We start from the raw sequence: 57,671 nt of genomic DNA on the forward strand, positions 1-57,671 counted from the left end.
AGGGTCGCAACGATGCGCCGACGGCCACTGACAAGACTATTGGTATGTACGAAGACGGCAGCCATACCTTCAGTGCGGCGGACTTCGGCTTTAGTGACGTCGATGGCGACAGTCTTGATCACATCACCATCACCAGCCTGCCGGCGGCGGGCAGTCTAACCCTGAATGGCAACCCGGTGAGTACGGACGACCAGATCAGTGCGGCGGACATTGCCAACCTGATGTTTACGCCGGCTGCCGATGAGAACGGCACGGACTACGCTAACTTCAGCTTTACGGTGAATGACGGTACGACCGACAGTGTGTCAGCCAACACCATCACGTTCGACGTGGCGGCGGTGAACGAGGCTCCAACGATATCCGTCACAGCTAACGACTTTGTTGAAGATGCAGCCAGTACAGCAGCGGGAGCGATTGTCGCAACCTACTCGGTCAATGACCTGGATGGTGATGTCTTGTCTGTCAGCTGGACCAGTGGCTCTAGCCCGGTGGATACCAATGGAAACGCATTGTACCTCCTCAATACCGGAGCCCTCACCGTTATCCTGACTGCCGCCGGTGCGGCATACGCCAATGCCGGTAATGACCTGCCAGCGGTTGATTTGACCGTCACCGACGACAGTGGAGCCGCCAATAATTCAGCTTCCGACAGTGATGATCCGCAACTAACCCTGGTGGACGATGCGACGGTGACTGTTTCCGATTCTGCTACAGGTGTTGAGGATGAGGTACTCACTGTAGGGATTGCAGCTGGAGTGCTGGCCAATGACTTCGACGAAGATGATACGTTGTCCGTAACAGGGTTCTCGGTAAACGTTGACGGGGTGGCCGGTGATGAGAATTACAATGCTGGCCAGACCGCTGTCATCGCTGGTGTTGGGTCGTTAACGCTGAATGCTGACGGTAGTTACGAGTTTGTCCCTGAGCCGGATTACAGCGGTGACCTGCCGGTGGTTACCTATACCACCAATACCGGGGCTACCGATACACTGGCAATCACTATTGATCCCGTAGCTGATCCCATTCCGGGCACAGATACTTCAGTTTATATCGGACCTGAGATCGAAAGTAATGTTGATCTCGGTAGCGGCGCGAACTATGGCTTCCCAGAGGGCGTAACACTGTCCGTTATTACGGGCGGAAATTTCGCATTTAACAATGGGTCAGGCCTGGGTGTCGACTCTGCAACCGACGGTAATAATGACGCTATCGAAGCGACTGAAGAGGTCAGTATCAAGTTCCCGGTTGGGATACAGTTTGTGGCCATGGGATTAAAGAACGTGTCCGATGATACGCCTGTAATAACGGCAATCATGGACGTTGAGGATCTCAAGACAGCGTCCTCGGCGGGCACGACGATTCTGGAGGGGCAGGTTACCTCTCTGGCTTACATCGACAGCCTGAAACCAAACGAGACGGTCGATTACACCTCGCCCGAAACGGTACGTATATCCGCCGTATTCACATTCTCTGATGGTACCGCGCCTGTTACCATTCAGGCCTCGCTGAGTCCTGATGGTAGCTGGAGTCTCGATTACAGCGCAGTCGATATGACCAATGTAGTTGACGTTAAGGTTGTAACACTGGTCGATGGCGATCTCTTCGGAAATGGTGGTCAGGCTGACGATGTGGTCCAGCTCAGTTACAGCTCAGACCTCTCCGAGATACGTTTTGGTAACGATTCCCAGAATACATTCAGTACTTCAGGTGATGGCTATCAGATCTCGTACGTGAGCTTCGAGGCATCCCAGACAGGTGATCCAACTTACACTTACCCCATTGAACTCTATGCGGCCATTCAGGATACCGTCGGCACTTCAGAGAGTATTGGGGAGCTGTTGCTAAGCGGTTTGCCTGCGGATGTCATTTCTCTGACCGTGGTTGACTCAACCGGTAGTTATACCGAGATTTCTGCAGTTGATGGGAAGTACGATCTCTCAGCTTTCTCTGATGTTTTGAGCACTCTGGCAGCTGATGGCGGGGATGGTATTTACCTGACCACAGCCACCCCTCTTGCTGCCGGTTACAGTCCCAATGTCGAAATCACAGTGGTAGACGGTTCCAGCTCGGCCAAAACCGTAATTGGTGGCTCTGCCAGCAGCAGCTTCACCGGGACCGACAGCGCTGACTGGATGGACGGCGGCAGTGGTGACGATCAGTTGTACGGCGGTGCCGGCAACGACACTTTGCTGGGTGGTGACGGTGAGGATGTGATCTACGGGGGAATTGGCAGCGATACCATGTCCGGCGGCCAGGGTTCCGACACGTTCGTCTGGCAGGTGGCCGATGCCGGCGCCGTTGACACTATTACCGATTTCCAGACTGGCGTCGGTGGTGATGTACTGAATTTCGCCGACCTGCTGCAGGGGGAGACTGCTGATGCCGCCACCCTCGACAGCTACCTGGATTTCAGTTCCGATGGTACCAACACCACTATCACCATTGATGCCGATGGCAGCGGTGCGGGTACGGACACCCAGAGCGTGGTGTTGGCTAATGTTGACTTCGGGGCTTTGTCGGATCAGCAGATCATCCAGCAGCTGCTGGATGACAGCAACCTGCAGGTGAGTTAAGCGGTCGGGGCGCCCTGGCAGGCGCGGTATAGGAGTGATAACCACCTCACTGCCCGGTGATTCCGGCGGTGGGGTGGCTGGCAAGCGCTGGGCTCTTTTGCTACTGTCGGCGACATCCGGGCTCTGCTAGCAGGGCTCCTCTGTTGCTGGCCTGTCACTGCTGGGTTGTATTACTGATGAAGTTTCTCTCCCCAATTTTCGTCTCCCTCTGCCTTTCTCTCACTGGTATTCATGCCACCGTGGCCGACGCCACCACCGGACCACAGATCGAGGGGGCGTGGGAGCAGGGCAGTATCTTGCGGGGGCAGGTTGAACCTGGCAGCCAGCTGCGCTTCGAGGGGCATGATGTGCCTGTCAGCCCAAAGGGGCAATTCGTCATTGGCCTGGATCGCGATTTTGGTTCTGTGGCCAGGCTGACCCTGCGGCGCGAGGATGGCACCACCCAGGCGTTCGAATACCCTGTGCAGAAACGGGAGTACCAGATTCAGCGGGTGGAAGGGGTGCCTGCCCGCACGGTGAATCCCTCGGCAGAGCATCTGGCCCGTATCCGTGCGGAATCGGCCTTAACCCGCAAGGCGCGGGCGAAAATTCTGGATCGGCAGGACTTCGCGGAGACCTTTGTCTGGCCCCTGACCGGACCGATTACCGGTGTATACGGCAGTCAGCGTTATTACAACGGTGAGCCGCGCCGGCCGCACTACGGTGTGGATGTAGCCAGACCCACGGGCACCGTGGTGGTGGCGCCGGCCAGTGGTGTTGTCACGCTGGTACACCCGGATATGTTCTACTCCGGGGGCACCCTGATCGTGGATCACGGCCAGGGGCTCTCATCCACCTTTATCCATCTGCACAAGGTACTGGTGGAAGAGGGGCAGGAGGTAAAGCAGGGTGAGCCGATTGCTGAAGTGGGGGCCTCGGGGCGGGCCACCGGTCCGCACCTGGACTGGCGTATGAACTGGTTTGACCAGCGTGTCGATCCGCAGGTGCTGGTACCCCCCATGAATACCGTATGGTCAAAGGCGAAAGAGTAGCGGCACAAGACAATTGCCGGGTGACTGGTTAGACTTGCCCGTCGTGCAGAACATTGAAAAAGGTTGCGCCATGATTGACAAAAAACTGCTCGGTTTGCTGGTCTGCCCGGTGACCAAGGCTCCGGTGGAGTACGTTAAAGAGAAGGATGAACTGGTCTGTTGGGCCAGTGGTTTGGCCTATCCGGTGCGTGATGGCATCCCGGTGATGCTGGAATCGGAAGCTCGTCAGCTGAGCGAAGCCGAAAAAGAGGCCCATCGGGCGCACTGATCAGTACCTGAACAGAGGCAGCAGTATGAGCGAAGTATCGATTTTTACCCGCATAATGGATGGCGAAATCCCGTCCGACAAGATTTATGAGGATGAGGATTGCATCTGTATCCGGGACATTGCCCCCAAGGCCCCGGTGCACCTGCTGCTGATCCCCCGCAAGCCGATACCCCGTCTGGTGGATGCCAGTGCCGAGGACCAGGCTCTGTTGGGACGCCTGATGCTCAAGGCCGGGGATATCGCCCGCGAGCAGGGTATCGGCGACGCCTTCCGGTTGATCGTCAACAACGGTGCCGAAGCCGGCCAGACGGTATTTCACCTGCACCTGCATATCCTGGGTGGCAAGACCTATACCGAGCAGGGGCTGGGCTTCTGATCGACCCTGCCGCAGGCCGGCACGGCCTGCGACCCCGGGCGGGGCAGGGCAGATCCAGCCGCCGCCCGTTCTCCAGTCATTCCGCCAGCACAATCATCAACCACCCGCCAGCCCCCGCCGTATCGACACTCCACCCATAAAAATATCTGCCCGGGTCTCGGTGTTTTGCCGCGCTTCTTATATACTTAAGCCCTTTTGAATCGGGGTCAGGGCCCGCCCGTGGGCATCCCTCCCTGTGTCAGCCATTGGATTGAGACTATATGAAGAGCGCAGAAATACGCGACGCCTACCTACGGTTTTTCGAGAGCAAAGGTCACGAGATTGTCCCCAGCAGTTCGCTGGTGCCGGGCAATGACCCCACCCTGTTGTTCACCAATGCTGGCATGGTGCAGTTCAAGGACGTTTTCCTGGGCGACGACAAGCGCAGCTACAGCCGTGCCACCAGCTCCCAGCGCTGTGTGCGCGCTGGCGGCAAGCACAATGACCTGGAAAACGTGGGTTACACCGCCCGTCACCACACCTTTTTCGAGATGCTGGGCAACTTCAGTTTCGGCGACTATTTCAAGCAGGATGCCATCAAGTACGCCTGGGAATTCCTCACCTCCAGTGAGTGGCTGAACATCTCCGCCGACAAGCTCACCGTTACCGTCTATGCCGAAGATGATGAAGCCTATGGCATCTGGAAAGATCAAGTGGGTGTGCCCGCCGAACGTATTATCCGCATTGGCGACAAGGGCGGCCGCTACCAGTCCGATAACTTCTGGGCCATGGGCGATACTGGCCCCTGCGGCCCCTGTACCGAGATTTTCTACGATCACGGCGCTGATATCTGGGGCGGTCCTCCCGGCTCGCCCGAAGAGGATGGTGACCGCTTCATTGAGATCTGGAACGTGGTCTTCATGCAGTTTAACCGCAGTGCCGATGGCACCATGGCGCCGCTGCCCAAGCCATCCGTAGATACCGGTATGGGTCTGGAGCGCATTGCCGCAGTGATGCAGCACGTCCACTCCAACTACGAGATCGACCTGTTCCAGGCGCTGTTGAAGGACGCCGCCGAAAAGACCGGCACCAGCGATATGGAGAACAAGTCACTGCGTGTGATCGCCGACCATATCCGTTCCTGCTCCTTCCTGATTACCGATGGCGTGCTGCCCTCCAACGAGGGGCGGGGTTACGTGCTGCGCCGCATCATCCGTCGCGCTATCCGCCACGGCCACAAGCTGGGCCAGAAGCAGCCCTTCTTCCATAAGTTGGTGGCAGCGCTGGTGAAAGAGATGGGCGAGGCCTACCCGGAGCTGGCGGAACAGCAGGCTCAGGTGGAGAAAGTATTGCTGGCGGAAGAGCAGCAGTTCGAGAAGACCCTGGACAAGGGTATGGCGGTGCTGGAAGAGGCGCTGGCCGGACTGCAGGGCGACACCATTCCCGGCGATGTGCTCTTCACCCTCTATGACACTTACGGTTTCCCGCTGGACCTGACCGCTGATATCGCCCGCGAGCGTGAGCTGAAAGTGGACGAGGCTGGCTATGAGGCTGCCATGGACGAGCAGCGGGCCCGTGCCCGTGCTGCCGGCGCTTTCAAGGTGGACTACAGCGCAAGCCTCAACCTGGATGGCGAGACTGAGTTCAGTGGCTACAGCAGTCTGCAGGACGAGTGTGAAGTTGTGGCCCTGCTGAAAGATGGCGAGCGGGTTGAGCAGCTGAACGAAGGCGACGAGGGCAGCGTGGTACTGGCAGCAACGCCGTTCTACGCCGAGTCCGGTGGCCAGGTGGGAGACAGTGGTTACCTGACCGGTGCCAGCAGCCGATTCGAAGTAGCTGATTGCCAGAAGCAGAGTGGCCACCACCTGCATCAGGGCAAAGTGCTGCAGGGCAGCCTGAAAGTGGGCGACAAGCTGAGTGCACAAGTGGACGCTGGCGTGCGCCAGGCCACCGCGCTCAACCACTCGGCAACCCACCTTCTGCACGCGGCACTGCGTGAAGTACTGGGGAACCACGTGACCCAGAAAGGGTCTCTGGTGGACTCCGAGCGCCTGCGTTTTGACTTCTCTCATTTTGAAGGCGTCACCCAGGAGCAGCTCAAAACCATCGAGACTATGGTTAACCAGCAGATCCTGGCCAACAGCGCCGTAGAAACGGCAGTCTGCGATATGGAGACTGCCAAGACCAAGGGCGCCATGGCGCTGTTTGGCGAGAAGTACGGTGATGAAGTGCGTGTACTCTCCATGGGCGATGGCTTCTCGGTAGAACTCTGCGGTGGTACCCACGCCGCGCGCACCGGCGATATCGGCCAGCTGCGCATTACTTCCGAGTCTGGCGTTGCGGCGGGTGTTCGTCGTATCGAAGCCGTAACCGGTGCCAAAGCGCTGCAACTGTTCGATGAGACCCAGGCGCTGGTGCAGGACGTGGCCCGCCAGATCAAGGCGCGCCCGGATAACCTGGCCGAGAAAGTAGCGCAACTGCTGAGTCAGAACCGCCAGCTGGAGAAAGAACTGCAGCAGCTGAAAGGCAAGCTGGCCAGTGCCGCCAGTGGCGACCTGGTGAGTGAGGCCGTTGAGGTGAAGGGTGCGAAAGTTCTGGCGGCAACCCTCGAAGGTGCTGACATGAAGTCGCTGGAGAGTACCGCCATGCAGCTGAAAGACAAGCTGGGCAAGGCAGTGGTTCTGCTGGCTGCGCCGGCCGACGGCAAGATCAACCTTATCGCCTGTGTGGCCGATGAGCTGCAGGGCCAGGTACAGGCCGGCAACCTGATCAAGTACTTCGCCCCGCTGGTGGGTGGTAAGGGTGGCGGTAAGCCGGATAAAGCCAAGGGTGCCGGTACCGACACCGGTGCGCTGTCGGGTGCGCTGGCGACCGTTGCAGGTTGGGTAGGCGAGCAGCTGGGCTGATTTTTCGCCGGTGCGCAGGCCGCGCCGGCAAAGGGACAGGGTGCCTTACCAGATGGTTAACTTTTGTGCCATTTTGGTGTTTAATGGCGCCCTTTTGAAAGTGCCCCCCATGGGCGTTTGAAATTCTCACAGGTTGCCAATGAGCTTAATTGTACAGAAGTATGGCGGTACCTCGGTCGGAAGCGTCGAGCGTATTGAGGCTGTGGCCAAAAAGGTGTCCGGTTTCCGTGCACAGGGCCACGATGTAGTGGTAGTCGTCTCCGCCATGAGCGGTGAGACCAACCGCCTGATTGCTCTGGCCAAGGACATTCAGGACAATCCGGATCCCCGCGAGATGGATGTGCTGGTCTCCACCGGCGAGCAGGTGACCATCGCGCTGCTGTGTATGGCGCTGAAAAAGCTGGGTTGTGATGCCCGCTCCTACACCGGCGGCCAGGTTCGTATCCTGACCGACAACGCACATATGAAAGCACGTATCCTGGAGATTGATGAAGGCAACATGCGTGCGGACCTGGCAGCGGGTCGCGTGGTGGTTGTGGCCGGATTCCAGGGTGTGGACGAGAACGGCAACATCACCACGCTTGGTCGTGGCGGTTCCGACACCACCGGTGTGGCACTGGCTGCAGCGCTGAAAGCGGATGAGTGCCAGATCTATACCGATGTTGATGGTGTCTACACCACAGATCCCCGTGTCTGTGAAGGTGCCCGTCGCCTGGATCGCATCACCTTTGAAGAGATGCTGGAAATGGCCAGCCAGGGATCCAAGGTACTGCAGATCCGCTCCGTAGAATTTGCAGGCAAGTACAACGTACCCCTGCGTGTATTGCACAGCTTCCAGGACGGTCCTGGAACCCTGATTACCCTCGATGAGGACTATTCCGATATGGAACAACCAGTCGTTTCCGGTATCGCGTTTAACCGCGATGAAGCCAAAGTTACTGTTGCCGGTGTGCCGGATATGCCCGGCGTTGCTGCGCGTATTCTTGCTCCCATCGGCGCTGCCAATATCGAGATAGATGTGATCGTGCAGAACGTGGGCGCCGACGGCACCACCGACATTACTTTCACCGTGCACCGTAACGACCTGGAGAAAGCCCAGGGTGTGTTGGAAAAAGTGTCTGCGGAAGTGGGTGCGCGCGAAGTGCTGACCGACAGCAAGATTTGCAAGGTGTCTATCGTTGGTGTGGGTATGCGTTCCCACGCTGGCGTGGCGTCCAAGATGTTCGAAGCCCTGGCGGCCGACAATATCAATATCCAGATGATCACCACCTCTGAAATCAAGATAGCCGTGATCATTGACGAGCGTTACCTCGAACTGGCTGTGCGCAGTCTGCACAAGGCGTTCGAGCTCGACGCAAAATAAGCGATTTGGGGTGATCCAAAGATACCTATAAGGCGTCAGCAGAGTCCGTGTCCGTACCCGCAAGGGGGCGGAAGGGTGAAGAAAAAGAGGCTTCAAGCGCCATTTATCTTTCATTTTAGAAAAGCTGGACAATACTTAGTCTCAGACAAAGACACTGCGACACCGTGTCAGTCAGACGGTAAGGGCTAAGGTAAGAAACCGGCAGCGGTTAAAGGTATTGTCCGTTGTACTCACAGGATGCTTTAAGGAGATAGTAATGTTAATTTTGACCCGCCGTATTGGCGAGACCCTGATGGTTGGCGACGACGTCACCGTCACCGTTCTCGGTGTGAAGGGCAACCAGGTTCGTATCGGTGTGAACGCGCCCAAGGAAATCGCTGTTCACCGCGAAGAGATCTACCAGCGTATCCAACGCGAAAAGGAAGATCAGGAGCCAAACGGCAACCGCTAAGAGGCCGAGTGCTCCTTGCGGACAGCAAAAAAGCCCACTTCGAGTGGGCTTTTTTGTGCCTGTGGATTGCTGTTCGTGGCGAAGAAATGACCATCCCGGACAGCGGCTGGACGAGGGTCTTTTCAATGATGAGAAATTTACGTCCAAGTCTTTGATTCTTTAATGAATATGGTATGATGCCGCTCCGTCGTCGCAAGTACTGTAGTGAATGCGATGAGCGCCGGAGAAGTGGCCGAGTGGCTGAAGGCGTGCCCCTGCTAAGGGTATATATCGGAAACGGTATCGAGGGTTCGAATCCCTCCTTCTCCGCCATCTAATAAAAAAGGGCCTACCCGCAGGGGTAGGCCCTTTTTTATTAGCCGCGCAGCGGGAGAGATTTAACAAATTCCTCGGTTCGATAAAACGCACAGCGTTTTAGACGCCGCAGGCGCCCGCAGGGTGATTTTCGGCCCCTAGGCTGAAAAGCATCAATCCCTCTGCTCGGACTCACTCCGCTCTAGCGTGCGCGGCAGGGGTAGGCCCTTTTTTATTAGCCGCGCAGCGGGAGAGATTTAACAAATTCCTCGGTTCGATAAAACGCACAGCGTTTTAGACGCCGCAGGCGCCCGCAGGGTGATTTTCGGCCCCTAGGCTGAAAAGCATCAATCCCTCTGCTCGGACTCACTCCGCTCTAGCGTGCGCGGCAGGGGTAGGCCCTTTTTTATTAGCCGCGCAGCGGGAGAGATTTAACAAATTCCTCGGTTCGATAAAACGCACAGCGTTTTAGACGCCGCAGGCGCCCGCAGGGTGATTTTCGGCCCCTAGGCCGAAAAGCATCAATCCCTCGGCTCAGGCTCACTCCACTCTAGTACGCGCAGCATGGGTAGGCCCTTTCTTCAATGCATCATCTGCTGCGCCGCCTGCTCGGCGGTCCGGTCCGTCTCTTCAATCACCTTAAACAGCTGACACAGCTTCCCTTGTTGCCCCAACAGGCTGGTGAGAGCAAACAGGGCATTGTCCAGGGCTCCCAGAGCATGGGTACGCAGTGATCTTGGAATCTGTTCCGATCGGCACAGGCTCAGCAGGGACTGGTGAAGTTCCCGCAGTACCGCTTCAGCGTGTTGCAGCTTGCCCATGCCGGAGAAGGCTGCGGCCAGATTGTGGCATGAGGCTACTTTCAGTTTCAGGTAGCACTGGTAACCGGGCAGGGGATCCACATCGATCAGGTGTTGGGTAATCAACCGGGCCTGATTGAATTCCCTTGCCGCCAGGGCAAACTGTTGCCGGTTGTGATGGTCGCGGCCAGCGGACATATGGCTGCGAAACTCGGTCAGTGCACTGCCGGGGTGGCGGGTATAGGACAGGCGCTGCTGTGGGGATAGGGACTGGCGCATAACAATCTCCATTTGATAATGAGAAATATTATCAATAAGGATGTTGCCGCTGTCCAGCACTTTTCAGGGGCGGAAATTGCCGTGCTGGATAAACCTTGTACAGTGGCGTAAAGGGCCTGGCCCTGGTTCAGATCCCGTCGCGCAGCCGCTGATTAAGTGACTGATAAAATTACCGTTTTTTTTCTAACAAATGGCTTGACTCATCATGGGTCGATCCCTATTATACGCGCCTCAACAGCAACGCATCCGTAGCTCAGCTGGATAGAGTACTCGGCTACGAACCGAGCGGTCGGAGGTTCGAATCCTCCCGGATGCGCCATATACGAGAAGGGCTCAGCAGAAATGCTGGGCCCTTTTTTTTGCCCCGCACCGTGACAACGGTTCGGATTCCCGGTCGCAAATCACAGAGTTTCGCCGCAACGATCACAGCGAAACGGTATGTCGCTAGCCTCGTGATCTGATGCCCTCCCGGATGCGCCTTATACGACAAGGGCTTAGCAGCAATGCCACGACCTTTTTGTTTCCGGTGCGGTATTGTTGTCAGGGCTTCTCCTTTTTTTTGGGGGGGTATGACGGACGCGCTCAGTCCTGCCTTTGAATTTGTCTCTCCCGTGCCGGGCATTGTGGCCGGTGCCTTCCAGTCTCGCTTCTTAAATGGATTCAGGTGCACCTCTGTGGGTGTGCTGTTCGTTCTGTGCCCGCCGTGCTCGGGCTGGTGCGTAAGGGAAGCGCTGGCGAGTGGGCGCTGTTTGATGTGCGCCGGTGGTGACCCGGGTTGTGGCTTTTTGGCTTTTCACGTCGTCACCGGCCATTTGTCATGTCGGTCAAATTTTATAACCGGATTCTCCGAATTTCGCTAAAGCAATCTCTGGTTGGAATATAGGTGCCGGTTTCACTCTGTGTAATTCTCCCCGTCTGCTGAAGGTGTGGATTGGTTCTCGGTCGACGGCTTACCGGCTTATGGTTTTGCCGGGACATCCCCATTAGCATGTGGCGTCAGTTTCTTTTTTGATCTTTGCTAATTTATGTCCGACTCAGACGCAGTTTCCCTGTTTACTCTGGTGGCCGAATCGGTGGGTGCCAACCGGCAACAAAAGATGGACGCCTGGTTGAGTGAAAAGCAGGCGCGGCCGGAAGAGAAGAACCGGTTAAGGTACACCAACCTGCCCTGGGATCCCACCCAGCAGACCCACAGTTTCAACTGGCAAAAGAGCCATGTTGGCTGGATGGATGTATTGCGCAGTGACGGCAAGGTTGTGCAGGTAGTGTTTAATCTGCGCTACCCCAAGCGGCGCTGGTTTTCCCGACATCGCAAGGATTGGAAGTCATTGAATGAGACTGCCAGCCGGCTGATGGGTGAGGGTAAGTTGTTTGGCTTACCTGAGCGCCCCAGTCAACTTTATCGGCGCGGCAAACTCAATCTGTTGATGAAGTCTTATGAGGAAAAGCGTCACGCTTTTATCGAGCTTAAGCTGGCCCGGGGAGAGTTTTGCTCCTGAGTGCGGGGAGGTTGCGGTCGAAGTCGGTGCGATTCGGTGTTTTTGCCTGTACGGTTTTTACTCTTCCTGATGAGTCTTGATCCGAATTGCATAAGGCGCGGGCAGACGTGGAAAACTGGTTCCGCAAACTGCGCGATGCAGGTACGATTGGCTGTGTGAACGAGTTACTGTTTAGAAAAAGTTGTTGTCTGCTGCCTGTCATTATGTCCTGCGATTCTGCTAATTTCTTCCTGTAATCCTCCCTTCGTCTGTCCGTGAGATGCTTGTCCGCTGACAGATTCATTGGGGCTCACTGAAAGTACAACAATTCAAAACTTTGCTTTACAGACAGTATTTTTCCGGTTGGTCATGTACCTGCAGGTAAGGCGGCTGTCGATTTTCCGGAAAGTTATTGCATTTGGGGGTTCGTTTCATTCTATGAAAATCGCGGTCAAATGGTCTCTGCTGGTGCTCACGTGTCTGTTGCAACTGCCTGTCGCAGCGCAAGAGATTTCCAAAGAGCAGATCAAGGGTTTGGATGAGCAGGTGCAGGACATCAAGGCGGATGTGCTGGCTATCTCCACCGAACTGAAGCTGCTGGAAGAGAAGCTGCTCTATCCCTCCAACACCCAGGTCTCCCTGTTTGTGGCGCTGGAAGGGGCTGACAGCCTGCGTGTCGATGCGGTTGAGGTGGCGGTAGACGGAAATCCGGTGGCGCACCACATCTACTCCTTCAAGGAGCTGGAAGCGCTGCAAAAAGGTGGGCTGCAGCGGATCTACACCGGCAACCTGCGTACCGGGGAACATTCCATCAAAGTGGGCTTCAAGGGTTTGACCGGCCTGGGTAATGAATTTACCGAAGTGGCCAGCTACACCTTCAGTAAGGGCGTCGGCCCCGGCATTGTGGAAATCCGCTTGCTGGGATCGGCACTGGGCTCCAACAGTATTCAGTTTTCCGATCAGTAGCCCATGCGTCTCTCAGCGATTTGCGCACTCTTCTGTTTGCTGGGTTCTCAGCAGCTGGTAGCTGCGGAGCCCAAGCCCCAGCGCGACGCCTTCTTTGGCGAGGCCCTGTTCTACGCCCAGCAGCAGGAATTCTTCGAGGCTATCTCCCGTCTGGATACCGAGTTGAAACTGCATCGCGGTGTTGACGAGCGGGAGCTGGATAAGCTGCACTATCACGTCAACGACGCCGAGTTCTCGGTGGGCGATTTCGAACTCTCCTATCGCATGCATCGCAAGGCAGGACGGGCTATTCAGGCGGTGATCGAGGGCAACGTGGCCCCCGAAGTGCGCAATGAAGCTATCTACCGCCTGGCGCGGCTCTATTTCCAGAAAGAGCAGAACCTCAACGCCTTTCACGCGATTGAGCGCATCGAAGGTCCGCTGCCGAAGGGGCTGGCCACCGACATCACCTACCTCAAGGGCCAGATCTATATGGTCAACGGCCGTTTTGAGGAGGCCGAGAAAATCTTCCAATCCCTGACCGGGGCGGATGAGCACGAAGGTTATGCGCTCTACAACCTGGGTTTGTCCCAGCTGGCGCAGGACGAAACCACACAGGCGGTAACCACACTGGAGTCGCTCGGTCGTGCACGCAGTTCCGACCGGGCGGTACTCGCCATTCGTGACAAGGCCAACTTGCTGCTGGGCAGCCGTCTGATGGACACCGGTGATTTCCAGGGCGCAGTGCCGTTCCTGGAGCGGGTGCGCCTGGATGGACTTTACTCCAATAAGGCACTTAGCGGGCTGGGGTGGGCCAACGCGACGGCAGAGAATTATGAGCAGGCGCTGGTGCCCTGGACCATCCTCAGCAAGCGTCATGTCACCGATCCCGCTGTACAGGAGGCCCTGTTGGGCGTTCCCTACGCCTACGGCAAGCTTGGCCTGTATGGCAAGGCGGCGCTGGGATATGGTCACGCCCTGCAGCTGATGAACCAGGAGCTGGATCGCCTGGATCAGTCGGTTAAATCCATCCAGGACGGCAAGTTCCTTGAGGCATTGGTGCGTGAAGAGATTCGCCAGGTGCCGGATTGGGTGGTGCGCCTGCGGGAGTTGCCGGAAACCCCGGAAACCTTCTACCTGATGGAACTGATGGCGTCGCACGACTTCCAGTCCTCGCTGCAGAATTACTTTGACCTGGAGCAGCTGCGTAAAAAGCTGGAGGAGTGGGATCGTTACTACAGTGCCTACGAAGAGGTCATCGCCCTGCGTCGTGGCTACTACGAGCCGCTGCTGCCTGCCATCGACGAAAAATTCCGTCAGCTGGACTCGCTGATCAACCTGCGCCTGGAGCAGCGGGATCGAATACACGCCCGCCTGCAATCCATGCTGGTTTCCCCGCGCCCTGACTTTCTGGCCACCGCCAGTGAACGCTTGGGCATGAACGCCGTAACCAAATTCGAGCGCAGCCCGGCCAACAACAACGAGGCTACCCAGAAGCGGGTGGATCGATTGAAGGGTCACCTGAACTGGATCTGGATCACAGAGTACGACCAGCGCCTGACCGATACCTTTGAACACCTGGCGGCACTGGACCAGGATATCGAACGCCTGAACGCCATCTATCAGCAGTTTGTCCGTTCCCGTCAGGCCGCGACCCAGAGTTACGAAGGCTATGACAAAACCATTGCCCAGCTGCGCCACAAGACAGAAAAATCCATGAAGACGGTCGAGACCCTTATGCTTCGTCAGGGGCGCATGATTGAAAAAATGGCCATCAGTGAGCTGCTGCAGCGCAGCCAGCAACTGGAGGTGGCGCAGGTCAAGGCGCGCTTTGCGCTGGCCGAGAGCTACGACCGGGCCACCATGGGTTCACCGGATAAGGCGCCGGCAGAGGCCAGTCAATCGGCTGCACCGGAAACCAAAGCTGAAGATCGGGGTGTGCTATGAAGTATCTCCGCACCATTGCTGCGCTGGGATTGCCCGCGCTGTTGGCTTCCTGCTCCGGTGTTCAGCAGCAGGGTACTCTGGCGGAACTGAAAAATGTTCGCCCGGTACTGGAAGATGCCACCATTGCCGATGGCCTGGACAAGGCCATGGACAGCTACCGGGTATTCCTCAAGGAGACTCCGGAATCCGCCATGACACCGGAGGCGATTCGCCGGATTGCCGACCTGTCGCTGGAGAAAGAGTACGGCTACGTGAATGACCTGCCGGCGCCCGCTGCCGGTGGCGCCGGGGAACTTGGCGAAGGGCGTCAACTGGATAAGCCGGAAGCGGCAAAACCGGCTCGTCGTGAGCCGGTAATGGCTTCCGGCACAGCCATTGGTGGCGGAAGCTCCGAGAGTGACCGCGCCTTCGAAGATCGCGCCAGTCAAGTGGCGACCAGGGCTCACGAAGAAGAGCAGGGCCTGGGTGACCACCCGGGCGCTGCCAGTGACCTGGAGAATGCCAACGCCCGTCAGGCGATCACGCTCTACAAGAAATTGTTGGCTGAATACCCGCTCTACGACCGCAACGACCAGGTGCTGTACCAGATGTCCCGCGCCTACGAGGAGTTGGGTGAAATCGAAGAGGCCATGCGGGTGATGAACCAGTTCATCACTACCTACCCGGACTCCCGCTATATGGACGAGGTGCAGTTCCGTCGCGCCGAGTTCTTCTTCTCCCGTAAAAAATACTTCGACGCGGAAGATGCCTACAAAAGCATCGTGGCGATGGGGGAGAACTCCTACTACTACGAGCTGGCCCTTTACAAGCTGGGTTGGAGTTATTACAAGCAGTTCCTGTTCGAGGAGTCACTGGACCAGTTTATCGCCCTGTTGGATTACAAGGTCTCCATCGGCTACGACTTCGATCAGCAGCTGGACCCTATCGACAGCAAGCTGGTGGATGATACCTACCGGGTAATCAGCCTGGGCTTCTCTAACCTTGGCGGACCGGAAGTGGTGGCCGAGTACTTTACCCGCAACGGTGCGCGGGACTATGAAGACAAGGTCTACAGCAATCTGGGTGAGTTCTATCTGGACAAGCGTCGCTACGCTGATGCCGCCGGCTCCTACAAGACCTTTATCAATGGTCACCCGTTTGCGGAAATCTCGCCGCACTTCGCCATGCGTATGGTGGAGATCTACCACCAGGGTCGCTTTGGCCAGCTGGTGATCGAGACCAAGAAAGAGTTTGCGGACACCTACGCTCTTGATACGGAGTACTGGCTGCATAACGACATCGATAGTCGCCCGGAAGTGGTGGATTTCCTCAAGGGCAACCTGAAAGACCTGGCGGGGCACTATCACGCGCTCTACCAGGACAAGCGTTTTGCCAAGGAGAAAGTGGTCAACTACGCCGAGGCGCTGGTGTGGTATCGCCGTTACCTGTCTACCTTCCCGCAGGGTGAAGACACGCCGCCAATTCATTATCAGATGGCGGACCTGATGATGGAGAACCGTGACTTCGGCAAGGCGGCAGAAGCCTACGAATACACCGCGTATAACTATCCATTGCACGACCAGTCGTCTGCCGCAGGTTATGCGGCGGTATACGCCTATCGCGAATACCTGAAGTCTGTCCCCGTGGAGCGCCAGGCGCCGATCCAGCAGAAGGTGGTCGATACCTCATTGATGTTTGCCGATCGTTATCCGGAGCATGAGAAGGTCACTGTGGTTCTGGGTGCGGCAGCGGATGACCTCTACAAGATGCAGAACTTCCCGCTGGCGGTATCCACCGCGCAGAAACTGATCACTCAATACCCGGATGCGGAGGTGGCCCTGCGTCGCTCAGCCTGGTTGGTGGTGGGTCACGGTTCTTTCGACCAGGCCCTCTATCCGGAAGCCGAGAAGGGCTACCAGCAGGTACTGGCCCTGACGCCAGCCAACGATGTATCACGTCCGGCCCTGTTTGATAACCTGGCCGCATCTATCTATAAGCAGGGCGAGTTGGCCAACCAGGCCGGCGAGTATCAGGTGGCCGCAGATCATTTCCTGCGTGTGGGTGTGCTGGCTCCGACTTCCACCATTCGCGCCAACGCCGAGTTTGATGGTGCCACTGCCCTGATAGAACTGCAGGATTGGACCCGGGCTACCGGCGTGCTGCTCAACTTCCGTTCAAGTTTCAAAGGCCACGAGTTGCAGCCGGAGATCACCAAGAAGCTGGCTTACGTCTACAAATCTGACGGCAAGTCCGAGTTGGCTGGTGCCGAGTACGAGCGCATCTACGGGGAGTCCCAGGATGAGGAGGTGCGTCGCGGCTCCCTGTTGCTGGCAGCAGAGCTCTATGAAGAGGCAGGCAGTTCCGGAAAGCAGCTGGCAGCCTACAAGACTTTTGTGAAGGCATTCCCGGCACCGCTGGAAAACGCCCTGGAAATCTACAGCAAAATGGCTGCTGTCTATCTGGCTGAAGGGCAGGGCAAGCAGCACATTACTACGCTGCGTACCATTGTTGCTCTTGATCGCGATGCGGGTGCCAGCCGTACCGACCGCACCCAGTACCTGGCCGCGGAAGCATCTTTGGTACTGGCGCAGCCTTATTTCGACCAGTTTGCCGAAGTCCAGATCGTGCAGCCTATCAAGCCCAGCCTGGAGCACAAAAAGGCTTTGATGAAGAAAGCGCTTAACGCCTTCAGCAAGCTGCTGGATTACGAAGTGGCCGATGTGACTGCAGCGGCCACCTTCTACACCGCCGAGATCTATTTCAACTTCAGCCGGGCGCTGGCCAAATCCGAGCGGCCGACCAATCTCAGCGACCTCGAGCTGGAAGAGTACGAGCTGGCGCTGGAAGATCAGATCTACCCGTTTGAGGAAAAGGCCATTGCGGTTCACCGCAAGAACGTCGAGCTGCTCTACGCCGGTATCTACAGTGGGTGGATCGAGAAGAGTATTGGCAAGCTGGCTGAAACCTTCCCGGCAATGTATGCCCGCGAGGAGCAGCACTCCGGGGTGGTGGAGTCGATAGACCATTTCCGCTACATCATCAGGACTCCGCAACCTGTGGTGCCTGAAGGTGAAGCGGTGCCAGCACAGCCTGAAGTGGCTCCGGATGCTCAATCCGCAGCCAATGAGGTGGGTTCCGGTGGGGTAATGCCAGGCGCGACCGAGGTGCTGTGACCGGCTGTGCACCCTCTTAGTTCCCTTGGCGACGAGATCTGAATCAAGTTTTTGTAACACAGCGGGCTGGTGTTAAGCGAATTGTCGGCGTGTTAACAGACTGAAAAGGCGCAGTCAGCGAGAATGACTGCAAAGAAAAGAAGAACCATGTAATGCATGGATGCGAATGTAATGTACGGGATTGGTCGATTATCCATTGGGGAGCACCTGACTGTGAGTAGGGCTGAAGCTGATAATCTGCTGAATGCCGGGCGCTGGTTGCGGCGCCTGCCGCTGCTATTGTTGCCTTGCCTGCTGGTTGCCTGTGCCCCCGGTGTGCAGAAACCCGCCAGCAGTGGTCAAGACGACAGTATCTATTTCACCGAGAACCGCAGTATCGATGCGGCGGTGCGCCGCGAGTTCGCCCAGGCTGTGGAGTTGATGAAGGTCGAGCAGTACACGCAGGCCATCACGATACTGGAGAGGGTGGCCAAGCAGACCCCGAACAACTCCGCCCCCTATATCAACCTTGCTATTGCCTATAGTCGTCTCGACAAAAACGAGCAGGCTGAGGCCAGCTTTCAGCAAGCCCTGGCTATTAATCCCAACCATCCGGTCGCGCTCAACGAGATGGCGCTGTTCTACCGTGGCCAGGGACGTTTCCAGGAGGCACGGCAGCTGTACGAAAAAGTTGTAGCCCGCTACCCCGAATACATGCCGGCGCGCATGAATTTCGGGATTCTGTGCGATCTCTATCTCAACGATACCCCCTGCGCTATTCGTGAATATGAAGCCTACAGCGAAGCTCATCCTGAAGATGAAACCGTCAAGCTGTGGGTGGCGACACTACGGCGTAAGCTGGAGGGCTGACAAATGTACAGGATCTGGTCTATTTGTGTGATTTTTCTGCTGCTGGTGCCGCCGGTGCTGGGGCAGGACGGCGCAGGCAAGAACGAAGTGAAGGAGATTTCGGGTATGTCCATCGTTGGTAACGATGAGGCCCCCAAGTCTCTGTTTATTGTGCCCTGGAAAAGCTCGGAAATTGGATTTGAGTCAGGGCTTACTGCCAAAAGTCTGCTGGATGGATCCCTGCGGCCTCTGGATAAAGAGGTTTTTAACCGCGAACTTAACTACTTCGATATCCGTAGTTCGCAATAGGATTTTCAAGGTCCGGTGTGGTTTCTGCTCCGTGCGACACCGGTCTGTTTTCAACCAATATCTGACGCAAGAGCGTGAGGGGAAATTTGCATGGGCTTCATTAACACTATCGTCGCCTTCTTTGTTGAGGGTGGTTTCTGGATGTATCCGATCATGATTGTCGGTGCAGTCGGTCTGGCAATCGCTGTGGAGCGGTTTATTACGTTGACCCGTATTGAACTGGCCAACAAATCTGCGTGGACGCGTATACAGGAGGTGCTCAATAAGGGTGACTTCGACGCAGCGCGCAAGATTGCCGCCAATGATAAATCCACTGTCAGCCGTCTGCTGGAGGCCGGCCTGGCGCTGCAGGGTACTGTGCGTCGCCGCGAAGATATCGAAATCGCCATGGAAGAAGAGATGATGGGTCTTATCCCGACCCTGGAGAAGCGTATCTCTTCCGTAGCACTGTTCGCCAACATCTCCACCCTGTTGGGGCTGCTGGGTACGATTCTGGGTCTGATTGCCGCGTTTAACGCCGTAGCCAATGCCAACCCTGCCGAGAAAGCTGACTTGCTCTCCGCCAGTATCTCGGTAGCGATGAACACCACGGCATTTGGTCTGATTACTGCAATCCCACTGCTGCTGACTCACTCTTTCCTGAACTCCAAGGCCGGGTCTGTTGTGGACAGCCTGGAGATGATCTCTGTTCGTACCCTGAACATCATCTCCCGTAAGGCCAAGCGCGCTGAGCTGGCTCAGGCCGCTTAACTCTAAATCAGGTTGGGTGTAACCATGAGATCCAGAAGAAGTCATCGGCGTCAGAAGGATGCGGCGGATATCGACGTCACCACGTTCCTGAACCTGATGGTGGTGTTGATCCCGTTCCTGCTGATTACTGCGGTGTTTTCCCGCATCACCATCCAGGAACTCAACCTGCCGCAGCAGGCTGCCGGGGGCCAGGCGCCCGACAAGCCACTGATTACGATCGAGGTGATTCTGCGCAAGGACAAGCTGGAAATTGCCAACGGCGAGCGCATTACCGACACCATCGAAAAGACGGAAGAGGACAAGCACGACTTTGCTGAGTTGTCCCAGCGTCTGTTGGCGTTGAAAGATAAGTACGGCGAAGAAAAAGACGATGCGGTTATCCTGGTGGAGGCGGATATCGAATACGAAGACGTTATCCACATTATGGATGCGGTGAAGGTGGCGGAGGTTCCAGCACAGGATCCGACCCAGACAGAACTGACCAGGGTGCCCCTGTTTCCTAAAATTTCACTGGGCGATGCGCCATGAAGAACAGTCGTCGATTAAAACGAATGGAGCGGGCCCATCGCAACAAAGCGCCGGGCCTCAACCTGACCTCATTGATGGATGTGTTTACCATCCTGGTGCTCTACCTGCTGGTTAACCAGTCTTCGGTACAGGTTGTGGAGCCACCCAAGGAGGTGGTGCTGCCGGATTCCGTAGCGGAGGCCAAGCCACGAGAGACACTGGTTGTGATGGTCAGCGAAAACCTGATAACTATTGCCGGCGAGCCGTTGATGAGTGTTGAGGATGTGCTGGAGGCGGGTGTGGAAAAAGACACGCCGCTGAAGGATAAGCTGCAAACCATCAAGGATAGTGCGCTGGGGCTGAACGAAGAGGCCATCGCCAAGAACAGCGAAGTCACGATTATGGCGCACCAGAAAGTGCCCTTTAATGTGCTGAAGACGCTGATGTCCGTCTGTACCAGCGTGGGGTATACCAAGATTTCCCTCGCTGTTAACCAAAAAGCTTCGCAAGGTTAGTGTAGCCCGTGACGACTTCTTTCGATATACGACGCTTGCAGCTCGAACGGCAGATTGACGATGCCGAAGAGCGGTTGGCAAGCCTGAACCAGCAGCTCAGCGACAGAGACGGAGAGCTGAGCGGGTTGCTGGAGAGTGGGCAGCAGTTTCAGGTGCTGTCCGATATTTGCGTGTCCCTCGATAAGCTGGATGAGCTGGAAGCGGGATACCTGTTCTGGGGTAATACCACGCCGCAAGAGGCGAAGGACAAGCACCGCGCCAGGTTGCAGACGCTGGTGGGTGATTTCCAGCAGAAGACGGATACGCTCAACCAGCAAAAATCCGAACTGCAAAACCAGATCTTTGCTGAGCAGGGCGAAATTGAGCTGTTCCACGACGAATTGGATGAGCTCGCCCATCAGGAAGAGCGTGCGCTTACTGACTATATTATCGAGCGTGAAGAGGAAGAGAGAGAAGGGCGGCCAATGCTGCTGCCATGGCTCTCCTTCAAAGAGGACCGGGATCGCCTGCGCAAGTCTTTTGGCGGGGTATTGGTATTCCTGCTGCTGCTCAACCTGCTGATTCTGTTCTGGGAGATCCCTGAGATCCCGCCGGAAGAGGTAGAGATACCCGAGTACCTGGTAGAGATCGTCAAGAAGGACAAGCCCAAGCCCAAGCCGCCTGAGCCCAAGCCGAAGCCCAAGGAAGAAGAGAAGAAAGAAGAACAGAAGGTGGCCAAGGATAAGCCGAAGCCCAAACCGACTCCTACCGAGAAGGCTGAGGCTCGCAAGAAGGCCGAGACTTCCGGGGTGCTGGCCTTCAAGGACAGCTTTAATGACCTGCTCTCTGACGAAGATGACATGCGCATGGGGGCTACTGCCAACCTGCGTAACAAGGCCTCTTCGGCCAAGGGTGAGGCCAGTCGTAACCTGGTGATGTCCCAGGCCACGGCCAGCAGTGGTGGTATTAACAACGCCAAGTTGAGTAAGGGTGTTGGCGGTGCTGCCGGTGGGCAGATGGGTACAGGTATATCGTTTGCGCGAGTGGAGAGTGCCATTGGTACCGACATGATCGCCGACGACCGGCCGCTCAGCGACGGTGTGGGTCCATCCCGTACCGACGAAGAGATCCAGATTGTCTTCGACCGCTACAAGGCTGCTCTCTACCGCATCTACAACCGCGAGCTGCGTAACAACCCGCTGCTCAAGGGCAAGATGGTGCTGAAGCTGACCATCGAACCGGATGGCTCGGTCTCCTTCGCCACAGTAGAGTCGACAAATATGGATTCGCCAAGCCTGTCGAGCGAAGTTATCTCCCGGGTCAAGCGTTTCAACTTTGGACCGAAAGATGGTGTGCCTCCGGTGACCATTCTCTACCCAATCGACTTCCTGCCTGCGGCGTAAGCCAGGCAGGTCGTAAATCGAGAGCCGGGAACTTGTTCCCGGCTTTTTTTTGATCAAGAAAACAGTCCCGTCATGGCGAGGAGTGTTTTCCAGATCCTAAGCCACCCATGTTTGGCACTTTATCGGCTGGCCGGGGGTTAAACATGGATCGCTTCGCTGCGCTCGCGATGACGGAGGGGGGCTGAAGTGGGAACGTATTCCGGCTCGGTTTAGCCAAAAAAACTATACCGTCATTGCGAGGAGCGCGTTTCAGCTCCGAAGCAATCCATGTTTGGCACAATATCGGCCAGCCGGGGGTAAACATGGATCGCCACGCTTCGCTCGCGATGACGGTGGTAGGGGTTTTGGTTGGTAGCTGGGTAGGAAACTTATTTGTGGCTCGGTTTTACACCTGCAATTCACTACAGGTGTGTGATGCAGTACCGCACCCGTCGTGCCGGCCTATGACTTCGGGGAATGAATGTCGGGTAATGTCCGAAAACAGGGGTTGGGCAATTTTTATCCGGTTAGTTTGATCTGGAACACATTTGCTCCGCAGATGCGGAGCCACTTCACAAAGTCTCTGTAACTCTTTAACACTTCAAGAAAAATAGATCTCAGTCAGCATTCATGGCGCTAAAAATAGAATAATATTAAAGCTCCGGAGTCCCCCATTAATTGTTTGCTGAAGCTTTAAGCGGGCTGGCGAAAAAATGGGCGGCAATGATAGACCTGTGCAGGCTTCTCACACATCAAGAACAAATCCAGGTCCTGATCACAGGGGCCAATCTGCACAACCCGGTTAAAAAACCGGCAGCGACTTTTCCGTTAAGCGAAATGCGTTGCCAGGGATACACAAGTTTCTGTTTGCCTGGCCAATGGCGGGGCAGTTGATTTAAGGAATTGGGGGTACAAGCTGCTATGACCGGCAGATTCCGATCGAATCCCGACCCTCAATGTTTCCGCGTCTGATGTTGCATTGAGAATGTCTGTGAATTTCAAGCAAACCAAAGTTGAACGTTCCGCTCCCCTTGCCCCCCGGAACCACTCCGGCTGGCTACGCGGCTTCGTAATCCTCCTGTTGCTGGGTATGGCTGGCGCCGCCCAAGCTGCCCAATACGATGCCTGTAGTGCGGACTGGCCGGTGGATCCCGATCGTCCGGGTGCGCGTCTGATTGATGGTGAGAACCTGCCGTCGGACCTCACCAACTTCGGGCAGTTGGCAATGGATGCCCCTTGTACGATTCGCAACTTTACCCCGGACAATCCGTTTGAGTGGAACATAAGCTACCCGGATACGGCGGAAGGCTCGCTGATTATCTTCGATAATGTCTACTCCACCGGCAACATGTCCTGTGGTAATAACCTGGATTTCGTCGCCCTGTGGGCAGTCAACGGTACCGAGTTCGCCAACGTCGGTGCCAACTGTCAGGATTTCTTTATTCCTGTAGAGAAAATCGACAAGCAGATTCCGGCAGCGACGGCGCGGGTAGGGGTGCCTTTCACCTATACCCTGCGTATTCCGATCATGTTTGTGCCGGGCTTCAGCCAGTACTGTGTAGAGAACCCCACGGCTGAATCCTGTCAGGCCGTGGGCGATCCAAGCCAGGGCTCTCCCAACCCACTGGGCAATATCCATGTTTGGGATGACCTGACGGCTGCTGCCACAGGTGCAGAAATGACCCTGCTGGATGTGACTGTTGAGGACGCGCTGGGGAATCCGGTAGCAGTGCTGGCAGACAACAGTACAAGCAAGTTCCTGGATATCCTGTTGCCTAATACCGCTGCTAACGAGCAGCTTTTTGTGCAGGTAGAGGTTGTATTGGATGATGATCCGGCGAACGTCGCCGGTACAGTCTTTGTGAACACCGCGGAGTGGGAGTTCTCCCGCCAGATTGATACTACCGGTGACGGCAACCCCGATACCTTCTTTAACCCTCTGCCGGGTGAAGCAGGCATCGCACCGCCCATGGTGATTGTGGCTCCGAATTTGGTGATGACAAAGTCCACTGCCACACCTTCTGTCGGGCTTGAGACTATTACCTATACGCTGGACGTGCAGAACGTTGGTGGTGGCGAAGCCTGGAATGTAACCGTGGTAGATCAACTGCCGGAAGATACCTCTGATGGCTCCGGTTATGGCTTCTGCGGGGCAGATCCTTCGGGATCGGTTCAGGCGGAGGTGCGCGATGCGGGTGGCTCACTGGTGCGCTCGTTGACAGCGGTAACCGACTACACCCTGAACTGGAACGATTCGACCGGTAATCCGGCAACCACCTGCCAGTTGAGCCTGGAGATGACCGATGCCGGCGGTTCTCTGCAACCCAATGAACATTTGGTTATCACTTTTGACACGCAGCTGGATTACGACATCCTGACGGATCCGCTGCCGCTGCCCACTGGCGATCTGGATAATATCGCCGCAGCCACAAACTGGTACAACGCCGACAGCAGCGTTACCGGCCGTATCGAAATCACCCGTAACCTGACCACCGGTACACCGGGAACAACCGACCATGAAGATAACGAGGTTGTTACTGTTGCGCTGTCCGGTTTCTATTTCGAGAAGACTGTAGAGAACGTCAATACCGGTGCTTATCCTGCAGTCACCGCAGTGCCGGGAGAGCAGCTGCACTATACCATCCGTCTGTTTAACGTAGACGAAACCATCACCAGTATCGTTATCACTGACACGCTTCCCGGCGGGCAGTTTGCAACACTCCCAACCACAGCATCCCGTTGTGAAATTGTGGGAGTAGCACCGACCGTATTGCCTGAGTGTACCTTCAGCGGTGGTTTGCTGACGGTGCAAGGTCAGGGTGGTGTGCCCTTGGAATTGCCGGTGATGCACGACCTGATTGTCGAGTTTGATGCAACCCTGGCAAGTGGTTTGCTGAACGGTGATACCGTTGTAAACCAGGCGACCTTGACAGCCAGTGGTATCAGCGTTCCGGGGCCTTATCTGAGTGATGACCCCTTTGTAAATGGTGTTGCACAGCCTGACGTTACCGGTGATGAAGACGAAACCGTCGTCACTATTGTGGTCCCCTCGGACCTGGTGAAAGAGAATCCCGCTACTACCAATGTGGTGGTCGGAGAGATTTTCGATTACACCATTACCATTCCGTCTGCATCTGTAGCCGCAACACTCTACGATGTCCGCATTTACGATACCCTGCCGGCAAACCTGGAATTTATCAGTGCTTCGGCGCAGGTAGGCGCCACAAACTATACGTTGGTGGATCTGGGCGCAGGTGCCGACAATGATCTGGAATTGGTGGAAACCACCAACGCCCTCGATATTCCGGCTGGTGAGACTGCCGCAGTTACCCTGACCGTGCGGGTGCGCAATGACGCGACCCTGAACTACGAAGGGGCACCGGGCTTTACCAATACCGCGTACTACACCTATGCCCGGAGCAACGGTGGCACCCAACTGACCACGTCGCCGGACACCACCGACCCAATGACAGTGGTCGAGCCGCTGTTGGCCGGTATCAAGACAGTCAGTAATGTCTCTGCGCCAGGTGCGCCTGCGGTCATTGGCAACGTCCTGGAATATGTGGTGACCTGGGAGAACAGCAGCAATACGGTTACCGCTTTTGATGTCAACATCACCGATTTTCTGCCCGCTGAATTCTCACTGGATACCAGTTTCACCCCAACCCTGACCATCAACACGGTGCAGCCGGCGGGTTTTGTGGCGTCACCGCTGGAGCCGGGTGACGGCTCACTGATCTGGGGGCGCATTAATGGCGATGAATCGCTTGATGTACCGGCAAATGGCGAGTTGGTTTTAACTTACCGTGTGGTAGTGAACACGGCGTCGGCCTCCCCATCGGTGAACAGCGTCTATGCTGACTGGACCTCACTGGACGGTGTTGTTACGGGAGAGCGCAGCGGCGCCGGCTGTCCCACCTTCAGTGACCCGGACGACTATTGTTCCGGCCCGGTCAGTGAATCGGTTACTACCCAGGACAATACCTCGTTGGCGAAGCTGGTGTTTGACGACTCCTACGCTGAAACTCCGGCCAGTACCGGTAACGCCGTGGTACGCGTGGGCGACACGGTTACCTACGACCTGGTTCTGAATCTGGAAGAGAGCACCACATCCAACGTGGTTGTCACCGATCAATTGCCACCCGGTATGGAGTACGTCAGTTACACCATCGAAACCGGTGGCACAGCGTTTGTTTATGCGCCCGAGGCCTTTAATTTGCAGGCAGGCGCGACGAACGCTGATCCGGATGTGTTGACCTGGACTTTTACGGATATCACCAACCCCGTTAACGACGGCGTCACCGATCCATTGACCATCCGTTACGTAGCCCGTGTGGTCATCGCCCCGGCAACCGTGGGCATTGATACCAGTACCCCGCAATCCCTGCAGAACAGCGCTTCGGTTACCTACACCGGGTATGATCCTGCCAATCCGGCTTTGACGGCCACCGCCACCATTGACGTGCTGCAGCCACAGATGAGCGCCATCACCAAGGTGGATGACCTAGCCGCCTCCCGCACTGGCACCGGTACCAACGCTGACCCGTATCAGGTCAACATCGTCAGCGATGTGATGAGCTTCCGCCTTCAGTCCTGTAACGTGGGTGGGGCGCCTGCCTATGGCGTAATTCTTACCGATCTGCTGGCCTCCGAACTGGATGAAACCGATCTCACCACCACGCCACCGGTTGTCGCCATCGGGCCCTCCGGCAGCGAAGCCGCACTTGATCCTGCTGATTACACCCTGACACCCGCGCCCCGCGGCGGGACTATGCAGTTTGAGCTGCTGGACACCGCGCCCGTACCTGCCGGCGAGTGTGTCACCATCACCTACGATATCGGTTTCCATTCGGATCTGACGACACAGAGTACCTGGAGCAACCAAGCTACCCTGACCCAATACCTGTCTCTGCCCCTTTCGGAAACCGGGCGCAGCTATACGCCAACCGATATCGCCCAGGTCTGGATGACCAACCTGGTGACGGTAGAACCCCTGGCAAAAGCACAGACAACAGGTCCCGAAGCGACCGTCGGCGAAGTGGTCAGCTACCAGATTACTGTACCCGCAACCCCGGTCAACGTAGCCCTTGATAGTGTGGTGGTGACCGATCAACTGGACGATGCCCTGCAGTATGTCAGTGCCTCTGCCGTAGACAGTGGCACCAACCCGGTGACGCTGGGCGAAACCATCAGCGGCCAGAATGTGAGCCTGGCCATCGCCAGCATTCCGGCGGGAGAGCAGGTCACCATTACCCTGACCACGCTGGTGGCGAATAACAGCTTTGCCACCGCCGGTCATGTGGTTGCCAACACGGCGGCTTATACCTACACCGGCATGACCGATCCGACCCAGACCCAGGCGACCGCTGCCGACACCGTCACCATCGTCGAGCCGGAGTTGGTGATTGCCAAGTCAGTCGCACCGATGACCGCGCCCAACGCAGGTGACATCCTCACCTACACCGTCACCTTTACCGCCAGTGGTGGCGTGGCGGCGGACAATTTCTCCGATGCCTTCGATCTGCAGGTGGACGACTCACTGAGCCTGGGGCTGGAGTATGTCGCCGGTTCGTCAGCGGTGGATGTGGGTAGCGTCACCGACCCTGCCATCATTGGGGATGGTGTCTCCACTGCCCAGACCCTTACCTGGAGTCTTGGCGATGGCAGTGCCGACATCGATGTGGCTGAAGGCACGGTCGTCACACTCACCTATCAGGTTCGTGTGCTGGATTCTGTGCAGGCAGGGCAGAGCCTTACCAACAGTGCGGTAGTGCAATGGACCGGTCTTGATGGGGTGAGTGCCGATGAGCGCACCGGTACCCAGTCGCCCGCAGTGAATGATTATGTGGACGGGCCTGCAACCGCTCCGCCCCTGACCACGCTGGACAACACCACACTGACCAAAACCCGCCTGAGCGACACCTTCGGCAGCGGAGATGTCAATGTGCGTGTGGGTGATATGGTGGAGTACGAGTTGCGTATTCACCTGGACGAAGGCCAGCACACCAATCTGGTGCTGGAAGATGTCCTGCAGCAGGGCCTGCAATTCGACGGTGTAGTGAGCATCAATGGTGTCACCTCAGGCCCATCCTACGCCGCCGCAGCACCCTTCAGTCACTCGCCGATCAACACCCCGGTTACCTCTGGCGACCCGGCTACTGGCGACAGCACGGTGACCTGGACCCTGGGTGATATCACCAACGTTGGCGACAACAATCCCGCCAATGACGAATTTGTTATTGTCTACCGCGCACAGGTGATGAATAACGATGTGCACCCGCAGGTTAACAGCATCACCCTGGATAACAGCGCCACACTGACCTATGACACCGCCACCGTTCCTGGCAGCCAGTCAGACAGTGAAAGCATTACCCTGTTGCAGCCCAGCCTGAGTGTGACCAAGACGGCAGCGCCGGCCAATGGTGACACCCTGATCGAAGCGGGTGAGGCCATTACCTTCACCGTTGACGTCGTCAACAGTGGTACGGCACCAGCCTTCGACACCGTGGTGGACGACGTATTGCCGGTTGGGATGCGTCAGGGCGGGGTGACTACCACCAGTATGACGCTGGTCAATGCCGGCACCAGTCTGCCGTTGTTGGCACCGTCTTACGATTCAAGCACCGGTATTGCCAGCTGGAACCTGGACAGTGGCGCTGCCGATGCCTACACCATTCCCGCCGGTGAAACCCTGCGTCTGGTATACACCGTCAACGCAGATAACAACCTTGGCCCCGGCCTGACACTGGAGAACGCGGTTACTGCGACTCTCTATTACTCCTTTGATGACGAAGCGATTCCGGCGGGAGCCGTCGCCAGCGAGCGGGAGGAGTACGGTCCCAGTATCACTGCACGTCTGCCACTTAACTCCCTGACGCCTGGGGCGCCCCTGAAGCAGAACCCCGCCGATCCTACAGTGACCATCGGCCAGGAGTTTACCTACACCATAACCATCCCCCAGGATCCGGCAGCGACAGCGCTGCACGATGTGGTCATTACCGATGACCTCAGCGGTCTGGGTGTGGATGTTACCTTCGTTGGTGCCGTGAAGCTGTCCGGATCCCAGACCTGGACTCCGGTAAATACCGGCTCAGGATCCACTCTGGTCATTGAAGACACTTCTTCCGGTATTGAAATTCCGGCGGGTGAGCAGATTCAGGTGGGTATTACCCTGCGCCTGGATAACACCACCGGCAATAGCATTGGCCAAACCTTTACCAACACAGCCTCCTACAGCTACAACCAGATTGATAGCGATCCGGTGAGTGTGATTGACGGTGGTAGCAGCACTACCGGTGTGATGACTGTTATTGAACCCGATATCAGCGTTATCAAAACAGCTACCCCGCTCTCAACACCGGTTGTGGGTGGCAGTCTGATTGAGTACAGCGTACGCATAGACAATAGCGGCACTTCCACCGCCTACGACATCAATGTGGTTGATACATTGCCGCCGGAGCTGGCTTTCTTCAGCGGTTTCACCCCAACGGCCACAATTATCAGTGGTGCAGGTAGCAGTCCAGTCAGCTTTACCTCAACACCTGCCGGTGCTCCCGCCGGCCCACTGGTGTGGGGCCGCGATAATGGTGACGGCACACTGGACCTGCCGGCCGGAAGTCAGTTGGTGATTACCTATCAGGCACAGGTTCTGGTCAGCACCAACGCCACGCTGGTCAACTCGGTGGCGGTAGACTGGACCTCCCTCGACAACAGCAGTTCGTTTGAGCGGACGGGGGCAGGGTGCCCAACTACCACTGCGCCCAATGATTACTGTGCCGGCGACACTGCCAGTATTACGGTTGCTGACAGTAACAGCCTGACAAAGAGCGTGCTCTCCGACAGTTACGTCGATAGCCTCAGTACCGCAGTGGATGCCACGGTTCGTGTGGGCGACACCGTCACTTACCAGCTGGCCATCAACCTGGCGGAAGGCAGCACCGACAATGTCACCGTCACCGATGTTCTTCCCAGTGGTATGGAGTTTGATTCGCTGGTGGGTATCACCCAGTCGGCCGGGGGTAACTTCAGCTATTCCGGACCAACCGGGCCCGGCGCGGGTGCCACTGGCACCCTGACCTGGGACTTTGGGGATATCACCAATACCGCCAGTAACGATGGCACACAGATCGATACCCTCACCATCGAGTATCGGGCCCGGGTATTGCCCAACGCCGGTATTCCCCATACGCCCACCACCACGCTGACCAACACGGCCACGCTCGCGTACACCGATGGCAGTGGCAGCCCGGTTGTTGATCCAACGCGACTCGAAAGTGAAGCGACGATCACGTTGTGGCAACCGCTGATGGACAGCCTCAGCAAAACCGATCGTCTCGGTCGCACCGGCACCATGGGTACACCACTAAATGTGGATGTCACCAGCGATGTTATGCAGTTCCGTCTGCAGTCCTGTAACAGCACTGGCCTGGCACCGGCTTACAGTGTGTTGCTGAACGATGACTTACCGCCTCAGCTGGATGAGGGCAGCATGACTGCGCCGGTAGTGCGACTGGATGGCAACGTGCTCCCCGGCGCAGATTATGTCTACACCCCACCTGCGGGCCGGGATGGCAGCCTGTCTGTACTGCTTAATGTGCCGGTGAATCCGGGCCAGTGTGTCACCGTCGACTACAACATCGGCTTCTACACCGACTTCGGCCTCAACCAGGTCTGGAGCAACAACGTGACTCTGGATGAGTACTGGTCGCTGCCAGCGACCAGTGGCCAGCAGTACGCGGCCCTGGGTCCTGTGGGCTTCTACATGACCAACCAGTACACGGTTACGCCGCTCACCAAGAGCCTGATCACTCCGGCGGAAGCCACCATCGGTGATGATGTTATTTACGAAATCACCCTGCCTGCTTCGGCGGTCAATGGCCAGCTGGATAACGTCTGGGTTAACGGCACCCTGAACAACGCACTGGAGTTTGTCAGTGCCACCGCGGTGGACAGTGGCAGTAATACCGTGACCCTGACCAACAACACCTCGGGACAGGATGTCATCCTGGGCGTGGGTTCCATTCCGGCGGGTGAACAGGTCACCATTACCCTGACCACCCGTGTGGCCAATAACACCGATGCCAATGCTGGTAACAGCTTCACCAACAGCGCCTCCTATACCTTTGACGGGATGCCTGCGGGTGCAGTAACCGGAGGGCAAAGTGGACTGTTGACCATCATCGAGCCCGAGCTGGTGGTGGCCAAGAGTGTGGTGAATAACAGTAGCCCCGGGGTCGCTCCGGCCCCTGGCGATATTCTGCAGTACAGCGTCACTGTTACCGCCAGTGGTGGAGCGGCGGGCGATAACTTCGCCGACGCCTTTGACCTGCTGTTCAATGACAGCCTCAGTTTGGGACAGGTTTATATTGCCGGCAGCAGTTCGATCAGTGCGGGTTCCGTGAATGAACCATTGGTGAACGGGGATGGCTCATCGGTGGCCCAGACACTGCTCTGGAGCCTCGCTTATGGCAGCGATATTGATGTGGCCGAAGGCACTGCTGTTACCTTGCAGTATCAGACGCGGGTAGAAGTATCAGCGCAGCCAGGGCAGACCCTGACCAATGATGTGTATGTCGAGTGGACCAGTCAGAACGAAGACAACAGCAGCCCGTTTGAACGCAATGGTTCCGACTGTCCAAACGAACCCAATGACTATTGTACGACGGCCTCTTCGAGCATCATCACACAGCTGGCGGTAACCTACGGCAAGTCTGTGATCAACGATACGACCGGCCAGAACCCGGGTGATAACGCCTCGCCGGGAGATACCCTGCGCTACACCATCAGTATCGCCAACGACAGCCTGATTCCGGTTACCGGTGTGTCGTTGATTGATGAGCTGGATGCGTACTTTGTGCCGGGCACGCTGGTGATCGACAGTGTCTCTGTCAGCAGCTACACCGATGCCAGTGTGGCGAACGGTGGTGCCAACGGTACCGGTCTGGTCAGCCTTTCCGGTATTACCCTGGCGCCCCAGGGTGACGCTTCCGGCGAGGATGTGCTCACGGTTGTGTTTACGGCCCAGCTGGCTGCGGTGATCGACAGCGGTACCACGGTGCTGAACACGGCGCTGCTCAGTGCCGACAACCTGGCGCAGACGGCGACCAATACCACTTCTACGCTGATTGATTCGGCGGCCGACCTGGTAGTAGAGAAGATCTCCGAGGATCTCACCGGCGATCCGGCGGACCTGCAACCCGGCGATACCCTGCGCTACACCATTACCGTGCGCAACACCGGTACCGAGAACGCCACCAACGTTACCTTGCGGGACCTGGTGCCCACCTACACCACCTATGTGGCTGGCACTACCACCCTTAACGGTGTAGCGGTTGCTGATGTATCTGCCGGTGTATCACCACTGCGCGACGGTATGCAGATCAATACGCCTGCCGACGCCACCGCCGGCCTGGTACCGGCAGACAGTACCGGCAACGCCAGCTACACGGCCACGATTACTTTCGATGTGACCGTGAATGCGGGTGTGCTGGACGGCACCGTGATCTCCAACCAGGGCTTTGTGAACGGCGCCGGTTCCAGCGGCAGTACCATTACCGAAACGCCGTCAGACGATCCATCCACCACTACCGCTGATGACCCAACTGTCGATGTGGTGGGTGATTCGCCGTTGCTTGATGCACTCAAGACCGTGGCCATTACCCAGGACATCAACGGCAACGGCCAGGCCGATCCCGGTGATCGCCTGCAGTACACCATCGTGGTGAGCAACAGTGGCAACGTTGATGCCTCTGGTGTGTCGCTGCAGGACGACGTTCCGGCCAACAGTAACTACGTGGCCAACACTGTCACTCTCAACGGCACTGGCGTCGGCCAGCCTGACGGTGGGGTATCGCCTCTGGTGGCGGGTATCACGATTCAGTCCGGCGGTGCCGCTGCCGGTGTTATCGCTGCTGGTGCCAGCGCTACCGTCACCTTTGATGTGACCGTAGCAGGTACTGCGGTTCCGGGTGACCTGATCCGCAACCAGGGTGTGGTCAGCAGTGACTCGCAAAATGATGAGCCCACCGATGCCGATGGTATCGACAGCAATGGTGACCAGCCTACGGATATCGTGGTGGGCAATGCCCAGCTGCTGACAGTGATCGAGGAAGTGTTCGACATTAACGGCGGTGTGATCATGCCCGGCGATACGCTGGAGTTTGTGGTCACGGTTACCAATAGCGCCAACACCGACGCCACCGATGTGCAGCTGGTGAGTAACATGGACCTGCCGGTGGTCGGTGACCTGATTTACGTCACCGGTTCTGGTCGCCTCGACGGTAACACCGCCGGCGTCAGCGTCAGCGGCACTACCATCACCGGACAGTATGGTGCGACCTATGGTGCACTGGGCAGTGGCCAAACCACCGTGTTGCGTTTCCAGGCGGTGATCGACACTAACCTGACCAGTGGTACCACACTCACCAACATTACCGACCTCTCCTGGAACGTGGGCACACAGACTGACCAGGCCAGCGCCTCTGTGGTTATCGGTGCAGCCCCGGGTACTAATGCGACCCTGGGCGGTACCGTATGGCGTGATATGGATGACAACCAGCAAGCCGATGCCAATGAAACCCTGTTGGCCGGTTGGGATGTCGCTCTCTATCGCAACACCACACTGGTAGCCACTACCCAGACCGACGGCAGTGGTCAGTACGCCTTTGTGGCTGTGCCGCCCAATGACGCCAGCTCTGCCACTTACAGTGTGCGCTTTACTGCACCGGCGGCAGGCGCCAATACCGCCAAGCTGGGTGTGGCCGACTCACCGTTCGACGACCAGCTGCAGGCGATTAACCTTATTGTTGTGGCCGGCAACGATGTGCTGACCAACCTCAACCTGCCTGTGGTGCCCAACGGTGTGATCTACGACGCTGTGAGCCGTCTGCCAGTCAGCGGCGCCATCGTGCGCATGCTGGACGCCGGCAGTCTGCAGGCTCTGCCAGGCAGTTGTTTCGACGACTCGGTACAACAGGGGCAGGTGGTTGCCGGTGAGGGCTTCTATCGCTTCGATATCAACTTCAGCGACCCGGCCTGTCCAACCACCAACACTTACCTGTTGGAGGTGACACCGCCATCCAGTACCTATGAAAGTGGTGTGTCACAGCTGATTGCACCGGCTAATGACGCTACCAGTGCCGCCTTTGATGTGCCGTCCTGTCTGGGCAGCGGTAACGATGCGGTCAGCAGCACGCCGGCTATCTGTGAAGTCGTCGCGCTGGCGACAGCACCGCCCACTTCCGTCGGTTCGGGTACCGCAGGCACCACTTACTACCTGCACCTGGCACTGGATAACGTGCTGGTGCCGGGCCAGAACCAGCTGTTCAACAACCACATCCCTCTGGATCCGGTGCTGGATAACGCTGTGGCCGTGCGCAAGGTGGCGGGCAAGGTGACTGTCTCCCGCGGTGATCTGGTGCCTTACACCATTATCGTCAACAACTCCTACCTGTCCGCACTGCAGGACCTGACCCTGGTGGACACCTTCCCGCCAGGCTTCAAGTATGTGGAGGGTTCTGCACGCCTCAATGGTGTCAAGACAGAGCCTGCGCTGATCGGTGGCCAGCTGCGTTGGGACGGCATCAGTCTCAGTGCCAGTGGCGAGAGCCGGCTGGAGCTGCTGTTTATTCCGGGCGCCGGTGTGGTTGAGGGTGAGTACATCAACCGCGCTCACATCGAGAGCACTATTTCCGGCCAGGCGCTTTCCAATACCGCCAGTGCCGCTGTGCGGGTCGTACCTGATCCGACCCTCGACTGCTCTGACATCTACGGCAAGGTGTTCGACGACGTTAACTTCAACGGTTACCCCGATGCCGGTGAGCGAGGCATTCCCAATGCCCGTGTAGTCAGCGCCCGTGGCCTGTTGATTACCGCTGACGAGCACGGCCGTTTCCACCTGACCTGCGCGGCGATTCCGGACGAACTGCGTGGCTCTAACTTCATTCTCAAACTGGATGAGCGCAGCCTCCCCAGTGGTTACCGCGTCACCAGCGAAAACCCCCGTGTGATCCGCCTCACCCGCGGTAAGGCCGCCAAGTTTAACTTCGGTGCCACCATGCATCGCGTGGTGCGTCTCGATGTGGCCGCTGGTGTGTTTGAGCCGGACTCCACCGAGATCCGCATGCAGTGGCTGCCTCGTCTGCAACTGCTGATTGCCGAGTTGCAGAAGGCACCTTCGGTGCTGCGTGTCTCCTACCTCGCTGATGTGGAAAGCGAGCGCCTGGTGAAAAAACGTGTGGCGGTACTGAAAGAGCTGATCAACGACCAGTGGCAGGAGATCGACTGCTGCTACGTGCTGGATGTTGAGACGGAAATATATTGGCGACGAGGGTCACCACCTGACAAATCGGGGGTGATCAAATGAGCCGGCTAAATAACGTGCAGAATAAAGCGCAGAGCAAGAGGGTTGTACGCAGCGTGAAGTACCCGTTGCTGATAGGGTTGCTCCTTGGGGGAGCAACCGGAGTGCTGGCTCAAACCGGGGCCTCTGGCAATAACGCGGAGAGCGGCAATTGGGTCTCTGACTCCAATGTCTGGGGCTCCGGCAGTGTGCAGTGGATGCAGAGCCAGTTTGCCGAGCCGGCGCTGAACCGTGATGCCGTGTACGGCGATAATACCGAGAGCCACCTCAACGATATGCGCGGTGGCCAGCAGTGGCTGCTGCCGGATACCGAGGACCAGAGCGACCGGCTGGAGACGCAGACCGTTACCGAAGAGGTAGCCAACACCGTCAAGTTGCGCAACGTGGTGCCGCCCATCCGCTTTGCCTCGGGCCGGGCGCAGATCCCGCCGGAGTATGTGGGGCTGCTGCGTGACCTGCTCAACTCCATGCAGGAGCGCGCCAACGTGCGCCTGCACTTTGTCGGTCACTCGGACGACCAGTCCCTGAGTCCGGAACTGCGTGCGCAATACACGGATAACCTGGGACTGTCCCGCGCCCGTGCCGGTTTTGCGGCGGAGTTCTTCAAGGACGCCCTGCGCCTGCCAGCAGAATCCATCTCCTACGAGGGGCTGGGTGAGAGCCAGCCGGTAGCGAGCAATCGTACCGTCGGCGGTCGCGCTGAAAACCGTCGCGTGGAAGTGGAAGTCTGGTACGACGAGATCAGTGAAGAGGATGTGGAGAAAGAGGTGCTGGTCCAGGCACAGATGAACCGCATCAAGGTGTGCCGCGTCGAGACTGTCTGTAAGCTGCGCTACCAGGAAGGTCATGACCGTCGTGCCAAGGTGAAGAACCTGGTGGCACCGCTGCGTTACGACCCGGCCTCGCTCGATATCACCCCGCGTTTCGAAGAACAATTGCTTCAGGCCCTCAATAACCTGCGTGGTAAAACCAACGTGGTGGTGCGCTTTATTGGTCACACCGACAACGCCCTGCTCACAGGTCACGATGCCAGCATCTACGGCAACCACCTGGCCATCTCCCGTGCCCGTGCCCGTCGTGTGGCACTGGCGATGCAGGAGCGCCTGGGGCTGGCAGGCAATGCCATCGACAGTGACGGCTACGGTTCCACCCGCCCGGTGGCTTCCAATGAGACCGAAAAAGGCCGCATGCTGAACCGTCGTATCGAAGTGGAGTTCTGGTATGACGATCCACTGCAGGCGTTACCGGATGAGCCGCAGATGTGTCCTGAACAGGCTGGTGCCGAGACCCTGACCAAGGTCTACAACCCGCCATCCGGGGATATCCAGCCGATCTACTTCAACGATGGCAAGCCGCAACTGCCAGCGGGCTTCAGCCAGCGACTGCAACGTCTGATGGGCGAGGTCAGTGACAAGGCCAAGGTGCGCCTGCGCTTTACCGGTTACCTCAGCAACGAGCGTCTGGAGCGTCGTACTGCCGCAGTGTACGGCGATGATATCGGGCTCTCTACCGCCCGTGCCCGCCGTGTGATGCAGCAGGTGCGCACCGAGATTACGCTCAACGACGAGCAGGCGGAGTTCCTCGGCAAGGGCTATGTGCAGGCCGATGATGTGGTTAATGCCGGCTTTGTCGACGCCGAGCGCTCCTGGGTAAAAGTGGAAGTGGTGTATGAAGAGCTGGCGCTGCTGGATGACCTGGAAAACCTGGACATCACCCGCATCACCCGTGAAGTCACTACCCAGAACCCCTATGCCCTGAACCTGATGCGCATTACCGTGGACGGCAAACCGCTGCACGATCCCGGCAAGAGCGTAGCGGATGTCCAGCGCTGTACTGACGTGGCCCTGGATCGTGCCAAGATCCATTTCCGTCACGATAACCTGGAGTTCAAGCCGCGCCTGAACGTCAGCGCCTGGCCGGCGACTGTGCGTTACAACGACGACTTCAATACCAGCGTGGTGGAGAACAAGGTTACCTTCAAACTCTACAGTAACTACCGCAGCATGTTCGAGCGTGCGGAAGTGCGCCTGTTTGAAGCCGGCGAATCCAACCGTTCCGAGCCGCTGGCGGTTATCGAGTTGAACGAGGATGGCGAAGGCGAGTGGCTGGCGGAGTTCGAGGATATCGAAGGCACTCGCAAGCACCTCAACTACCTGCTGCGTGTCTATGATGCCGATGGTCGTTTTGACCAGACCCAGGCACAGTCCCTGTGGGTAGTGAACGCTATCGACAGCGAGCAACTGCAAGCTGCCGAGCGCGACAGGGAGTTGCTGGTTGGCTATGGTGAAAACCGCCTGGCCGAGCAGAATATCCCGCTTAACGGCGGCACCATTCAGGTTTTGGGTGAGGGTATCCCCGAAGGCCACACCATCTGGGTTGCAGGCCGTCCGGTGCCCATGAGCGATGGCCAGGGCTTTGTTGCCGAGGAGCTGTTGCCGAAGGGGCTGCACACCGTCGAGGTGGCAGTGCTGGATGAGCAGGGTAACGGTGAGTTGTTCCAGCGCGATCTGCAGTTCAAAAAGAACGATTGGTTCTATGTGGGTATTGCCGACCTGACCATCGCCACCGACGACACCAACGGTCCGGCAGAGCTGGTCACCCAGGAGGACGGTCACTACGACAACGACCTTAGCATCGATGGCCGCCTGGCGTTCTTTACCCGCGGCAACTTTGGTGACGACTGGAAGCTGACCGCCAGCGCCGACACCCGCGAAGGCCCGGTGGATGAACTCTTCACCAACTTTACCGACAAGACCGCTGAAGGGCTGTTCCGTCGTATGGACCCGGACTACTACTATCCGACCTTCGGTGACGACAGTACGGTGGAAGAGGGGGCTCCCACCCTGGGCAAGTTCTACGTGAAAGTGGAGAAGGACAAGAACTACGGCCTCTGGGGTAACTTCGACAGCGATTACACCGACAACAGCCTGACGCTGGTGGATCGCACCCTCTATGGTATTAACGGCCACTATGAGTCCGATGACCTGACAGAGTTTGGCGAGGAACGCATGGGCGTGGACGGTTTCTTTGCCGATCCCGGCACCATTGCCAGCCGTGATGAGTTCCGTGGTACCGGTGGTTCCCTCTACTACCTGCGTCACCAGGACATTACCCAGGGCTCGGAAAATATTCGCGTCGAGGTGCGTGACCGCGATTCCGGCCTGGTGCTGGGCGTGAAAAACCTGGTCCATGGTCTCGACTACGACATCGACTATATCCAGGGGCGAATCGTCCTGACCCAGCCGCTCTCTGCCTCCTACGCCAACGATATGCTGATCAACAGCGACGGTGGTGAAGGCAGCGAAGTGTTCCTGGTCTCCCGCTACGAATACACCCCTGGCTTTGACGAGCTGGATACCATGGCGCTCGGTGGTGAGGCTCACTACTGGGTGAACGACAACTGGCGTGTGGGTATCACCGCTTACAGCAACGAAGCCGACGAGGAAGAGGGCAGTCTGGGTGGCGCCAACCTGACCTGGCGCAAGAGCACCAGCACCTGGGTCAAGGTGGAAGCGGCACAAACCGATGGCGCCGGTGTTGAGACACTCAATTCTGCTGACGGTGGTTTCACCTTCGGCGAGAACTCCATTACCGATCCGGACGCCAGCGCCAGCGGTTATCGCATCGACAGCAGCGTGGCGCTGAGCGATGTGGACGAACGTCTTACTGGCCAGATGACGGTTTATATGCAGGAGCTGGAAGCCGGTTACTCGGCCCCGGGCCTGCAGACCGACCGCGATACCCAGCAGTACGGTGGTACCCTGGCGGTACCACTGACAGAGTCTGCCACCATGCGCGGCAAGCTGGATGTGCGCGAGCAGGACATGGGGCTGGAAACCACCGCCACGGAAGTGGACGTGGACTACAAGCTGTCTGAGCAGTGGACCCTGAGCAGTGGTGTGCGCTACGACGAACGCACCGACAACTCGCCGGTGGTGGCGGTAACCCAGGAAGAGGGTGAGCGCGCTGACCTGCGTGTACAGGCCGGTTACGATCCCGGCACCGACTGGACGACCTATGGTTTTGTACAGGGCACTGTCACTTCCAGTGGCACCCGTGATGAAAACAATCGCGCCGGTGTGGGTGGTACCTACCAGGTGACCGAGAAGCTGTCGCTGCTGGGTGAAATCTCCGGCGGTGATCTGGGTACCCTGGGCAGCATCGGTACCGATTACCTGATGTCCGATCGCACCAGCGTCTATACCAACTACGTAGTGGAAAACGAGCGCAGCGATAACGGTCTGCGGGCGCAGCAGGGCAACCTGGTATCCGGTTTCCGTACCCGTTACTCCGATTCCGCCAGTGTCTATATGGAAGAGCGCTACACCCATGGTGATGTGCCCAGTGGCCTGACCCACACCGCGGGTATCGACCTGGCGCCCAACGAGCGCTGGAACTACGGTGCCAACCTGGACATCGCCACGCTCAAGGACTCGCAGACCGCGGCGCAGACCGAGCGCACCGCACTGGGTGGCCGCGTCGGTTACCGTTTCGATAAAACCACGGTGGCAAGTGCACTGGAGTATCGTGTCGATGACAGCGAAGCCGCTGACACCGGCATCACGTCCGAGCGTAAGACCTGGCTCAGCAAGAACAGCCTCAAGGTACAGATGAGCGAAGACTGGCGCCTGATCGGCAAGCTCAACATGTCCGAGAGCACCAGCTCCCTGGGTGAGTTCTACGATGGCAACTACACCGAAGCGGTCATGGGTTACGCCTATCGCCCGGTCAGTCACGACCGCCTCAACGCGCTGGTGAAGTACACCTACTTCTACAATATGCCAACCACCGATCAGGTGACTGTCTCCAACACGGCGGCGCAGTATGTGCAGAAGAGCCATGTGATCTCCACCGATGTGATCTACGACCTGACCACACGCTGGAGCCTGGGTGCCAAGTACGCCTACCGCCGCGGCGAGTTGTCGCTGGATCGTGAGGATCCGGAGTTCTTCCGCAGTGATGCCTCGCTCTATATCCTGCGCGCCGACTGGCACGTGCTGCACCACTGGGACCTGTTGATGGAAGCACGCCTGCTCGACCTGCCGGATGCCCAGGACCAACGCAGCGGTATGCTGGTGGGTATCTACCGTCACTTTGGCGATAACCTCAAGGTGGGTGTCGGCTACAACGCCACCGACTTCTCTGACGACCTGACCGACCTCAGCTACGACAGCAAGGGTATGTTCATCAACGCCGTCGGCAAGTTCTGATTACCTGACTGTATGGTCATCCCGTCGCCTGCCGGCGGCCGGGATGGTCACGCGTCAGCCTGGTCAATTTGCCTGGCAGGTCCGTTCTTTGACGCGCAACCGGCGTAAGCTGCGCCCATGAAAGTCTTCTCTCTGTACCGATCATTTTTTGCCGCGCTGGCCCTGTGTGCCGGTGGTGTTACGGCTACTGCCGCCGCGCCCGCCGCCGATCCGTTTGCCAGCACCGTCGCTGCCTTGCAGGGAGCTGACCCGCAATGGCGAGCTGACTTCGCCCGTATCGCGCTGACGCAGTTGGCCGAGGCCTATATCCATGAAGCGGAGCTGGCGCTCACGGATCCCAAGCTGACACCCGGTGAGCGGCGACGCTGGTCCCGTGGGGTGGAGCAGTACGGTAACCAGCTGCTGTTCCTGCAGATGGATATAGAGGCCGGACAGGAGGTTAATCTCTATATGGCGCCGGCAACCGGAGCCGTGCTGGAGGCGGGTGGTCAGCAGGTGGTGCTCACCTTTCCCCGTCCCCGGCAACAGCTCGTCTATGAACAGACTGTGCTCGAGCAATATTGCCAGCTCCGGGATTGCAGTCAGCTGGCGCCCGGCAGCGCGTTGCCAGCGTCACCCCGGACGGACGGCAGTGTCACTCCTCTGTGGTCCTTCACCGAAGCCGGAGGGCGCTGCAGCTATGATGGCCTGAAGCTGCAGTTCTCGCGGGGAGGTAACCTGTCGGAACAGCGGCAGTTTTGCCATGCCCTGCTGGTCGAAGTCATGGCGCTGGTAAACGAGCTAATACGGCAGCAACAATACGGCGTCCATATTGATTGGCTGCGCTTGAGTGTCACAGCTGTGCGGCAGGGGGAAGAACATGCGGTGCGTCTTAACAGCAGCGGTGACAGCGTTTTATTACCGCTGCCGGTGATGGCGGGGTTACCGCAGCTGTTGCCCCGGCTGCACCCCTGGCTGGCGGGTAAGAGCCGTGGCGAAGCGGCGTCCCTGACCCTGTCAGCCGGGGACATCGGCTGGGCCCCATAACCTGAAACAATCAACCACATTAAGTGACCTGATTTCGCCTGGCTGCGGGGCTGCGTTACTATCTTGCCATGACTTGTCAGGCTCCGGGCAGCAGCTGAATACCCGGAATCCTTCACCAATGGCCGGGATAGCGGATGGCAACAATCAAATTGCGGGACCTTGAGTATCTGGTAGCGGTTGACCAGCACAAACACTTCGGCCGGGCGGCGGAGGCCTGTTTCGTCAGTCAACCGACCCTCAGTGGCCAGATCATGAAGCTGGAAGAGCAGTTGCAGCTGCAACTGCTGGAGCGTCACAAGCGCAGCGTCATGCTGACCCCGGCCGGCGAAGTACTGGTACGGGAAGCGCAGCGGGTGCTGCAGGCGGCAGAAGCCTTCGAGGCTACCGCCGAGAGCCTGCTGGATCCACTGGCGGGGGATATCCACATTGGCCTGATCCCCACACTGGCGCCTTACCTGCTGCCGCACATCATGGAATCGCTGCGGCAGGAACTGCCCAAACTGCACTTCTTTCTCTATGAGGATCGCACCAAAAAACTGCTGCGGGACCTCAACGAAGGCCGCCTCGATGTGCTGATCCTGCCCTACCTGGATGAGATGGAGAGCTTCGAGCGCTACGAGCTGTTTGCGGAAAAGCTGCTGCTGGCAACGCCGGCGGATCATCCGCTGGCGAAAAAGAAATCTGTCACCCTGCAGGACCTTGAAGGGGAGAGAGTACTGACCCTGGAAGACGGCCACTGCCTGCGGGACCAGGCCATGGGCTACTGCTTTGCCGCCGGCGCCAGGGAGGACCAGCAGTTCCGTGCCACCAGCCTGGAGACTCTGCGCTACATGGTGGCAACCGGCATGGGCGTCACCCTGATGCCGCAGCTGGCAACCCTGAATCGCCAGGGTGATAAAGGTATCTGTTATGTGCCTTTCAAGGATCCGGCCCCGAACCGTGAGGTCTGCCTGCTGATGCGCCCCAACTACACCCGCACGCCGGTGGTGCGCAAACTGGTGGCCAACCTGCGTCAGTCCATGAGCGCCATTCTGGATAAGTGATATTCCACCTCAGGTTGAATCACCCACCCGGGTGGCGTGCAGGCTGCGTTTGATCTTCTGCAGGGTGTCGTTGATCTGCGGCTGGCGACGCAGGGCCAGCCGGGTGCAGAGCAGGTCAATGACACTGAGGATCACGATACGGGTCGCCATGGGGATATAGACCGTGGTGTCTTCCAGGGCATTACCTGAAGTCAGGAAAATATCGCACAGTTGCGCCAGGGGCGACCCCGGGGCGGTAATCCCCAGCACAAAGGCGCCGCTCTCCCGGGCAATCCGGGCTGCCTCCAGGGTGGCACGGGTCTCGCCGGTAAAGGAGATAAACAGTATCAGGCTGTCACTGTCGGCAGCGGCGGCGACCATCCGCTGTTTGAGGTTGTCTTCATAGGCACAGGCCGGTGTTCCCAGGCGGAAGAGCTTGTGCTGTGCATCTTGGGCGATAGCCGCACTGGCCCCCATACCAAAGATTTCAATCCGTTTGGCGCGGTTCAGCGCTTCTACAGCTGCATCCACCTGGTCACTCTCCAGCGCGCTGCGCAGGTGCTCCAGTGCTGCCTGATTGGCATTGATCAACTTGTCGATACAGGTGCGGGTATCGTCACCGGCGCCGATGACCGGATTCACCTGCGACGGGTTGCGGGCCAGGTCCTGGGCCAGTTGTACCTTGAAATCGGGAAAACCGCTGCAGCCCAGGCTCTTGCAGAGCCGGGAGACAGTGGGGTCGCTGACGGAGGCACGGCGGGCCAGTTCCGCCGTACTGGCGGTAATGACCGCCTGCGGGTTGGCGAGGATCACCTCTGCCAGGCGCCGCTCCGATTTGCTCAAGCTCTCAAGTTCACTTTGCAGCCGGCTCAGTATCATAGTGGTGGTCCCGGGGTCTGCTGGTTCATTCCGGTGCACTGTTATGGCCTCCGGTTACACCAACTTCCTCAATATGTAATTTAGTTACATTTTAATCGGTTGTTTTACGCCGTCAAACTGAATATTATGTAATTAAATTACATTAGGTGCCGAAAAGGGCGCCATTGATCTGTGAATGGAAATTGCTTGCTATTCTCAGGTCATACCCAGAAATATGAGGTTTTCGGTGACGGATTGCTGCGACATTATCATCTTCGGTGGTCTGGGAGACCTCTCCCGCCGCAAACTTCTGCCAGCGCTTTATCGCTGTGAACTCAACGGACAACTCCCCCAGCAGGCCAAAATCTACCTCACCACCCGCGAGCACGAAGGTGAGGAGCGGGAGCTGATGCGTATCCAGGAGTGGCTCTCCAGCCAGTTGAAGGCGGATGAGTGCTCCAAAAGTCACTGGGAGTCCTTTTCTGCCCGCATCAGTTTCTACTCGCTGGATGTGGTCGACGGCAGTGGCGAGTGGGACAAGCTGCGGGAGGCCTTCTCCTGCAAGTTGGTGGGCGACCGGGTCTTCTACCTGGCCATGCCCCCCAGTCTCTACGGTGCTACCTGTGAGCAGCTGAGTCAGCACGGCCTGATCAACGACTGCGCGCGGGTGGTGCTGGAAAAGCCGCTGGGTTATGACCGGGAAACGTCGGACGAGATCAACAACCTGGTGGGGGAGTACTTTGCCGAGCAGTGCATTTTCCGTATCGATCACTACCTGGGCAAGGAGACGGTGCAGAACCTGATGGCGCTGCGCTTCGCCAATATCCAGTTTGAACCCCTGTGGAATTCCAACTACATCGACCATGTACAGATCAGTCTCACTGAACAGGTGGGGCTGGAGGGACGCACCGATTTCTACGACCAGGCCGGTGCCATGCGCGATATGGTGCAGAGCCACCTGCTGCAGCTGCTGTGTCTGGTGGCCATGGAGCCACCGCACAAATTGCAGGCCGATAACATCCGTACCGAAAAGCTCAAGGTGCTGCAGGCGCTGCGACCGATTGAGGGGCAGGATGTACTGCACACCACGGTGCGCGGCCAGTATGTGGAAGGCATGATCAATGGCAGCGAGGTGCCGGGTTACCTGGATGAGCTGGGGCGTGACAGCAACACCGAAACCTTTGTTGCCATCAAGGCCCATGTGGACAACTGGCGTTGGGCCGGGGTGCCGTTTTACTTTCGTACCGGCAAGCGGCTGCGCCAGCGCTATGCGGAGATTGTTATCCAGTTTAAGTCCGTCGGCCACAACGTTTTTGGTGGCCAGAGCGGACAGCTGGAATCCAACCGCCTGGTGATCCGCCTGCAGCCGGATGAGGGCATCCAGATGATGCTGATGGCCAAGGAACTCAACAAGTTCGAGATGCGGCTGCAGCAGGTGCCACTCAATCTCAACTTTGCCGAGACGTTCGAGAATATTCGCAGCGATGCTTACCAGCGACTGCTGCTCAACGTGATTCACAACGACCTGTCGCTGTTTGCCAGTCGTGATGAAGCCGATCTCGCCTGGGCCTGGGTGGACCCCATAATCGAGGCCTGGAATGGCTTGGGTATGCAGCCGGCGCCCTACGAGGCGGGCACCTGGGGGCCGGATGCGTCGGCGGCGCTGCTGCACAGCGATCATCGTGCCTGGCACAACAGTGGCACCGGCCGGCGCAAGCGCAAATGATCCGCGAACACCGCTTCAGTGATCGCGAGGCGCTGACCCAGGCGCTGCTGGAATCTGTGGTGGCGACGCTGCGGGAAGATTTACAGCAACAGGGCGGGGCGTCGTTGCTGGCCTCCGGCGGTTCCACCCCCGGGCCACTCTACAGGCTGTTGTCCGAGGTAGAGCTGCCCTGGGAGCAGGTGCAGGTGGCGCTGGTGGATGAGCGCTGGGTAGCGCCTGATCACGACGCCAGCAATGAACGCCTGTTGCGGCAGACCCTGCTGCAGAACCGGGCTGCCACGGCCAACTTTATTGCCATGAAAAACGGCTCCGCAACACCGGCTGATGGTGTTGCGGCTTGCAACCGCGCTTACCGGGCGCTGCAGATGCCCGCTACGGTGTGTCTGCTGGGTATGGGCCCGGATGCTCATACCGCCTCGCTGTTTCCCGGTGCGGAGGGCTTGGCAGAGGCGTTTGCCAGTGCCGGGCCCTGTGCGGCCATCGAAGCGCAGCGCTCTGCGGTTACCGGTGAGTACACATCGCGTATGACCATGACGCCGCAGGCGCTGTTGCAGAGCCGTCTGCTGGTGTTGCTGATCACTGGTGAAGACAAGTGGCAGGTGTATCGCCAGGCACTGGAGGCTGCCGATCCGCTGTTGTCGCCAGTGAGCCTGTTTCTGCAGCAGGCTGCGTCACTGGAGGTTTACTGGGCACCCTGACGGTGTGCCGCATCGCCGCAACCTATTGGTCCACTGATAGCAAAGAGAGTGTTGTATGGCTCAACTGAATGCCAAAGTGCAGCAAGTCACCGACCGGATTATTGAGCGCAGTGGCGCCAGCCGACAGCGCTACCTGGATCACCTGCAGGCAGCCCTGGATCAGGGGCCCCATCGACGGCGCCTCTCCTGTGGCAACCTGGCCCACGGCTTTGCCGCCTGTTCCGGCGACGAAAAATCGGCGCTGGCGGGCAGCGATCGTCCCAATATTGCCATCGTCTCTTCCTACAACGACATGCTGTCGGCCCATGAGCCTTACCGCCTGGCGCCGGCCCTGATCAAGGAGGCGGTGCACGCTGCCGGCGGCGTGGCGCAGTTTGCCGGCGGAGTGCCGGCCATGTGTGACGGCGTGACCCAGGGACAGCCGGGTATGGAGCTGTCGCTGTTCAGTCGTGATGTTATCGCCCAGGCTACAGCGGTGGCGCTCAGCCACAATATGTTTGACGGTGCCCTCTACCTTGGCGTCTGTGACAAGATTGTTCCCGGCTTGCTGATCGGTGCGCTCACCTTTGGGCATTTGCCGGCGGTGTTTGTGCCGGCCGGACCCATGCCCAGCGGCCTGCCCAACAAGGAGAAGGTGCGTATCCGCCAGCTCTATGCTGAAGGCAAGGTGGGGCGTGAAGAGTTACTGCAGGCGGAATCAAAGTCCTACCACAGCTCCGGTACCTGCACCTTTTACGGTACCGCCAACAGCAACCAGATGATGGTAGAGATTATGGGGCTGCACCTGCCGGGCAGCTCCTTTATCAATCCCTATACCCCGTTGCGGGATGAGCTCACCAAAGCCGCGGCGCGGCAGGTGGTGAAATTCACCGCCCAGGGAGAAGACTTCCGTCCCATTGGACACCTGATTAACGAGAAGGCCATCGTCAACGCCATTATCGGATTGCTGGCCACAGGCGGCTCCACCAATCACACCATTCACCTGATCGCCATTGCCCGTGCCGCCGGTATCCTGGTCAACTGGGATGACTTCAATGAGTTGTCCCATGTCATCCCGCTGCTGACCCGTATCTACCCCAACGGACAGGCTGACATTAACCACTTCCAGGCCGCCGGTGGTATGGGGGTGCTGATCGCTGAACTGCTCTCGGCCGGGTTGTTACACGGCGATATCATCACCATTGGCGATGACAGGGGTTTGCACAATTACAACCGGGAACCCCAGCTGCGTGACGGCCAGCTCTGCTGGCAGGATTCACCGTCCGCATCGCTGGACCAGAGTGTACTCAGCAGTTGTGACGAACCGTTTGATCCCACCGGCGGCCTGCACCTGGTACAGGGCAATCTCGGCCGCGGTGTGGTGAAGGTATCGGCCGTGGCGGAAGAGCATCGTGTGGTGGAGGCGCCGGCCATTGTCTTTGATGACCAGGACGATCTGGTGGCGGCGTTCAAGGCGGGCAAGCTGGAACAGGACTTCGTCGCCGTGGTGCGTTTTCAGGGGCCACGGGCCATCGGCATGCCGGAGCTGCATAAACTGACGCCGCCGCTGGGTGTGTTGCAGGATCGTGGTTTCAAAGTAGCACTGGTGACCGATGGTCGCATGTCCGGCGCGTCCGGTAAGGTACCTGCCGCCATTCACCTGTCGCCGGAGTGCGCCGACGGCGGCCCGCTGGCCAAGGTACGCAGCGGCGATATGGTTCGCTTTGATGCCAACACTGGTGAGTTGAATGTGTTGGTGGAAGCGTCCGAATTTGACAGTCGTATCCCGCTGGCCAACAGCGCCAGCGACCACAGCTGGGGTATGGGACGGGAACTGTTTGGTGGCATGCGGCGGTTGGCCAGCGCCTCGGAAGAGGGGGCCTGCACCCTGTTTACTGAAACTCCTTTCAGCTGATTGACTGAAACACTTATAAAAACAACAGCTACGAAGACAAGAGCTGCAAAAAACAACACATTATCAGAATTACGGAAATCCTATGACACTTACAACTCAAGAGATTATGCAGCTGGCCCCGGTTATTCCGGTGATGGTGATCGACCGTGCCGAAGATGCCGTGCCACTGGCCAACGCCCTGGTGAACGGCGGCCTCAAGGTGCTGGAGATCACGTTGCGCACAGCCGCGGCGCTGGAGTCCATCCGCCTGATCAAGGAGGCGGTGCCGGACGCGGTCGTTGGCGCGGGCACGATTATTAACGTCGGCAACCTCTTTGATTCGCTGCAGGCCGGTGCTGAATTTATCGTTACCCCGGGCACCACCACCGCCATTGTTGATGCCAGTGTCGAGGCCGGTGTGCCATTGTTGCCCGGTGTGAATACACCCAGCGAAGCGATGACCCTGTTGGAGCGGGGTTTTGATTGCCTGAAGTTTTTCCCGGCGGAGGCCGCCGGCGGTGTGCCTATGCTGAAGGCCATGGGTGGTCCGCTGCCGCAGCTGCGCTTTTGCCCCACCGGCGGTGTGACGCCGGCCAATGCTGCCAGTTACCTGTCGTTGCCAAACGTAAGCTGTGTGGGCGGCTCCTGGATGGCGCCAGCGGATCTGGTGCGGGCCGGTAACTGGGCTGAGATTGAGCGACTTGCGGCAGAGGCCGCCAGCCTCGGTGGTAAAAGCTGATTGATGGGAAATTGCGGCGGCCGTCATGGTTTTTGAACCCGGTCGCTGTAAAGTCGTTGTGCAGCAGGTGGGTATTGTTGCCGCCTGCTGTATCGAAAGTGGCCGCTGGCACCGGCCATATCCTGTGGGACAAGGCGTTGGCGCCGTGAGGGATAGATGAGTATTCGACGTACCAAAATTGTAGCAACCCTGGGACCATCCACTGATGCCCCCGAAGTACTGGAAAAACTGATCAGGGCCGGGGTGAATGTGGTTCGCATCAACTTCTCCCATGGCACCGCCGACGATCATCGGCGCCGGGTGGAGATGGTGAGGGAGCTGGCGGACAAGAGCCATCGCACTGTAGCAGTGCTGGGCGACCTGCAGGGCCCCAAAATTCGCATTGCGCGTTTTGCTGACGGCCCCATTGAGCTGGGCGTGGGTGATGATTTCTTCCTCGATGCCGGCCTCGACAAGGAGGCGGGTAACCGCCTGGAAGTGGGCATTGATTACGCCCAGTTGCCCGACGATGTCACGGTCGGGGACAAACTGTTGCTGGACGATGGCCGCGTCGTTCTGCAGGTTACCGGTGTGGAGGGATCCCGCATTGCCACACGCACTTTGGTGGGTGGCCGCCTCTCCAACAACAAGGGTATCAATCGCGAAGGCGGTGGCCTGTCGGCAGATGCGCTGACGGAGAAGGATCATCGCGATATCGTGTTGGCGGCCGAGCTGGGGGTGGATTACCTGGCGGTCTCCTTTGTGCGCTGCGCCGCTGATGTGGAGAAGGCCAGGGTGTTACTGCACGCCGCCGGAGGCCAGGCAGGACTGGTGGCAAAGGTGGAGCGGGCCGAAGCTACCGAACCGGCGATATTGGATGAGATTATTCGTGCATCGGATGCGGTGATGGTGGCGCGTGGCGACCTCGGCGTGGAGATCGGCGATGCGCAGCTGATCGCCGTGCAGAAACGCATGATTGCCCGTGCGGAGGATCTCAACACTGCGGTGATCACGGCCACGCAGATGATGGAGTCGATGATCGACAGCCCGCTGCCGACCCGCGCCGAGGTGTTCGACGTGGCCAATGCGGTGCTGGATGGCACTGACGCGGTGATGCTGAGTGCCGAAACCGCCGCCGGCAGCTTCCCGGTGGAAGCGGTGGAAGCCATGGATCGCATTGCCCGCGGTGCCGAGCTGCACCCGACCACGGTCACCTCTGCGCACCGCCTGCACCAGAATTTCGAGAGCATTGATGAAGCCATCGCCATGGCCACCATGTACACCGCCAACCACCTGGAGGGAGTGAAGGCCATCATCAGCTTTACCGAGACCGGACGTACACCCATGTTTATGTCCCGTATCAGCTCCAGCCTGCCGGTGTTTGCCTTTACGGATCATCCGCGCACCGAGAACCGGCTGGCGCTCTACCGCGGGGTGGTGCCGGTGACTTTCAGCACCCGCGGGCTGCAGCCGGAAACCCTCAACCAGGCGGTTGTCGATGAGCTGTTGCGGCGGCAGGTGGTGGCCGAGGGGGATCTGGTGATTATCTCCAAGGGCGACTACCTCAATGTTCACGGTGGTACCAATACCATGAAAATTGTCCGTGTCGGGGATGTGATTCGCTGATTTCCGGATGGCGCCTGATTCCTGTTCATGTTGGTCGATTTTTGACAAAAATGTGTATTGATGTATCATGCGCCGCACGTTCGGTGATTACCCTCAAACACCCGGGCAGGGGCAAACGCAGTCATAAGAACTCCGGTGGTACCCTGCCAGCAAGGCTCATAACGATTCTAAAAAGCCCGTCAGTGTTGGGCTTCAGCCTGTAACATTCTTCGCTATCGTCATCGCGAGCGCAGCGCGGCGATCCATGTCTGTTCAGTCTGGCCGATTCGGTGTCAGGCATGGGTTGCTTCGGAGCTGACAGGCGCTCCTCGCAACGGCGTGGCATGGGATTGTTACGTATCTGAAGCCCATCACGCATGGGCTTTTTTGCGCCCGTTATTTGGGTATTTGGTGATCGCGAACCGGGGAGGAGCAAGTTTTACCTGATTTGGCATTACAGGAGCTCAGGATGCGTCGCATGGTTGGATGGCTGTGGCTTAATCACCGGGTGGTTTCCAAAGGCAAGCTGGTTGGTTGCATGGAAATTCACGGCGAGCGGGCAGGCAGTTACTGGTTCTGACGCGCCGTCTGCAGAGGCGCGACAGCAGAAAGCCGGAGTGGGGTTACCGCTCCGGCTTTTTTGTGCGCTGCGTTTGGCTACAGGGAGCTGTTGCGTTGCCGCGTGGGGACGGCTGTGTCAGACTGCGGGCTAAATTCAAACAATAGTTTTAGCCTCCCGATCAGGAAGACCCACGGCCGATGACCGTCCCCGAGACCCTGCCACTCGACCTCACACCCATGTCCGGCCATCTTCCCGCCGCACGCCCGTTACGCATCGCCCTGTTGGGTTACCGCAGTCACCCGTTTGTGGGCGGGCAGGGGATCTATATCCGCTACCTGAGCAAGGCACTGGTGGAGCAGGGGCATCAGGTGGATGTGCTTTCCGGCCCGCCTTATCCCGAGCTGGATCCCCGGGTACGGCTGATCGAGATCCCCAGTCTTGACCTGTTCGCCGCTGACAATCACGTCACCGCCCTGCGCTGGCGCCACCTGCGTTCCTGGTCCGACTTCTTTGAGTGGTGGAGCATGCTCAGCGGCGGTTTTGCCGAGCCCTACACTTTCTGTCGCCGGGTGGTGCATTACCTGCGCCGGCATCGCGATGAGTACGACCTGGTGCACGATAACCAAAGCCTCGGCTTCGGCTTGCTGGAGATCCAGCGCATGGGCATTCCTGTAGTGGCGACCGTGCATCATCCCATCACCCGCGACCTGCGACTGGCATTGGAGGCTGCGCCCAACTGGAGGCACCGCTTGCTGGTGCGGCGTTGGCACTCTTTTCTCGGTATGCAGAAAAAGGTGGTGCAGCGACTGCGGCACGTGGTGACCGTATCGGAACAATCCCGCGGTGATATTGCCGCCGAGTTTGGTCGTCCGAGGCAGGCGATTGAGCTGATCCATAACGGAATTGATACAGAGACCTTCCGACCTCTGGATAATGCCGAGCGGCATCCCATGCGTATCATGACCACCGCTTCAGCGGACCAGCCCCTGAAGGGTTTGCGCTTTTTGCTGCAGGCGGTGGCGGACCTGTTGCCGCGCTATCCGGCGCTGGAGTTGTTGGTGGTGGGCAAACTGAAAGAGGGTGGGCAAACCGATGCGCTGCTGCAGCAGTTGGGCATCGCCCACCGGGTCCGCTTTGTCAGCGGCATCAGTACCGATGAACTGGTGCACCTCTACAATGAGGCCGCCGTGGTGGTGTCACCCTCGCTCTATGAAGGCTTTGGCCTGCCGGCGGCGGAAGCCATGGCCTGTGGTTGCGCGGTGATCTCCTCCGATGGCGGTGCGCTGCCGGAGGTGGTGGGTGACGCAGGTGTGGTGGTGCCAGCCGGTAACAGCCATGCCCTCGCGGCGGCACTGGATCAGTTGTTGGCAGACCCTGTGATGAGGCAAACGCTTGGAGCCAGGGGCAGGGCACGGATTCTGCAGCGTTTTTGCTGGTCGGTCTGCGCGTCCCAATTTGATGATTATTACCGCTCCATGATTAAAGACGCACGCAGTGCAGAAGAGACTTTTCCGGAGGTAGCGTGCAAACCATAGATTTTGAGAAGCTGAAATTGCGCGACGGCGACTGTGTGCTGGATGTGGGTTGCGGTGAGGGCCGTCACACCATTGGTGCGTATCTGCAGGCTGGGGTGCACGCCGTGGGTGTTGATCTCAGCGAGACCGACCTGCAGACAGCGCGCGAACGGGCGCGTGATTTCCTGCAACCCAGTGGCAGCGCCGGCAGCCTGACGTTCCAGCGGGCCAATGCCCTGCAGCTGCCCTTTGCCGACCACAGTTTTGACAAGGTGATCTGTTCCGAAGTGCTGGAACACATCGAAGATTACCAGGGCGTGCTGGCGGAAATTCGCCGGGTACTGAAGCCCGATGGACTGCTGGCGATCAGTGTTCCGCGCGCCTGGCCGGAAGAGATCTGCTGGAAGTTGTCGACCCAGTACCGGCAGTCGGAAGGCGGCCATATTCGTATTTTCAACGCCACACAGCTGAAATTCGACGTCGAAAAGCTGGGCTGGCGCCGTTACGCGCGGCACTGGGCACACGCGCTGCATTCCCCCTTCTGGTGGCTCAAGTGCTGCTTCTGGGAGCAGGACGACCAACCCCTGGTGCGCTGGTATCACCAGTTGCTGGTGTGGGACCTGATGCAGCGCCCCTGGCTGACCCGCGGGCTGGAGTGGTTATTGAATCCGCTGCTGGGCAAAAGCGTGGTGATGTATTTCGAGGCCCAATCCAACCTGGATACAGGGAGTCGCAAGCATGGATAGTTTGCTACTGAGCCGGGGGATTTACCCGGCGGCGTACCTGCAGCAGACCGTGGACTACATCCTGTCGGTGCAGCGGGAAGACGGCTGCATTCCCTGGTTTGAGGGGGGCAAGGCGGATCCCTGGGATCATGTGGAAGCCGCCATGGGGCTGAGTATTGCCGGTGAACACGAGGCCGCTGAGCGGGCCTACCATTGGCTGGCGGCACAACAACTGGAGGATGGCAGCTGGTACGCCAATTACCTCGACAACCAGCCGCTCTACTGCGACAAGCGCGAAACCAATTTCGTGGCCTACGTGGCTACCGGTGTCTGGCACCACTACCTGGTGACAGGAGATCTTTCATTTCTGCAGCGACTCTACCCCTGTGTAGAGCGTGCCATCGATTTTGTTCTGCGTTACCAGTCCCCCACCGGAGAGATCTACTGGGCGGTGGGAGAAGATGGGGAGCCACTGCGTGATGCTCTGGTGACCGGCTGTTCCTCGGTGCTGAAAAGCCTGGAGTGCGCAGTCAATATTGCCGCCACCCTGCAGCGGGAGCACAGCCTGTGGCGTGCCGCTTACCACCAGCTGTTCAACACCTTGCGCTTCCACCCGGAGTGTTTTGATCGCACCTGGGAGAGTAAGGCGCGCTACTCCATGGACTGGTTCTATCCGGTGCTGGCAGGGGTGTACGCAGGTGCGGAAGCACGGCAGCGCCTGCACGAGCGCTGGGATCAGTTTGTACGCAAGGATATGGGTTGTGTCTGTGTCAGCGACGAACCCTGGGTGACCGTAGCCGAGTCCTGCGAGTTGACTATGGCGCTGCTGGCAGCAGGGGAGCACGGCAAGGCAATTCATTTATACGGCTGGCTGCACCAGTGGCGCGATGGCAGTGACGGTGCCTACTGGACCGGTTACCAGTACCGCGAGCAGGTGCTGTGGCCGGAAGAGAAGCCCACCTGGACTGCAGCCGCGGTGATACTGGCAGCGGATGCCATTACCGAGCACACCGGTGCGGCGCGCCTGTTCCTGCAGTCGCAGTTGTTGCCGGAAAAGGCTGGTGAAGTTACGGCCGGGGAAGAGGGCCGTGTGCGGACACACGGCGCGGCGGCGAAGGCCTGACGGATTCGCCGCCGGTTAACGGCGACGGAACAGGCCCAGGGTGTTGATGGTTGGCAGCTCGTCGAAGAGGCCGGAGGCTTTAGCCAGTTTCCAGATGTTGTAGGGCGCCTGGCCGCCATCCGCGGGGTTGGGAAAGATGTCGTGAATGGCGAGGATGCCACCGGGCTTGATAAACCTGGCCCAGCTGCGGTAGTCGGTCTGTGCCGCTTCCTCACTGTGGCCACCATCGATAAAAACCATGCCCAGTGGTGTGGCCCACTGGCGTGCGGCTACCGCTGAAGAGGAGACGACCGGCACCACCGTCTCTTCCAGCTTGGCTTTGCGCAGGGTAGTGCGGAAGGTGCGGAAGGAGTCCATCAGCTGTACGCCGTTGTCGTACAGATCGGGGTCGTGGTACTCCTCGCCCAACTGATGCTCCTCTGACCCGCGATGGTGATCCAGTGCGAACAGTACGGCGCCGTTCTGTTGGCAGGCGCTGCCGAGGTAGACAGTGGACTTGCCACAGTAGCTGCCGATCTCCAGACAGGGGCCGAGCCTCGAAGCCTCGAGGGCGTAATGATAGAGGGCGGTGCCTTCATCGTCGGCGAGAAAGCCCTTGATGCTGTCAATGTCGATGGGCAATTGAGGTTTGGGTAAAGCAACCGTCATTCGTGGCTCCTGTGGCACGGGTTATTGTTCAGGCGAACACTTGTTATTGTTCAGGCGAACACTTGTTATTGTTCAGGCGAACAAGGTAGTCGCCAGCATCTGGCTTGGCAACAGCAGAAGAACCATAAGGCAACATTCGGGATGAATTTTTAGTGCGACGCAACCACAAACCATACTGGCTGCAGCGCGCCGGCGAAATGTGTAACGATTTTCTGGTGCGTCACTTCTTCAGCAAACATTTTGATCAACTGGGTTGTCACCCCATGGTGGTGAAGCCTCTCTCCGCGGAAGTATTCGGTCGTAATATCTGCGCCGGCGATTACCTGCACCTGATCAGCAGTCGTGACAATCCGGTCAAGTTGACCACTTGGCAGGGCAAGGGGCTGGACGGCAGCATTCGTATCGGCAACTACTGCCTGCTGTCACCGGGCACCAATATCATGTCTGCGGCGGCCATCGAGATTGGCGACAATTGCATGTTCGCCGCTGGCAGCTACATCTCCGACAGCGACTGGCACGGCCTCTACAATCGTCTGCGACCGTTTCGCTGCAGCAAGCCCATTGTGCTGAAAGACAATGTCTGGATCGGTCACGGTGCCCGGGTTGGCAAGGGCGTCACCATCGGTGAAAACAGTGTAGTGGCGGCCGGTGCCGTAGTGGTGAAGAACGTGCCGGACAATGTGGTGGTGGGGGGCAATCCTGCACGCGTTATCAAACACCTCAATCCTGAGCGTCGTATGCTCAAGCGTGAGCGGATGTTTCAGCACAGCGACAGTTTTCATCAGACCCAGCGGGATTTGAACAGGTATCTGGCGGGGGATAACTCGACGTGGGGGTGGGTGCGGAGTGTGTTGTTTCCTACGCGGGAAGATTAAGGTGTGTTTGGTGATGAAATTAAACCTTTAGTTTCGCCCTGCTCGGGCGAGTTACTTTTCTTTGTTTGGGCAAAGAAATACCGATACAGCGGGCACACGTGAGTAACCAAAAGAAAGCCCAGCCCCACCTCCGCGCCGGAAAGCAAAAAGACGCTTTCCAGTTCCCTGCGCTCCTCGCGCTTCCGGGGTCGCCTTGATGCGCCGTCCCTGGCGCAACAAGGCTAAGCCGGCCGTCCATGGCCGTCTTCCCCCTCCACCACTGCGGTGCTCGGCGCTACGCAGGGGCCCCGGAGCCCGTGCCACATCGGCGTTCGTTTCATTGTACATTCCGTCATTCCCGCGCAGGCGGGAATCCATGACCGATTTTTTTGGTTATCAGCTTTAACTGGTGTCTGTTTAAACGTGTGGTTCGGAGTGCGGACTTGAACCCCGTGCGAGCTGCCGAACGGAGGGCTGGCTGTGGCGGAGAAGCGCACATGGACGTGCGCTTCAGGCCTGTTGGGCCAGGAGGGCCCATCAGGCCGGCCCCCGCAGACAGCCCGGAGAGAGGGGAGTCTGCTGGTGTTTTTTACCAGCTGACCAGCGAACCCGGGGCGCCCTTTCTTTTGGTTACTTTTCTTTGGGCGACAAAGAAAAGTGACTCGCCCGGCAGGGCGAAACCAGCGCACCTGATTCACAGAAAAAACAACTAATCGCACGTCATCCCGATTTACCGGGTTTATTGCCCCGGCTAGCCCGCCAACTCCCGCTCCCCCACAAGATGGGGCACAAACGCCGCCTCAATCCCCGCTGCCTCATTCAGCCGCTTGATGCTCTCAAACAGCACCAGAGCCTGCGGGTAATGGACTTTCAGGTAGGCCAGCCACTGTTTGATACGGTTGCCCAGAAATTTGCCCGGGTAGAGGGGCTTGGTGGTGAGGTAGTAGCTGTAGAGCAGCTCCGCCACCTGTGACCATTCCATGGCCTCGTAGTCACGGCCCTCGGCGTGGGCGCGAATGGCCAGTGCCAGGTCGGGGCGGGTGAGGATGCCCCGGCCCAGCATAAAATCATCGCAGCCGGTGATGTCGCGGCAGCGTTGCCACTCCTGGGGTGACCAGATGTCGCCGTTGGCGATCACTGGTATGGGGAGGGTTTCGCGGATGCGGGCGATGTACTCCCAGTAGGCGGGCGGTCGGTAGCCGTCGGCCTTGGAACGGGCGTGCACCGCCAGTTCGTTGGCGCCGGCCTCGAAGGCGGCGCGGGCGTTGTCCATATAGAGACTGCGATCTTCGAAGCCGAGGCGGATCTTGGCAGTTACCGGGATGGTGCCCGGTACGGCGTCACGGACCGCCCGGACGATGTCGTAAACCCGGTTCGGGGTTTTCAGCAGGCAGGCGCCGCCGTCACTGTTATTGACGGTTTTCGCCGGGCAGCCGAAGTTGAGGTCAATGGCGGCGGCACCCAGGCTGGCGGCCTTGGCGGCGTTCCAGGCCAGGGAGCCGGGATGGCCGCCGAGCAGTTGCAGGCGCACCTCGGTACCGGCAGCAGTACGGCTGCCCTGGTCCAGTTCCGGGCAGAGCTTTTTGAAAACCCTTTCCGGCAGGCGCTGGTGCTCGCTAACCCGCACAAACTCCGTGACGCAGACGTCGACACCCCCCAGCGCACTCATCAGCTGGCGGACATGGTGGTCAATTACCCCCTCCATCGGGGCCATAAAAAGGCGCATAAAGGTCGGAATGGTCTGTAGTCGGGTTGGCGTGGAATTACAAAAGGGGGCGGATTGTAGCGGTTTGCCCGCTTATCAGACAGTGCTGATAGCGGGTGGTGTGGTAAAAAGTGTTCATGGTGCCTAGTATTTAATCTGTTTGGGGCGGTGTGTAGGGTATGGTTTGGTAGTTTTTTTACAGAATTTGGCGAAAGTATTTGCCAAATTTGTAGTAGTTAACAAAATTTGCTTACAACACCGCGTCGGGATAGAGTTTTTGCCCCCAAATTCGGGGATGTACGGCCTGTGAGACGGCCCGATTTCTGCAGCAC

Annotated in this window: 34 protein-coding genes and 2 tRNA genes; 32 read left to right on the forward strand and 4 right to left on the reverse strand. The window is 58.2% G+C overall.

Annotated elements, in window-relative coordinates:
- The 8 genes from GSF27_RS00005 to GSF27_RS00040 form a co-directional block, all read left to right on the forward strand.
- Nucleotides 1-2,573 (forward strand): type I secretion C-terminal target domain-containing protein (locus tag GSF27_RS00005; RefSeq protein WP_160964461.1); only part of this gene is annotated, 2,573 nt, incomplete at its 5' end.
- A 176-nt stretch (nucleotides 2,574-2,749) separates the two neighbouring features.
- Nucleotides 2,750-3,604: a M23 family metallopeptidase gene (locus tag GSF27_RS00010; RefSeq protein ID WP_160964463.1), complete on the forward strand. Its 855-nt coding sequence runs from the start codon at nucleotides 2,750-2,752 to the stop codon at nucleotides 3,602-3,604.
- 70 nt (nucleotides 3,605-3,674) lie between these two features.
- On the forward strand, nucleotides 3,675-3,872 hold the full coding sequence (locus tag GSF27_RS00015) for a Trm112 family protein (protein ID WP_160964465.1): 198 nt from the start codon (nucleotides 3,675-3,677) through the stop codon (nucleotides 3,870-3,872).
- Between the two features lie 25 nt (nucleotides 3,873-3,897).
- Nucleotides 3,898-4,248: a histidine triad nucleotide-binding protein gene (locus tag GSF27_RS00020; protein ID WP_160964467.1), complete on the forward strand. Its 351-nt coding sequence runs from the start codon at nucleotides 3,898-3,900 to the stop codon at nucleotides 4,246-4,248.
- Between the two features lie 260 nt (nucleotides 4,249-4,508).
- Nucleotides 4,509-7,133 (forward strand): alanine--tRNA ligase, encoded by a 2,625-nt coding sequence (gene alaS, locus GSF27_RS00025; protein ID WP_160964469.1) that lies wholly within the window; start codon nucleotides 4,509-4,511, stop codon nucleotides 7,131-7,133.
- Between the two features lie 139 nt (nucleotides 7,134-7,272).
- Entirely contained in the window at nucleotides 7,273-8,496 is a 1,224-nt protein-coding gene (locus GSF27_RS00030; protein WP_160964471.1) for an aspartate kinase, read from the forward strand.
- A gap of 256 nt (nucleotides 8,497-8,752) precedes the next feature.
- Complete coding sequence (csrA, locus tag GSF27_RS00035; RefSeq protein ID WP_160964473.1) at nucleotides 8,753-8,947, forward strand: carbon storage regulator CsrA; 195 nt, start codon at nucleotides 8,753-8,755, stop codon at nucleotides 8,945-8,947.
- A 222-nt stretch (nucleotides 8,948-9,169) separates the two neighbouring features.
- Nucleotides 9,170-9,259, forward strand: a tRNA-Ser gene (locus GSF27_RS00040).
- Between the two features lie 563 nt (nucleotides 9,260-9,822).
- On the opposite strand, the gene GSF27_RS00045 is transcribed toward GSF27_RS00040, so the two are convergent.
- Nucleotides 9,823-10,320 carry a hypothetical protein gene (locus tag GSF27_RS00045; protein WP_160964475.1) on the reverse strand — a complete coding sequence of 166 codons (498 nt, stop codon included), beginning with the start codon at nucleotides 10,318-10,320 and terminating at the stop codon, nucleotides 9,823-9,825.
- A gap of 242 nt (nucleotides 10,321-10,562) precedes the next feature.
- On the opposite strand from GSF27_RS00045, the gene GSF27_RS00050 reads away from it, so the two are divergent.
- The 15 genes from GSF27_RS00050 (at nucleotide 10,563) to oxyR (ending at nucleotide 42,751) form a co-directional block, all read left to right on the forward strand.
- Nucleotides 10,563-10,639, forward strand: a tRNA-Arg gene (locus tag GSF27_RS00050).
- Between the two features lie 706 nt (nucleotides 10,640-11,345).
- The gene (locus GSF27_RS00055) at nucleotides 11,346-11,819 is read left to right on the forward strand and encodes a hypothetical protein (RefSeq protein ID WP_160964477.1); all 474 of its coding nucleotides are present in this window, start codon (nucleotides 11,346-11,348) and stop codon (nucleotides 11,817-11,819) included.
- Between the two features lie 417 nt (nucleotides 11,820-12,236).
- The gene (locus GSF27_RS00060) at nucleotides 12,237-12,764 is read left to right on the forward strand and encodes a hypothetical protein (protein WP_160964479.1); all 528 of its coding nucleotides are present in this window, start codon (nucleotides 12,237-12,239) and stop codon (nucleotides 12,762-12,764) included.
- 3 nt (nucleotides 12,765-12,767) lie between these two features.
- Nucleotides 12,768-14,690: a lipopolysaccharide assembly protein LapB gene (locus tag GSF27_RS00065; protein ID WP_160964481.1), complete on the forward strand. Its 1,923-nt coding sequence runs from the start codon at nucleotides 12,768-12,770 to the stop codon at nucleotides 14,688-14,690.
- On the forward strand, nucleotides 14,687-17,842 hold the full coding sequence (locus tag GSF27_RS00070; protein ID WP_160964483.1) for a tetratricopeptide repeat protein: 3,156 nt from the start codon (nucleotides 14,687-14,689) through the stop codon (nucleotides 17,840-17,842). Before GSF27_RS00065 ends, GSF27_RS00070 begins: the two co-directional genes overlap by 4 nt.
- A gap of 213 nt (nucleotides 17,843-18,055) precedes the next feature.
- A complete protein-coding gene (locus GSF27_RS00075) occupies nucleotides 18,056-18,691 on the forward strand; it encodes a tetratricopeptide repeat protein (RefSeq protein WP_160964485.1) in 636 nt (211 codons plus the stop codon).
- 27 nt (nucleotides 18,692-18,718) lie between these two features.
- On the forward strand, nucleotides 18,719-18,979 hold the full coding sequence (locus tag GSF27_RS00080; protein ID WP_370462538.1) for a hypothetical protein: 261 nt from the start codon (nucleotides 18,719-18,721) through the stop codon (nucleotides 18,977-18,979).
- Nucleotides 18,980-19,069: 90 nt separating this feature from the next.
- Nucleotides 19,070-19,729 (forward strand): MotA/TolQ/ExbB proton channel family protein, encoded by a 660-nt coding sequence (locus GSF27_RS00085; RefSeq protein WP_160964489.1) that lies wholly within the window; start codon nucleotides 19,070-19,072, stop codon nucleotides 19,727-19,729.
- Nucleotides 19,730-19,753: 24 nt separating this feature from the next.
- Nucleotides 19,754-20,257, forward strand: a complete 504-nt coding sequence (locus GSF27_RS00090; RefSeq protein WP_160964491.1) for a biopolymer transporter ExbD — start codon at nucleotides 19,754-19,756, stop codon at nucleotides 20,255-20,257.
- A complete protein-coding gene (locus GSF27_RS00095) occupies nucleotides 20,254-20,751 on the forward strand; it encodes a biopolymer transporter ExbD (protein ID WP_160964493.1) in 498 nt (165 codons plus the stop codon). The genes GSF27_RS00090 and GSF27_RS00095 overlap by 4 nt, the downstream gene beginning before the upstream one ends.
- 8 nt (nucleotides 20,752-20,759) lie before the next feature.
- Nucleotides 20,760-22,133, forward strand: coding sequence for an AgmX/PglI C-terminal domain-containing protein (locus tag GSF27_RS18040; protein ID WP_160964495.1), 1,374 nt, complete (start codon nucleotides 20,760-20,762; stop codon nucleotides 22,131-22,133).
- Nucleotides 22,134-23,103: 970 nt separating this feature from the next.
- On the forward strand, nucleotides 23,104-35,475 hold the full coding sequence (locus GSF27_RS00105) for an isopeptide-forming domain-containing fimbrial protein (protein WP_160964497.1): 12,372 nt from the start codon (nucleotides 23,104-23,106) through the stop codon (nucleotides 35,473-35,475).
- A 101-nt stretch (nucleotides 35,476-35,576) separates the two neighbouring features.
- On the forward strand, nucleotides 35,577-40,682 hold the full coding sequence (locus GSF27_RS00110; protein ID WP_160964499.1) for an OmpA family protein: 5,106 nt from the start codon (nucleotides 35,577-35,579) through the stop codon (nucleotides 40,680-40,682).
- A 117-nt stretch (nucleotides 40,683-40,799) separates the two neighbouring features.
- Nucleotides 40,800-41,708, forward strand: coding sequence for a hypothetical protein (locus GSF27_RS00115; protein ID WP_160964508.1), 909 nt, complete (start codon nucleotides 40,800-40,802; stop codon nucleotides 41,706-41,708).
- A gap of 134 nt (nucleotides 41,709-41,842) precedes the next feature.
- Nucleotides 41,843-42,751, forward strand: a complete 909-nt coding sequence (gene oxyR, locus GSF27_RS00120; protein ID WP_160964510.1) for a DNA-binding transcriptional regulator OxyR — start codon at nucleotides 41,843-41,845, stop codon at nucleotides 42,749-42,751.
- Nucleotides 42,752-42,760: 9 nt separating this feature from the next.
- On the opposite strand, the gene hexR is transcribed toward oxyR, so the two are convergent.
- Nucleotides 42,761-43,609, reverse strand: coding sequence for a transcriptional regulator HexR (gene hexR / locus GSF27_RS00125; protein ID WP_160964513.1), 849 nt, complete (start codon nucleotides 43,607-43,609; stop codon nucleotides 42,761-42,763).
- A gap of 214 nt (nucleotides 43,610-43,823) precedes the next feature.
- Here hexR and zwf point away from each other — a divergent pair, with 214 nt between their 5' ends.
- The 8 genes from zwf (at nucleotide 43,824) to GSF27_RS00165 (ending at nucleotide 54,132) form a co-directional block, all read left to right on the forward strand.
- Nucleotides 43,824-45,314, forward strand: a complete 1,491-nt coding sequence (gene zwf, locus GSF27_RS00130) for a glucose-6-phosphate dehydrogenase (protein ID WP_202410213.1) — start codon at nucleotides 43,824-43,826, stop codon at nucleotides 45,312-45,314.
- On the forward strand, nucleotides 45,311-46,012 hold the full coding sequence (gene pgl, locus GSF27_RS00135; protein WP_160964515.1) for a 6-phosphogluconolactonase: 702 nt from the start codon (nucleotides 45,311-45,313) through the stop codon (nucleotides 46,010-46,012). Before zwf ends, pgl begins: the two co-directional genes overlap by 4 nt.
- A 55-nt stretch (nucleotides 46,013-46,067) precedes the next feature.
- Complete coding sequence (gene edd / locus GSF27_RS00140) at nucleotides 46,068-47,906, forward strand: phosphogluconate dehydratase (RefSeq protein WP_160964517.1); 1,839 nt, start codon at nucleotides 46,068-46,070, stop codon at nucleotides 47,904-47,906.
- 82 nt (nucleotides 47,907-47,988) lie between these two features.
- Nucleotides 47,989-48,624 carry a bifunctional 4-hydroxy-2-oxoglutarate aldolase/2-dehydro-3-deoxy-phosphogluconate aldolase gene (locus GSF27_RS00145; protein WP_160964519.1) on the forward strand — a complete coding sequence of 212 codons (636 nt, stop codon included), beginning with the start codon at nucleotides 47,989-47,991 and terminating at the stop codon, nucleotides 48,622-48,624.
- 156 nt (nucleotides 48,625-48,780) lie between these two features.
- Nucleotides 48,781-50,229 carry a pyruvate kinase gene (pyk, locus tag GSF27_RS00150; RefSeq protein WP_160964521.1) on the forward strand — a complete coding sequence of 483 codons (1,449 nt, stop codon included), beginning with the start codon at nucleotides 48,781-48,783 and terminating at the stop codon, nucleotides 50,227-50,229.
- A gap of 738 nt (nucleotides 50,230-50,967) precedes the next feature.
- On the forward strand, nucleotides 50,968-52,305 hold the full coding sequence (locus tag GSF27_RS00155) for a glycosyltransferase family 4 protein (protein WP_160964523.1): 1,338 nt from the start codon (nucleotides 50,968-50,970) through the stop codon (nucleotides 52,303-52,305).
- Nucleotides 52,293-53,030, forward strand: coding sequence for a class I SAM-dependent methyltransferase (locus GSF27_RS00160; protein WP_160964525.1), 738 nt, complete (start codon nucleotides 52,293-52,295; stop codon nucleotides 53,028-53,030). The genes GSF27_RS00155 and GSF27_RS00160 overlap by 13 nt, the downstream gene beginning before the upstream one ends.
- Nucleotides 53,023-54,132, forward strand: a complete 1,110-nt coding sequence (locus GSF27_RS00165) for a prenyltransferase/squalene oxidase repeat-containing protein (protein WP_237457320.1) — start codon at nucleotides 53,023-53,025, stop codon at nucleotides 54,130-54,132. The genes GSF27_RS00160 and GSF27_RS00165 overlap by 8 nt, the downstream gene beginning before the upstream one ends.
- Nucleotides 54,133-54,147: 15 nt before the next feature.
- Here the strand turns inward: GSF27_RS00165 and GSF27_RS00170 are convergent, their stop codons facing one another.
- Entirely contained in the window at nucleotides 54,148-54,780 is a 633-nt protein-coding gene (locus GSF27_RS00170; RefSeq protein ID WP_160964527.1) for a class I SAM-dependent methyltransferase, read from the reverse strand.
- A gap of 152 nt (nucleotides 54,781-54,932) precedes the next feature.
- On the opposite strand from GSF27_RS00170, the gene GSF27_RS00175 reads away from it, so the two are divergent.
- Nucleotides 54,933-55,655 carry a DapH/DapD/GlmU-related protein gene (locus tag GSF27_RS00175; RefSeq protein ID WP_370462539.1) on the forward strand — a complete coding sequence of 241 codons (723 nt, stop codon included), beginning with the start codon at nucleotides 54,933-54,935 and terminating at the stop codon, nucleotides 55,653-55,655.
- Nucleotides 55,656-56,385: 730 nt separating this feature from the next.
- Here GSF27_RS00175 and GSF27_RS00180 read toward each other — a convergent pair.
- Nucleotides 56,386-57,360, reverse strand: a complete 975-nt coding sequence (locus GSF27_RS00180; RefSeq protein ID WP_160964529.1) for a tRNA-dihydrouridine synthase — start codon at nucleotides 57,358-57,360, stop codon at nucleotides 56,386-56,388.
- Nucleotides 57,361-57,671: the final 311 nt, after the last annotated feature.

The sequence above is a fragment of the Pseudomaricurvus sp. HS19 genome (assembly GCF_009857815.1).
In the GTDB taxonomy this organism is placed as follows: domain Bacteria; phylum Pseudomonadota; class Gammaproteobacteria; order Pseudomonadales; family Cellvibrionaceae; genus Pseudomaricurvus.

Excerpts from the sequence above, each read along its gene's own strand:
- GSF27_RS00010 (WP_160964463.1), top strand. The coding sequence starts at position 2,750 with ATGAAGTTTCTCTCCCCAATTTTCGTCTCCCTCTGCCTTTCTCTCACT.
- GSF27_RS00015 (WP_160964465.1), top strand. The coding sequence starts at position 3,675 with ATGATTGACAAAAAACTGCTCGGTTTGCTGGTCTGCCCGGTGACCAAG.
- GSF27_RS00020 (WP_160964467.1), top strand. The coding sequence starts at position 3,898 with ATGAGCGAAGTATCGATTTTTACCCGCATAATGGATGGCGAAATCCCG.
- alaS (WP_160964469.1), top strand. The coding sequence starts at position 4,509 with ATGAAGAGCGCAGAAATACGCGACGCCTACCTACGGTTTTTCGAGAGC.
- GSF27_RS00030 (WP_160964471.1), top strand. The coding sequence starts at position 7,273 with ATGAGCTTAATTGTACAGAAGTATGGCGGTACCTCGGTCGGAAGCGTC.
- csrA (WP_160964473.1), top strand. The coding sequence starts at position 8,753 with ATGTTAATTTTGACCCGCCGTATTGGCGAGACCCTGATGGTTGGCGAC.
- GSF27_RS00045 (WP_160964475.1), bottom strand. The coding sequence starts at position 10,320 with ATGCGCCAGTCCCTATCCCCACAGCAGCGCCTGTCCTATACCCGCCAC.
- GSF27_RS00055 (WP_160964477.1), top strand. The coding sequence starts at position 11,346 with ATGTCCGACTCAGACGCAGTTTCCCTGTTTACTCTGGTGGCCGAATCG.
- GSF27_RS00060 (WP_160964479.1), top strand. The coding sequence starts at position 12,237 with ATGAAAATCGCGGTCAAATGGTCTCTGCTGGTGCTCACGTGTCTGTTG.
- GSF27_RS00065 (WP_160964481.1), top strand. The coding sequence starts at position 12,768 with ATGCGTCTCTCAGCGATTTGCGCACTCTTCTGTTTGCTGGGTTCTCAG.
- GSF27_RS00070 (WP_160964483.1), top strand. The coding sequence starts at position 14,687 with ATGAAGTATCTCCGCACCATTGCTGCGCTGGGATTGCCCGCGCTGTTG.
- GSF27_RS00085 (WP_160964489.1), top strand. The coding sequence starts at position 19,070 with ATGGGCTTCATTAACACTATCGTCGCCTTCTTTGTTGAGGGTGGTTTC.
- GSF27_RS00090 (WP_160964491.1), top strand. The coding sequence starts at position 19,754 with ATGAGATCCAGAAGAAGTCATCGGCGTCAGAAGGATGCGGCGGATATC.
- GSF27_RS00095 (WP_160964493.1), top strand. The coding sequence starts at position 20,254 with ATGAAGAACAGTCGTCGATTAAAACGAATGGAGCGGGCCCATCGCAAC.
- GSF27_RS00115 (WP_160964508.1), top strand. The coding sequence starts at position 40,800 with ATGAAAGTCTTCTCTCTGTACCGATCATTTTTTGCCGCGCTGGCCCTG.
- oxyR (WP_160964510.1), top strand. The coding sequence starts at position 41,843 with ATGGCAACAATCAAATTGCGGGACCTTGAGTATCTGGTAGCGGTTGAC.
- hexR (WP_160964513.1), bottom strand. The coding sequence starts at position 43,609 with ATGATACTGAGCCGGCTGCAAAGTGAACTTGAGAGCTTGAGCAAATCG.
- zwf (WP_202410213.1), top strand. The coding sequence starts at position 43,824 with ATGAGGTTTTCGGTGACGGATTGCTGCGACATTATCATCTTCGGTGGT.
- pgl (WP_160964515.1), top strand. The coding sequence starts at position 45,311 with ATGATCCGCGAACACCGCTTCAGTGATCGCGAGGCGCTGACCCAGGCG.
- edd (WP_160964517.1), top strand. The coding sequence starts at position 46,068 with ATGGCTCAACTGAATGCCAAAGTGCAGCAAGTCACCGACCGGATTATT.
- GSF27_RS00145 (WP_160964519.1), top strand. The coding sequence starts at position 47,989 with ATGACACTTACAACTCAAGAGATTATGCAGCTGGCCCCGGTTATTCCG.
- pyk (WP_160964521.1), top strand. The coding sequence starts at position 48,781 with ATGAGTATTCGACGTACCAAAATTGTAGCAACCCTGGGACCATCCACT.
- GSF27_RS00155 (WP_160964523.1), top strand. The coding sequence starts at position 50,968 with ATGACCGTCCCCGAGACCCTGCCACTCGACCTCACACCCATGTCCGGC.
- GSF27_RS00165 (WP_237457320.1), top strand. The coding sequence starts at position 53,023 with ATGGATAGTTTGCTACTGAGCCGGGGGATTTACCCGGCGGCGTACCTG.
- GSF27_RS00170 (WP_160964527.1), bottom strand. The coding sequence starts at position 54,780 with ATGACGGTTGCTTTACCCAAACCTCAATTGCCCATCGACATTGACAGC.
- GSF27_RS00180 (WP_160964529.1), bottom strand. The coding sequence starts at position 57,360 with ATGCGCCTTTTTATGGCCCCGATGGAGGGGGTAATTGACCACCATGTC.